General features: G+C 65.6%; 49 protein-coding genes (2 of these 49 cut by a window edge). 21 read left to right on the top strand and 28 right to left on the bottom strand.

What is annotated here, in order from left to right:
• On the top strand, positions 1–192 hold the end of the coding sequence (pbpC, locus tag JANGC3_RS0111765; RefSeq protein ID WP_157406579.1) for a penicillin-binding protein 1C. It extends 1,944 nt beyond the left edge of the window; only the last 192 of its 2,136 coding nucleotides appear in the window; its start codon lies off the left edge, out of view; the stop codon is at positions 190–192.
• Positions 193–335: 143 nt separating this feature from the next.
• On the opposite strand, the gene JANGC3_RS0111760 is transcribed toward pbpC, so the two are convergent.
• From JANGC3_RS0111760 to JANGC3_RS30810, 7 genes are all read right to left on the bottom strand, one after another.
• The gene (locus JANGC3_RS0111760; protein ID WP_026132873.1) at positions 336–1,352 is read right to left on the bottom strand and encodes an IS30 family transposase; all 1,017 of its coding nucleotides are present in this window, start codon (positions 1,350–1,352) and stop codon (positions 336–338) included.
• Positions 1,353–1,455: 103 nt separating this feature from the next.
• Complete coding sequence (locus JANGC3_RS0111755; RefSeq protein WP_017875972.1) at positions 1,456–2,799, bottom strand: IS4 family transposase; 1,344 nt, start codon at positions 2,797–2,799, stop codon at positions 1,456–1,458.
• Positions 2,800–2,935: 136 nt separating this feature from the next.
• Entirely contained in the window at positions 2,936–3,151 is a 216-nt protein-coding gene (locus JANGC3_RS31510) for a cold shock domain-containing protein (protein ID WP_081611833.1), read from the bottom strand.
• Entirely contained in the window at positions 3,144–4,319 is a 1,176-nt protein-coding gene (locus JANGC3_RS31505; RefSeq protein WP_081611832.1) for a reverse transcriptase family protein, read from the bottom strand. Before JANGC3_RS31505 ends, JANGC3_RS31510 begins: the two co-directional genes overlap by 8 nt.
• An 813-nt stretch (positions 4,320–5,132) precedes the next feature.
• Positions 5,133–5,213, bottom strand: coding sequence for a hypothetical protein (locus JANGC3_RS34095; RefSeq protein ID WP_269746270.1), 81 nt, complete (start codon positions 5,211–5,213; stop codon positions 5,133–5,135).
• Between the two features lie 10 nt (positions 5,214–5,223).
• Positions 5,224–5,742 (bottom strand): DUF4166 domain-containing protein, encoded by a 519-nt coding sequence (locus tag JANGC3_RS29145; RefSeq protein ID WP_017876687.1) that lies wholly within the window; start codon positions 5,740–5,742, stop codon positions 5,224–5,226.
• 21 nt (positions 5,743–5,763) lie between these two features.
• On the bottom strand, positions 5,764–8,595 hold the full coding sequence (locus JANGC3_RS30810) for an SEL1-like repeat protein (RefSeq protein WP_017876686.1): 2,832 nt from the start codon (positions 8,593–8,595) through the stop codon (positions 5,764–5,766).
• A 212-nt stretch (positions 8,596–8,807) separates the two neighbouring features.
• On the opposite strand from JANGC3_RS30810, the gene JANGC3_RS0111735 reads away from it, so the two are divergent.
• Positions 8,808–10,868, top strand: coding sequence for a S9 family peptidase (locus JANGC3_RS0111735; RefSeq protein WP_026132872.1), 2,061 nt, complete (start codon positions 8,808–8,810; stop codon positions 10,866–10,868).
• A 183-nt stretch (positions 10,869–11,051) separates the two neighbouring features.
• On the opposite strand, the gene JANGC3_RS0111730 is transcribed toward JANGC3_RS0111735, so the two are convergent.
• The 7 genes from JANGC3_RS0111730 to JANGC3_RS34090 all read right to left on the bottom strand — a co-directional run bounded on the left by JANGC3_RS0111730 (position 11,052) and on the right by JANGC3_RS34090 (position 18,930).
• Positions 11,052–12,401, bottom strand: coding sequence for a sigma-54-dependent transcriptional regulator (locus tag JANGC3_RS0111730; protein WP_026132871.1), 1,350 nt, complete (start codon positions 12,399–12,401; stop codon positions 11,052–11,054).
• Entirely contained in the window at positions 12,394–14,274 is a 1,881-nt protein-coding gene (locus tag JANGC3_RS0111725; RefSeq protein ID WP_017876683.1) for a sensor histidine kinase, read from the bottom strand. Before JANGC3_RS0111725 ends, JANGC3_RS0111730 begins: the two co-directional genes overlap by 8 nt.
• Before the next feature lie 158 nt (positions 14,275–14,432).
• A complete protein-coding gene (locus tag JANGC3_RS0111720; RefSeq protein ID WP_017876682.1) occupies positions 14,433–15,614 on the bottom strand; it encodes an acyl-CoA dehydrogenase in 1,182 nt (393 codons plus the stop codon).
• Positions 15,615–15,632: 18 nt separating this feature from the next.
• On the bottom strand, positions 15,633–16,424 hold the full coding sequence (locus tag JANGC3_RS0111715; protein ID WP_017876681.1) for an ABC transporter ATP-binding protein: 792 nt from the start codon (positions 16,422–16,424) through the stop codon (positions 15,633–15,635).
• 8 nt (positions 16,425–16,432) lie between these two features.
• Positions 16,433–17,257 (bottom strand): ABC transporter permease, encoded by an 825-nt coding sequence (locus JANGC3_RS0111710; RefSeq protein ID WP_017876680.1) that lies wholly within the window; start codon positions 17,255–17,257, stop codon positions 16,433–16,435.
• A gap of 12 nt (positions 17,258–17,269) precedes the next feature.
• Positions 17,270–18,274, bottom strand: a complete 1,005-nt coding sequence (locus JANGC3_RS0111705) for an ABC transporter substrate-binding protein (protein WP_157406578.1) — start codon at positions 18,272–18,274, stop codon at positions 17,270–17,272.
• A gap of 368 nt (positions 18,275–18,642) precedes the next feature.
• A complete protein-coding gene (locus JANGC3_RS34090) occupies positions 18,643–18,930 on the bottom strand; it encodes a hypothetical protein (protein ID WP_017876678.1) in 288 nt (95 codons plus the stop codon).
• An 835-nt stretch (positions 18,931–19,765) separates the two neighbouring features.
• Here JANGC3_RS34090 and JANGC3_RS0111695 point away from each other — a divergent pair.
• The 7 genes from JANGC3_RS0111695 to JANGC3_RS0111665 all read left to right on the top strand — a co-directional run bounded on the left by JANGC3_RS0111695 (position 19,766) and on the right by JANGC3_RS0111665 (position 25,970).
• Positions 19,766–20,254: a winged helix-turn-helix domain-containing protein gene (locus tag JANGC3_RS0111695; RefSeq protein ID WP_017876677.1), complete on the top strand. Its 489-nt coding sequence runs from the start codon at positions 19,766–19,768 to the stop codon at positions 20,252–20,254.
• Between the two features lie 251 nt (positions 20,255–20,505).
• Positions 20,506–21,366: a zinc-dependent peptidase gene (locus tag JANGC3_RS0111690; protein WP_017876676.1), complete on the top strand. Its 861-nt coding sequence runs from the start codon at positions 20,506–20,508 to the stop codon at positions 21,364–21,366.
• Positions 21,367–21,480: 114 nt separating this feature from the next.
• Positions 21,481–22,803, top strand: coding sequence for an ATP-binding protein (locus JANGC3_RS0111685; RefSeq protein WP_017876675.1), 1,323 nt, complete (start codon positions 21,481–21,483; stop codon positions 22,801–22,803).
• Between the two features lie 145 nt (positions 22,804–22,948).
• Positions 22,949–23,788 carry an ABC transporter substrate-binding protein gene (locus JANGC3_RS0111680; protein ID WP_017876674.1) on the top strand — a complete coding sequence of 280 codons (840 nt, stop codon included), beginning with the start codon at positions 22,949–22,951 and terminating at the stop codon, positions 23,786–23,788.
• A gap of 51 nt (positions 23,789–23,839) precedes the next feature.
• Positions 23,840–24,535 (top strand): amino acid ABC transporter permease, encoded by a 696-nt coding sequence (locus JANGC3_RS0111675; protein WP_026132869.1) that lies wholly within the window; start codon positions 23,840–23,842, stop codon positions 24,533–24,535.
• The gene (locus JANGC3_RS0111670; RefSeq protein WP_017876672.1) at positions 24,535–25,230 is read left to right on the top strand and encodes an amino acid ABC transporter permease; all 696 of its coding nucleotides are present in this window, start codon (positions 24,535–24,537) and stop codon (positions 25,228–25,230) included. The genes JANGC3_RS0111675 and JANGC3_RS0111670 overlap by 1 nt, the downstream gene beginning before the upstream one ends.
• On the top strand, positions 25,227–25,970 hold the full coding sequence (locus JANGC3_RS0111665) for an amino acid ABC transporter ATP-binding protein (protein WP_017876671.1): 744 nt from the start codon (positions 25,227–25,229) through the stop codon (positions 25,968–25,970). Before JANGC3_RS0111670 ends, JANGC3_RS0111665 begins: the two co-directional genes overlap by 4 nt.
• Positions 25,971–25,993: 23 nt before the next feature.
• Here JANGC3_RS0111665 and JANGC3_RS0111660 read toward each other — a convergent pair whose 3' ends face one another.
• From JANGC3_RS0111660 to JANGC3_RS31500, 6 genes are all read right to left on the bottom strand, one after another.
• Positions 25,994–26,479, bottom strand: coding sequence for a hypothetical protein (locus tag JANGC3_RS0111660; RefSeq protein ID WP_017876670.1), 486 nt, complete (start codon positions 26,477–26,479; stop codon positions 25,994–25,996).
• Positions 26,480–26,542: 63 nt separating this feature from the next.
• Positions 26,543–27,886, bottom strand: a complete 1,344-nt coding sequence (locus JANGC3_RS0111655) for an HD domain-containing phosphohydrolase (RefSeq protein ID WP_026132868.1) — start codon at positions 27,884–27,886, stop codon at positions 26,543–26,545.
• On the bottom strand, positions 27,883–29,343 hold the full coding sequence (locus JANGC3_RS0111650) for an ATP-binding protein (protein ID WP_017876668.1): 1,461 nt from the start codon (positions 29,341–29,343) through the stop codon (positions 27,883–27,885). The genes JANGC3_RS0111655 and JANGC3_RS0111650 overlap by 4 nt, the downstream gene beginning before the upstream one ends.
• A 16-nt stretch (positions 29,344–29,359) precedes the next feature.
• A complete protein-coding gene (locus JANGC3_RS0111645) occupies positions 29,360–30,202 on the bottom strand; it encodes an HDOD domain-containing protein (RefSeq protein ID WP_017876667.1) in 843 nt (280 codons plus the stop codon).
• A 2-nt stretch (positions 30,203–30,204) separates the two neighbouring features.
• Positions 30,205–30,534, bottom strand: coding sequence for a hypothetical protein (locus tag JANGC3_RS29135; RefSeq protein WP_157406576.1), 330 nt, complete (start codon positions 30,532–30,534; stop codon positions 30,205–30,207).
• Complete coding sequence (locus tag JANGC3_RS31500) at positions 30,531–33,491, bottom strand: EAL domain-containing protein (protein WP_017876665.1); 2,961 nt, start codon at positions 33,489–33,491, stop codon at positions 30,531–30,533. The genes JANGC3_RS29135 and JANGC3_RS31500 overlap by 4 nt, the downstream gene beginning before the upstream one ends.
• Before the next feature lie 218 nt (positions 33,492–33,709).
• On the opposite strand from JANGC3_RS31500, the gene JANGC3_RS0111630 reads away from it, so the two are divergent.
• Together JANGC3_RS0111630 and JANGC3_RS0111625 are read left to right on the top strand one after the other, a co-directional pair.
• Positions 33,710–34,264, top strand: a complete 555-nt coding sequence (locus tag JANGC3_RS0111630; RefSeq protein ID WP_017876664.1) for a hypothetical protein — start codon at positions 33,710–33,712, stop codon at positions 34,262–34,264.
• A 214-nt stretch (positions 34,265–34,478) separates the two neighbouring features.
• Positions 34,479–34,835, top strand: a complete 357-nt coding sequence (locus tag JANGC3_RS0111625; protein WP_035787640.1) for a hypothetical protein — start codon at positions 34,479–34,481, stop codon at positions 34,833–34,835.
• A gap of 164 nt (positions 34,836–34,999) precedes the next feature.
• Here JANGC3_RS0111625 and JANGC3_RS0111620 read toward each other — a convergent pair whose 3' ends face one another.
• A complete protein-coding gene (locus JANGC3_RS0111620) occupies positions 35,000–35,869 on the bottom strand; it encodes a universal stress protein (protein ID WP_017876662.1) in 870 nt (289 codons plus the stop codon).
• A gap of 176 nt (positions 35,870–36,045) precedes the next feature.
• On the opposite strand from JANGC3_RS0111620, the gene phbB reads away from it, so the two are divergent.
• Entirely contained in the window at positions 36,046–36,792 is a 747-nt protein-coding gene (phbB, locus tag JANGC3_RS0111615; RefSeq protein ID WP_017876661.1) for an acetoacetyl-CoA reductase, read from the top strand.
• Between the two features lie 248 nt (positions 36,793–37,040).
• On the opposite strand, the gene JANGC3_RS0111610 is transcribed toward phbB, so the two are convergent.
• From JANGC3_RS0111610 to JANGC3_RS0111590, 5 genes are all read right to left on the bottom strand, one after another.
• Positions 37,041–37,412 carry a TraR/DksA family transcriptional regulator gene (locus JANGC3_RS0111610; RefSeq protein WP_017876660.1) on the bottom strand — a complete coding sequence of 124 codons (372 nt, stop codon included), beginning with the start codon at positions 37,410–37,412 and terminating at the stop codon, positions 37,041–37,043.
• Between the two features lie 224 nt (positions 37,413–37,636).
• The gene (locus tag JANGC3_RS29125; RefSeq protein WP_017876659.1) at positions 37,637–38,122 is read right to left on the bottom strand and encodes a hypothetical protein; all 486 of its coding nucleotides are present in this window, start codon (positions 38,120–38,122) and stop codon (positions 37,637–37,639) included.
• 23 nt (positions 38,123–38,145) lie between these two features.
• Positions 38,146–38,988, bottom strand: coding sequence for a hypothetical protein (locus JANGC3_RS29120; protein WP_017876658.1), 843 nt, complete (start codon positions 38,986–38,988; stop codon positions 38,146–38,148).
• A 123-nt stretch (positions 38,989–39,111) separates the two neighbouring features.
• A complete protein-coding gene (otnI, locus tag JANGC3_RS0111595; RefSeq protein WP_017876657.1) occupies positions 39,112–39,894 on the bottom strand; it encodes a 2-oxo-tetronate isomerase in 783 nt (260 codons plus the stop codon).
• 187 nt (positions 39,895–40,081) lie between these two features.
• Complete coding sequence (locus tag JANGC3_RS0111590) at positions 40,082–41,458, bottom strand: DEAD/DEAH box helicase (protein ID WP_026132867.1); 1,377 nt, start codon at positions 41,456–41,458, stop codon at positions 40,082–40,084.
• A 305-nt stretch (positions 41,459–41,763) separates the two neighbouring features.
• Between JANGC3_RS0111590 and JANGC3_RS0111585 the strand changes: the two genes are divergently transcribed.
• The 4 genes from JANGC3_RS0111585 to JANGC3_RS0111570 all read left to right on the top strand — a co-directional run bounded on the left by JANGC3_RS0111585 (position 41,764) and on the right by JANGC3_RS0111570 (position 47,847).
• Positions 41,764–43,482, top strand: coding sequence for a methyl-accepting chemotaxis protein (locus JANGC3_RS0111585; protein WP_026132866.1), 1,719 nt, complete (start codon positions 41,764–41,766; stop codon positions 43,480–43,482).
• Between the two features lie 114 nt (positions 43,483–43,596).
• Entirely contained in the window at positions 43,597–43,974 is a 378-nt protein-coding gene (locus JANGC3_RS0111580) for a BlaI/MecI/CopY family transcriptional regulator (RefSeq protein ID WP_017876654.1), read from the top strand.
• A gap of 5 nt (positions 43,975–43,979) precedes the next feature.
• Positions 43,980–45,512 (top strand): M23/M56 family metallopeptidase, encoded by a 1,533-nt coding sequence (locus JANGC3_RS30805; RefSeq protein WP_051068280.1) that lies wholly within the window; start codon positions 43,980–43,982, stop codon positions 45,510–45,512.
• Positions 45,513–45,690: 178 nt separating this feature from the next.
• Positions 45,691–47,847, top strand: a complete 2,157-nt coding sequence (locus JANGC3_RS0111570; protein WP_081611831.1) for a TonB-dependent receptor plug domain-containing protein — start codon at positions 45,691–45,693, stop codon at positions 47,845–47,847.
• Between the two features lie 93 nt (positions 47,848–47,940).
• Here JANGC3_RS0111570 and JANGC3_RS0111565 read toward each other — a convergent pair whose 3' ends face one another.
• On the bottom strand, positions 47,941–48,723 hold the full coding sequence (locus tag JANGC3_RS0111565; protein ID WP_017876651.1) for an inositol monophosphatase family protein: 783 nt from the start codon (positions 48,721–48,723) through the stop codon (positions 47,941–47,943).
• Positions 48,724–48,919: 196 nt separating this feature from the next.
• Here JANGC3_RS0111565 and JANGC3_RS0111560 point away from each other — a divergent pair, with 196 nt between their 5' ends.
• A complete protein-coding gene (locus JANGC3_RS0111560) occupies positions 48,920–49,678 on the top strand; it encodes an RNA methyltransferase (protein ID WP_017876650.1) in 759 nt (252 codons plus the stop codon).
• Positions 49,679–49,680: 2 nt separating this feature from the next.
• Here the strand turns inward: JANGC3_RS0111560 and JANGC3_RS0111555 are convergent, their stop codons facing one another.
• Positions 49,681–50,385 carry an FFLEELY motif protein gene (locus JANGC3_RS0111555; protein ID WP_017876649.1) on the bottom strand — a complete coding sequence of 235 codons (705 nt, stop codon included), beginning with the start codon at positions 50,383–50,385 and terminating at the stop codon, positions 49,681–49,683.
• A 141-nt stretch (positions 50,386–50,526) separates the two neighbouring features.
• Between JANGC3_RS0111555 and JANGC3_RS0111550 the strand changes: the two genes are divergently transcribed.
• The 4 genes from JANGC3_RS0111550 to JANGC3_RS0111535 form a co-directional block, all read left to right on the top strand.
• Positions 50,527–51,051, top strand: coding sequence for a hypothetical protein (locus JANGC3_RS0111550; protein WP_026132865.1), 525 nt, complete (start codon positions 50,527–50,529; stop codon positions 51,049–51,051).
• 43 nt (positions 51,052–51,094) lie between these two features.
• On the top strand, positions 51,095–52,729 hold the full coding sequence (locus tag JANGC3_RS0111545) for a GMC family oxidoreductase (protein WP_017876647.1): 1,635 nt from the start codon (positions 51,095–51,097) through the stop codon (positions 52,727–52,729).
• 10 nt (positions 52,730–52,739) lie between these two features.
• Complete coding sequence (locus JANGC3_RS0111540) at positions 52,740–53,684, top strand: esterase/lipase family protein (RefSeq protein ID WP_017876646.1); 945 nt, start codon at positions 52,740–52,742, stop codon at positions 53,682–53,684.
• A 463-nt stretch (positions 53,685–54,147) separates the two neighbouring features.
• Positions 54,148–56,479, top strand: partial view of an EAL domain-containing protein gene (locus JANGC3_RS0111535; protein WP_017876645.1) — the 5' portion only. It continues 1,301 nt past the right edge of the window; the window shows 2,332 of its 3,633 coding nt (coding positions 1–2,332); its start codon is at positions 54,148–54,150; its stop codon lies beyond the right edge, outside the window.

Here is a 56,479-nt window from a genome sequence, read left to right as displayed (position 1 = left end):
GCGCAGGCGGGGCAGGGCCTGCGCTGGACCTTGGACGGCGCCGAGCTCGGCCCGGCCGGCGCCGCGCTGGCGTGGCGGCCGGTACCGGGCGAACACAAGCTGGCGCTGCTCGACGCACAGGACAAGGTGGTGGCCGCCAGCCGCTTCCAGGTGCGCGGCAACCCGCTGCCGCCGGACGCGTCGGCGCAATAGCCGATGCGCAGCGCCTCGACAAAGCAGCAGAATGAGCAGCAGAATGCGCCGCCAAAACGGAAAAACGGCCGTGTGCGCTGCCGCAGCCCGCAGCCTCATACCGAGGTCAGGGGGCGATTTCAGATTCCAAGCGCAACACTAGGTTAATTCACAGTGTCCGTGGGATGTTGCAGTAATTCGATGTGCTGAGTATAAACGACCAGCGGCGATTCAAATCCAAGCCGCGCCCTTGGTCGTGTGTTGAGCGATAAAGCGATGGCGTCGAGCTCGTCTTGGGAGTAGATCGACAGGTCGGAACCCTTGGGCATGTACTGGCGTAGCAAACCGTTGGTGTTCTCGTTCGAGCCGCGTTGCCAAGGGCTGTGTGGATCGGCGAAATAGATCTGCACGCCAGTGCGCTCGGTCAGGATTTTATGGCCGTGCATCTCGCGGCCCTGGTCGTAAGTCATGCTCTTGCGCATCGCCGCCGGCTCGCGGTTGAGCACGACGGAGAAGCTGTCGACGACGGCCTTGGCGGTCGCGTTGTCCATCTTGGCGAGCACCACGAAGCCGGTCGTGCGTTCGACCAGCGTGCCGACCGACGAGCGGTTGCCGGCGCCCTTGATCAGGTCGCCCTCCCAATGGCCGGGGATGATGCGATCCTCGATCTCCGGAGGGCGGATATGGATGCTCTGCATGTCCGGAATCTGCCCGCGCCGGTCGGTTCCCCGGCTGCGTGGTTTGCGCACCTGGTTATGGTGGCGCAAACAGGCGATCAGTTCGCGTTTCAGTTCGCAGGGCGGATGCAAATAAATGGCGTTGTAGGTGGTTTTGTGGGACACGGATTTTTCAGGATTGTCGGGCCAAAGAAGCCGTAGTTTGCGCGCAATCTGCTGCGGCGACCAGACCAGTTTCAGTTGGTGCCGGACGACTTGGAACAAAACGCCGTCGGTGCGTAGTTTCGGCACGCGGCGCGGCTGCAAACGGCGTGCATGGCATTGCGCATGCGCCAGATTGGCGTCATAGATGCCGGTGCCACTACTGCGTTTGATCTCGCGGCTGATCGTGCTGGCGGAACGGCAAAGGCGTTTGGCAATGGAACGGATGGAGCACAGATCATCGCGCATGGTCATGACGACTGCGCGATCTTGAGTGGTCAGATGGTGATAATTTCTTGGCATGGCAGCACCTTACAGCAGTAGGTGTTGCAGTTGGTCTTTGAGACTGCCCAGCTATAAAAACTCTTGAAAAGGGTGATCTTTAGGTCATGTCGTTATACATAAGTCAGCCCAGCCCGTCGCGGAGCGAGCGTAGTGTCTCGGCGGCAGCGAACACTTGATCAAGCCCGCGCCAGATTGTCTTGGCGCCCGGCTCGCCGTCGCTCTTGCGGCCGAGGAATCCGCCCAGCTGCGCAATCAGTCGCACAACCTCATTCAATGTCGGTGGATTGGCGGGCATCTTTTTCTTGGTCAATAGGTAGGCGCCGCGGATCTCGTCGGGATCGAAGAACAGCGATGCGTCCAGGTCTGGGCACGTTCGTCCCTTGCGCATCAGATACGTCACGCGCCAAGCTACCACCATGAACAAGGCCAAGGCACGCTCGAGGCGCTCAAAGCTCGACAGCTGTAGCGCCTCGACTTCGCAGCCGTTTTTCAGAACATGGAAATAAATTTCTATTTCCCAGCGCGCCCGATACCAGTTGATCAGTTCGACCGCTTGTTCTTGCGACGCGACGGTGCGGTTCGTCAGCAAACGCCATTCGATTGGCTTGACGCCAGCGGGCGCCCCTACTTCGCGCGCCACGACACAGGTGACGGTGATGCGCCCCTTGTTCCCATCCTTGATCTCGACCTCGCGCGCCCACAGTTGCTGGCGCACGGCACGCCCCTTCTGGTTTTCCCGCGAGCCGACGGCGAACGCGATCTCGCCCAGCGGCGCCCCTGCCGTCGTCGCCTCCCACAATTTGGCGCCATCCTCGTCGGGCAGGCAGCGGTTATGCTTGGCCCGCACCAGCCAGTCGGCCGGGGTGCCCAGATCGCGGGCGCAGCGCATCATTTCCACCATGTCCGCTTCGCGGTCGGCCACGTACACCAGTCGCGTTTCCGGCATTTTCGCCGCTATCTCCGCCACGCGCTGGTAGCCTTCAACCCAGCGCTTGCTCTCGATCAGGCCCGACCTGACGCCATCGGCGCCGCGCTTCTCGCGCGCCCACATCCACGCGTCGAGCACGCCAAGGGGCTCGCGCTGCGCCGTGACCACGTAAGTCGGGTGCAGGTACATGCCGCGCCGCGCTTCGTAATTGAGCGGCCCGAGCCCGTCGATCTCCTGTCCGTTGAAATCGAGCTCCGTTGAATCCTGGATGCACAACACCACCGGCTGAGCGCGCATGCGCTCCTCGGTACGCTCCCAGTGCGGGGCAAGTATGGCTTCCCATTCCACTTCGGCATTGCCCAAGAAGCGGTAGGCCGCGCAGGTTTCGCCCCAGCTATCACACGCATCCGGGATGCTGGCCGTCGGATTGGCCGAAAATCGTTCCATCATTCGCTTCGCCCTCTTGTTGAGGCGGGCATCGCCAAGATCCAGTCCCGCGAATTCTTGTTCCGTCCACTGTTGTGCTACCTTGGTCACGCGTCCGCCGAAATTCCGAGAGTAAACGCGAATTCGGCAAAGTTTACAACCCCTCTGCGCAACCCATTGAATGTAAACGGTTTTTCGGGGGCGTGTTAGTCGGCGCGGGAGATGTGTATAACGCTATGTCTTTAGGTTAACCTACGATTTTCACATTTATAGCTCTCGGCCCTTTTCCACCGGGAGTGTCTTCAACGTCGAATTCAAGTTGGCTACCCTCTGCAGCGTCAACATCTTTATGGTTTACAAAATCGTGATACCAAACAAATACATCCTTTCCAACTGGACGTGTAATAAATCCAAATCCTTTTGTTGGGTCGTAAACTTTTAATATGCCATAGTTCTTAGCCATTTAATTCTCTCATTGTTGCTTGAGGTCTAATCGCATTCAGATAAATTTGCAATTTCTTGGCCAATATGGGATCGGTTCTCTTGACTATTGAAACCTTATGTTGAAATTCATAAAATATCTTCAAGCTTCCAAGGTCATTCTTTACTCTTCCTTTGGCGTAAAACTTACGCACCACGACACTTATCCTGTGACAATATTGCGGGGAGAACTGAGGTTCAATTGAATTCAATATATTTCTGAGTCGAATTGCTCGCGTGTGACCTAACCGCTGCAACAGAGCAACTTTACCAGAGCAAGTCGCATGAATTGCATGGTATTTTGGATTGAAAATCATATCCGGCTCCGATGCCATGTGCGTTGCTGCGATAACTCCGTGCGATATTTCTGCCCGTTTTTCTTTGAGAAGCTTAGGTGCCCCGCGATTCAACCACAGACCTGTTATAAGCATTAAGTGTTCGGGGTCACGCTTAGAAAAAATGTTTTTCTTTTTTGGGTGTAAAGTATAATTGTAATGTTGAAGCATTCCAGCTACATCTTCAATAATTTTCGTAACCAACTTCTCTGGGATGCGTGTTTTTGAACTAATCGTCATATCATCGATGAGTCGCGTGTATATCAGGCCACGTCCTTCAAATCTTGACACAAGCCGACATTCTTTCTCCCACATTACTAAATTTGAGATGTAAGAACTGGTAGGCGCACCTTGCGGCAATAAACCGTTGAGCGTGACAATACTTGCTAATAGCGCACTAACTTCGTTGGGGAAATTCAGTAAATTTCTGAATATATTCTCAACTTGAGCCGTTGTTATTGACGGAAAGAATCCTTTAATATCCAACGTTATCGCGGTTTCAGACTTGCAATGCTGCGAGGCATTTGTTACAAAGTCGCGAGGGTCGATGGTTTTGATTCCACCATGTAGATAAGAAGGAAATTTGACGTGCGAGAAAATTCTGGTGTTTATTCTCTTCTGCAAAGTCTTTAAGTGAGGTTTTGGTTCGGACAACTCTCGATCCTTACCTTTTACCGACTTTACAAACTCCGTATAATAATCTGTCGTGCGGTTACTTACGCTCCGTAAAAAACTCTCTGTAAAGCCAAGAGCCGTAGCAAGTTTTGCTATAGAACCAATAGGTTTGGCAGAATAAAAGATTTTATGCGTTGTCATGGGAAAATCAGTGGAAAGGTGTTAACTATCGGGGCCGTTGCAGAGCGTAGCTATGCAGCGAACCACGTTTACAATAAGAGAACTGTTATTAATTAAAAAAACTACCAATTTTCTTATGTTGCCAGCGCAGGCGGGTTTGTCAAGTTGGAGAATCTCCCGATTCACCATCTTCAAGTTCAAAACTGCGTTTTTTACCTTTGGTTTTTTTCTCTTTTTCATGAGAGTACCTTTCGTCTAGTTGATCGCGGCCAAAAGACGCGATAGTGATGACAACATCACTGCCTAATATCTAGATTACTTAGTATCGAAAGCAAAAACCTCGCGCTGCAACCCTTTCCACGTCATTATGCTTAACTAAGGTAGACCCTTAGTGCTGCGCCGAATCTTCGAGGTGTCACTACTGCGATGACGCCCCAAGGCCCCGGTCGTGATCATTTCTCTAAACTTCTAGATGATGATCGTTTACGATTATTTGTAAACGCGGATCATTCGACCATGCTGGTAAAAACTTGAACACCCTCAGATATCCATCTGATGTTGCAAATCATACATATTTTTTTTCTTTTAGGAAAGAAATTTATCAAACATAATTTTTGGTGGTTTTCTTGCAACAAAAGCGATATTATTTAGCAATAAGCTATCTATGGCGCTGCCGCCAAGGCACTTGATTCGGATTAGGAGTGACTGCGGTACAATCCTTTTGGCCTACCTGCCCGCGTCTGTCGCTCCGCACTTTACATGCCAATGCTTGGGACGTTAATGTCGGCTTTGGGGCGTTTGCGAACATTCGGCTATGGCCGGCGAGCGTCGCCTTTACGGCGCCGGTGGAATAGCAAAGGTGCCGTGATAGCGGAACAGCAGCCCGAACAGCGGATGCTTCAATTCCATCTTCATGCGCACGGTGTCACCGCCCGCCGGCCGCTCTTCCACGTAGGCTTTGCCGAAGCAGCCCGACCGGAATCGGCAGGTCGACGTTGAAGATGCGCCAGATGTAGCCGTGGTCGCGGAAGACGATGGCGCCACCCTCGGCGCTGACCTTCAGGCGCATGCCCACGCCGAAGCGGACGAACTCGATGACGTCGTTGCCCGACTGGTGCTCCATGTGCGAGCGGAAGTGGAATAGCTTGCCCGCCGTGAAGCGGAAGGCGCGGTCCCAGTAGATGTTCTTGTTGCTTGGCGACGCCGTGTAGCCGACGTCGACCGGCACCTCCTTCGCGTTGTAGGGCACCACGGCGCCAAACAACAGCCCGAACGGAATCAGCAGCTTGGCGAAGCGCGAGTGGTAGATCTCGTTCATCGTGCCGCTGATGCAGACCGCGTCGTTTGAATACGGGCGCAGGAAATAATGCCGCTGTATGACCTCGCCCAGCTTGTCCCATTCGGCGCCGAGTATTTGCTGGAAAACCGGTTCCGATCCATTCATGGCAGAGCTTTCGGAGGGCTGTCAGCCCAGTTGATACTGCTCCCACAACGCGTGGGCTTCGTCGGCGTAGAGACCCGAATGCCAGACCTGGCGCAAATGGCTCCTTGCGGCGTCGGGCTTGCTCGCGCCGCCGTATTGGCCGAGGAAGCAACGGGCCAGGCCGATGTGGCCCTCGTCGAGCCCACTCCCCAGCAACAATTTATAGAAATAGATGGCCCGTTGCAGCGCGCGTTTGTGTTCCTTCGGCTGGTTGGCCGCGTGCGCCGCCGCCGCTTGTTCGCCATACAACTCGGCGGCGGAGTGGCAGGCGTCCGAATTGCCTTCGCGGCTGGCGGTGGCCTCGGCCGCCAGCTCGTAGTATTCGAGGGCGATGTTTTTATCCACCGGCCCGCCGATGCCATGGCGCCAGCAATTGCCGGCGTTGGTTTGCGCCTGCGCCAGGCCGGATTCGCCGCCTTCGGCCGCCGCGATGTACATGGCGCGGGCGCGCGCGGTGTCGACTTCGTCGCCCAGATAGTATTCATACAGGTTGCCCAAGGCATTGAGGGCCTTCTTGTTGCCCGGGACCAGGGGTTCGAATTGCAGCCGGGCCGCGACCGCGTCCGCTTCGCAGCCGTGCCCCTCCATCAGATAGTAGCCGTACAGGTATTGCGCCTCCTCGTTGCCGCCCGCCGCCGCGGTGGCGTAGAAGGTGCACGCCTTGGCCATGTCGATGCCGACGCCCTGGCCGTGGGTGTAGATGTCGCCGACGATTTTGCAGGCGTCGGGGTCGGTGGCGCCGGGGAGCACGTGGGTTTTTTTGCGCCGCACGATGTTGAGCAGTCCCTTGAGCACGGAGTGCGGCACGATGGCCGGCGCCTTGCTCTCGTCGAAGGCGCGCCGTAGTTGGTAGATCAGTTCGGACTCTTCGCGCCCGTCCGGGTACAGCCGCCATCCCTGGTGCTCGCGCCAGCCGAGGATAGGCCGGCCTTCCGACCAGTCGATGCCGATGCCGCGCGCAATTGCGTGCAGGTGCCACGGCTGCGCCCCCTGATAGGCCTCCTGGTCGATCCAGTCGTAGGGCTGAGCGCTGAGCAGCTTGCCCGCGGCGTCGGCGATGACGTAGCCGCGTTCCGGCGCATGGGCCAGCAGCGCCACCTGTTGTTGCTGGAAGCGGAACGGTTGCGCCACGGCGTATTCGCAGGGCAGAATCTGCTCTTGCCGGTCGATCGACCACACGCCCAGGCCTTGCTGCTCGCGCCCGACCAGAAGCAGTTGCGGCAGTCCGGTGAGGGAATCGAGCGGAGGTTCCAGCACGTCGGAGGTGAAGGGCAGGTAGTCGACGCTGCAAAATTCAAGGGGTGCGCACAGCTCGCCATTGGCCAGGCAGGCCCCGGTCAGTCCGTCGCTGCTGGTGACCGCATACAGGGCCGGCGCGATGCCCGCTTCGCTTTCCTCTGGCGGCAGCAGCAATTCAATGTCGTCGTAGCGGACCGGGATGCCGGCGCTGCCATCGCGGCGGACGGTGCCGAACAGGCCGTTTTGCCGGACCAGCGCGTCGTATTCGAGGACCAGGCAGTCGATGTCCTCGTAGGCGCCCGAGAACCACGGCCGGCCGTCGCCGAAGAATACGGCGCGGTGGCCGTCGTCGCCCGTCGCCAACCAGGCAACGAGGTCTTCGTCCCACTCGACGGCGGAGTAGGTTGCCGGGATGACGAAGGCGCCGACGCGGTCGATGACGCCGTAGCCTTGCGCCGTTTGCACCATCGCCTGGCCTTGCGGCAGAAAGCTGCCGCTGTCGTCCAGGAACTGCGGCGCGATCACTTCGCAGCCGAGTTGGTTGACGTAGCCGGTCAGGCCGCCCAGCACCACGGCGGCGAGGCCGGCGCTAAAGTTGAAGGCGTCGTCGTAGCGCGGCCGCACCAGCCAGCGGCCCTTGCTGTCCAGATAGCCGTAGCGCCCGTCCAGCCTGGCCAGCGCCACGCGCTCCTGGAATTCGTAGAGTTCGTCGAGCACCGGCGCCAGCACGACCTTCCCGTTGGCGTCGTAGATGCCCCACAGATCGTTTTGGCACAGGCCGGCGACGTCAATCTCGTAGTCGAACGCGCTGATGTCGTCGTATTCGGCGGGCAGCACCGGCGTGCCATCGTGCCGGCACAGGCCGACCATGCCGTTTTCGTTGTAGCTGTATAAGTCGTGGCCGACGTAGTCGAGGTGGTCGGCGCCATCGGCCGCGTCTTGCGACCGTCCCTGGCCCGCGCGGTATTCGCCGAACGTCGCGTCGACCTTGGCGTCGCTGTAGGCGTGGAAGTAGTCGTGCGACCAGCAGGCGAAGCCGAGGCTGTTCGCCGCGTCGCGCGGATCGATGTTATATAGCCGTTCAATGCCGCGGTAATCGTCCTGCCGCATCGTCTGCTCGGCCTGTTGCCAGGTTTTGGCGCATTGGCGCATGAACGATTCCAGCTGGGCGTCCTCGGACAGCTCGTCGCCGACCATCATGAAGTATTCGTTCAGGTCGGCGCTGTAGGCCAGGCCCGACAGCGTGGCCAGGTATTGCCGCAGTCCCTCGGTTTTGCGCTGGAAGTCCGCCGCGTCGGGCAGCATCGGATGCTGGCCGACGAAGTCGAGCAGGGTGAACAGGCGCTGTTCCGCCAGGGTGCGCTCGGCGTAAATGCCGCCGCAGACGGAGGGTAGGAAAACCTGCTGGAAATCCTGCGCCGGCCCGCTCGCCGCGGTGCTGAACAACACGCGCCACAGCGGCGGTAGGAAGTTGTTGCCGCTGCCGACCTCATGGCAGATGGTGGGGGCCGCTTCCCCGCTGTCGCGTGCGGTTGGCAGTTTGTCGGTGGTGTAGAGGAAGGTCCGGTTACCCATGCTGTTTGCGTGTTCCAGAGGTGGTTGTCATTGTTCGGTTCTAGTTGGGGCGCCAGCGAACGTTGCGCGTCGATCACGGTATTTTTAGTTTAACAATATTTCTGAAATGAAGTCGCCGTGTTGCAGTCTCGCCAAGCTTGGTATCATGCACGTCGGCGGCGCCTGATGCAGAGCCTCGCCGACACTTTTATCTACACATCGGAGAAGAACGAATGAATGTACGTTTGCTGCTACTCGGTGCCGCCATGGCGAGCACCGGTGCGCTTGCCGCGCCGCGCGGTTTCACGGTTGAAGACCTGGTCAAGATGGAGCGGGTCGGTAGTCCGGTGCTGTCGCCGGACGCTTCGCGCGTGGTGTATTCGGTGCGCTCGACGGATATGGAGAAAAACCGCGGCAACACGCAGTTGTGGATGATCGACCTGCGCGCCGCCAAGCCGCTGCCGCGCCAGCTCACCGGCAGCGACGCCAGCAGCACCGACCCGGAATGGTCACCGGCCGGCGACGCCATCTACTTCCTGTCGGCGCGCTCCGGCTCGTCGCAGGTGTGGCGCCTGCCGCTGGGCGGCGGCGAGGCGGCCAAGGTCAGCGACCTGCCGCTGGACGTCGACAACTTCCGTCTGTCGCCGCAGGGCGACCGGCTGGCGCTGAGCATGGGCGCCTTCCCCGACTGCGCCGACCTGGCGTGCACTAAGACGCGGCTGGACGCGCAGGCGAAGACCAAGGCCAGCGGCCGCGTCTACGACAAGCTGTTCGTGCGCCACTGGGACGCCTGGGACGACGGCCGCCGTTCGACGCTGTATTCGGCGCCGCTGGACGGCGCCGGCCGCCTGGGCGCGGCGCCGGTCAGCCTGAGCGGCACGCTCGACGGCGACGTGCCGTCCAAACCCTTCGGCGACCACGAGGAATACCGCTTCAGCCCGGACGGCAAGAGCATCGTGTTCTCGGTGCGCATCGCCGGCAAGTCGGAATCGTGGTCGACCAATTTCGACCTGTATGAAGTGCCGGCCGCCGGCGGCAAGGCGCCGCGCAACCTGAGCGCCGAGAATCCGGCCTGGGACAGCAAGCCCATTTTCTCGCCGGACGGGCGCACGCTGGCCTACCTGGCGATGACCCGGCCCGGCTTCGAAGCCGACCGCTTCCACATGGTCTTGCTGGATGTCGCCAGCGGCAAGAAGCGCACGCTGGCCGACGACTGGGACCGCTCCATCGCCGACTTCCGCTGGACCCCGGACGGCAAGGCGCTGCTGGTGCTGGCCGACGACGTCGGCCAGCACCGCCTGTTCTCCATGGACGCGCGCAGCGGCAAGGTCGCGCCGGTCAGCGGCAAGGGCTCGGTCGGCGCCTTCGACGTGCAGGGCGACACGCTGGTGCTGACCCAGGCCAACCTGGCCTCCGGCGCGCAGCTGTTCAAGCTCAAGCTCGGCGCCGGCGCCGACAAGATGGTGCAACTGACGCAGCAGAACGCGGCGGCGCTGGCCGACGTGCGCTTCGGCGAGTACGAGCAGTTTTCCTTCGTCGGTGCCAAGGGCGAGACGGTTTACGGCCATGTAATGAAACCGTGGGACGCCAAGCCCGACCAGAAGTATCCGCTGGCCTTCCTGGTGCACGGCGGGCCGCAGGGCAGCTTCGGCAACGGCTGGAGCTACCGCTGGAATCCGCAGGTGTACGCCGGCTCGGGCTACGCCACCGTGTTCATCGACTTCCATGGTTCGACCGGCTACGGCCAGGCGTTCACCGACTCGATCAGCGGCGACTGGGGCGGCGCGCCGCTGGAGGACTTGAAGAAGGGGATGGAGGCGGCGGTCAAGAAATTCCCGTGGCTGGACCGCGAGCGCAGTTGTGCGCTGGGCGCCTCGTACGGCGGCTATATGATGAACTGGATCGAGGGTAACTGGGCCGACGGCTTCCGCTGCATCGTCAACCACGACGGCGTGTTCGACAACCGCGCGATGTACTACTCGACCGAGGAATTGTGGTTCAACGAGTGGGAAAACGGCGGCGCCTACTACGCCGCGCCGGAGAAGCACGAGCAGTTCAACCCGGTCAACCACGTCACCAAATGGAAAACACCGATGCTGGTGATCCAGGGCGAGCTGGATTTCCGCATTCCGACGACGCAGAGCCTGGGCACCTTCACCGCGCTGCAGCGCCAGGGCGTGGAAAGCAAGTTGCTGGTGTTCCCGGACGAGAACCATTGGGTGCTGAAACCGGCCAACTCGGTGTTGTGGCACCACACCGTGATGGGCTGGCTGGACAGCTACCTGAAGAAATAGCCGCCAACCCAACATAAGGCTTCGTCGGTCGGGTTGGCGCGCATTGCGCGCGTAACCCGACTGGCGCCGGCGGCGGCCCGTGTGTAAGCATTGCCTCCGAAAACAGCCGGAAAACCGTAGGCTAACGTTCGCTGTTGGCCACCGTACGCTTACACCGATCTGTTTCGCCGGTCTTCTCGCCGCTCAGCGAAACTGTCCGGTCGAGATGTCGAAGCGTTTGAGCTTGTCGTACAGCGTCTTTTTCGGGATGTTCAGGTTGTCGGCGGCGGCGACGATGTTGCCGCCGTGGCGGCGCAGCGCGTCCTCGATGATGGCGCGTTCGAAGGCGTCGACCTGCTCGGCCAGCGAGGCTTCGCGGCGCGCGCCGGACGGCGCCAGCGTGTCGTCGAGCAGCCCGAGCACGAAGCGGTCGGCGATGTTGTGCAGCTCGCGCACGTTGCCGGACCAGCGCTGCGCCATTAGCGACGACAGCAGCTCGCTGCTGACCAGCGCGGCCGGCTGGCCGTAGCGCAGCGCCGCCTGCAGCACGAAAAATTCAAACAGTAGCGGAATGTCCTCGCGCCGGCTGCGCAGCGCCGGCAGCGTCAGGCTGGCGACGTTGAGCCGGTAGTACAGGTCGGCGCGGAATTTGCCCTGTTCGGCCAGCAGGTTCAAGTCTTCCTTGGCGGCGGCGATGACGCGGAAATTCACCGAGATCAGCTTGTTGGAGCCGAGCCGCTCGACCTGGCGCTCTTGCAGCACGCGTAGCAGCTTCACCTGCAGCGCCAAGGGCATGCTCTCGATCTCGTCGAGGAAGAGGGTGCCGCCGTTGGCGTATTCAATCTTGCCGATGCGCTGGCGCTGGGCGCCGGTGAAGGCGCCTTCCTCGTGGCCGAACAGTTCCGATTCGAAGATCGACTCCGGCAGCGCGCCGCAGTTGATCGCCACGAACGGGTGGTCGCGCCGGTCGCTGAAGTCGTGCAGGCAGCGCGCCACCAGTTCCTTGCCGGTGCCGGTCTCGCCGAGGATGATGATGTCGGCCGACTTCGGCGCCAGGTTCAGCACCAGCTGGCGCACTTTGGCCATGGCGGCGCTGCGCCCGACAATGCGCGACTCGATGCCCTCGCGCTTTTCCAGCAGGCGGCGCAGGTTCATGTTCTCCAGCACCAGGTGGCGCTTGTCGAGCGCGCGCCGGCACACTTCCACCAGCAGGTCGGCGGTAAACGGTTTTTCGATGAAGTCGTAGGCGCCGCGTCGCATCGCCCCGACCGCCATCGAGACGTCGCCGTGGCCGGTCACCAGGATCACCGGCAGGTGCGCGTCCTGGGCGATGGCGATGTCGAGCAGTTGCAGGCCGTCGATGCCGGGCAGCTTGATGTCGCTCAGGACGATGCCGGCGAACTCCGGCGACAGGTGCGCCAGCGCCTCCTCGGCGGTGGCGCAGGCGATCACGTTCAGGCCGGCCAGCTCCAGCGCCTGGCGCGCGCCCTTGCGCACGACGGCGTCGTCCTCGATGAACAGCACTTGCATACCTTCGAAAGTATTTTCATGCATCCGGTGTTCCTTTATGCGCGTCGTGGCATGTCAGTGTAATGGTGAACTGCGCGCCGCCGCCCTCGGCGAAGCCGCGGTTGCGCACGGTGAGGGAACTGCCGGCGGCGCGCAGGATGCCGGCGCTGATCGACAGGCCCAGCCCGAGGCCGTGTTCCTTGGTGGTGTAGAAGGGGTCGAAGATTTTGTCGAGGTTCGCCTCCGGGATGCCGGGGCCGTTGTCGCTGACCTCGATCACCGCCAGCGCGCCGTCGCGCCGCACGGCAATCGCGATGTGCGCCTGGCGCGCCAGCGGCACCGCGTCCATGGCGTTTGAAATCAGGTTCGACAGCACCTGTTCCAGGCCGATCGCGTTGCACAGCACCACCAGCTCCTGCGCCGGCCAGGTTTCGCTCAGCACCAGCCGTTCGGAGCCGCGCCGGGTGCGGATTTGCAGCATGGTCTGGGCGAAGGCCTGGCGCACGCTGACCGGTTTCCTGGCGTCGTCGGCGCGCCGCGCGAATCCCTTCAACTGCGAGGTGATGTAGCCGAGCCGCGTGACCAGGTCGGAAATCGTCGACAGGTTGTCGAGCGCGTCCTCGGTGCGTCCGCGCGCGATGAACACCTTGGCGTTGTCGGAAAAAGTTTGCAGCGCCGCCAGCGGCTGGTTCAATTCGTGCGTGACGCCGGCCGCCATCTGGCCGATCGCCGCCAGCTTGCCGCTCTGGACCAGTTCGGCCTGGGCTTCGCGCAGCGTTTGTTCGGCGCGTTCGCGCTCGGCCACCTCGGCTTGCAGGCGCAGGTTGGCGTCGAGCAGGTCGCCGGTGCGCTGCGCCACCTTGATCTCCAGCTCGGCGTAGGCGCTTGTCAGCGCCTGCTGGGCGTTCAGGCGCTCGTCGATGCGGCGCCGGCGCTGGCGCGCGTACAGCGCCGCCAGCAGCAGCAAGGCCCAGCCCAGGCCGGCGGCGATGGCGGCGTTGCGGGCCGCCGCGCGCACCTGGTCGAGTTCGGCCAGCACCGTGATCTGCCATTCCAGCGGCGCCAGGTGGCGCCCGACGGCCAGGTGTTCGGCGCCGCCGGCCGCCGCGCCCGGGCCGCCGCGGCCGCGCTCGAGCGACAGGTGGATGGCGCCGTCGGCGAAGCGCTGCAACACCTTGTGCGGCAGAATCGGCAGGCTTTCCTGCAGGAACTGGCGTTGCGCGCGGATGCCGGCCTGGGCGGCCTGCGACAGCGGCGCCAGCGTCTGGAATTTGAAGGACTGTATCGACGACAGGATGATGACGCCGTTGGCGTCCCTGACCCAGATCTGCTCGGTGGCGCCGGGCACGCGCCAGGAACGCTCGATCCAGTCCAGGTTGACCTTGGTGGCGGCGACGCCGATGATGCGCCCGCCGCGGCGGATCGGCTGGGAGATGAAATAGCCGGCCTCGAAGGTGGACGCGCCGATGCCGTAGAAGCGGCCGATGCCGCCGGCCGCCGCTTGCTTGAAGTAGGGGCGGAAGCCGTAGTTCTGGCCGACGTAGGAGACGCGGTCTTGCCAGTTGCTGGCGGCCAGCGTGGTGCCGTTCAGGTCGAGCACGTACACGGCGAAGGCGCCGGCGCGGCGGTTGATGTCGGCCAAATACGCGTTGGCGCGGGCCACCCGCTGCGGGCTGGCTTGTTCCAGCAGGCCGGCCACTTCCTCGCTTTGGGCGATGGCCAGCGGCAGGAATTCGTACTTGTCGAGGGCGCCGCCGACGGTGGCGGCGTACAGCTCGGCGCGCGAGGACAGGGCGCCGTGCAGCCGCTCCAGTTGGCGGCCCTTGACGTACCAATAGGTGAGCAGGACCAGCGCGACCAGGGAACCGGCCGCCAGCAGCGCGCCGGTCCAACCGCGGGTCCAACTACGCACTGCCATGGTTGCTCCTCTACCGTCAATGATGCCTGGCGCAGTATCGCACGAGTGTGCTGGCCCGGGCGGGTGGCGGGGTAAGTGGGCGGGCCGGCGACGCGGACATTCAAGCCCAGGCCAAGAGCCGAGGGCAGACCCCGTCTCTGATGCGTCGCCGGGGTTTTTTACGAGAACGCCTGGATGCCGGTTTGGGCGCGGCCCAGGATCAGCGCGTGCACGTCGTGCGTGCCTTCGTAGGTGTTGACCACCTCCAGGTTGACCATGTGGCGGATGACGCCGTATTCGTCGGATATGCCGTTACCGCCCAGCATGTCGCGGGCGACCCGCGCGATATCCAGCGATTTGCCGCAGGAGTTGCGCTTCATCATGGAGGTGATTTCCACGGCGGCGGTGCCGGCGTCCTTCATGCGTCCCAGTTGCAAACAGCCTTGCAGGCCCAGCGTGATTTCGGTCTGCATGTCGGCCAGCTTCTTTTGCACCAGCTGGTTGGCGGCCAGCGGCCGGCCGAACTGCTGGCGGTCGAGCACGTACTGGCGGGCGCGGTGCCAGCAATCCTCGGCCGCGCCCAGCGCGCCCCAGGCGATGCCGTAGCGCGCCGAATTCAGGCAGGTGAACGGCCCCTTCAGGCCGCGCACGTCGGGGAACGCGTTCTCTTCCGGGCAGAACACATTGTCCATGACGATTTCGCCGGTGACCGAGGCGCGCAGGCCGAACTTGCCGTGGATCGCCGGCGCGCTCAGCCCGGCCATGCCCTTGTCCAGCACGAAGCCGCGGATCGCGCCCTCGTCGTCCTTGGCCCAGACCACGAACACGTCAGCCACCGGCGAGTTGGTGATCCACATCTTGGCGCCCGACAAGGCATAGCCGCCCGGTACTGTTTTGGCGCGGGTGATCATCGAACCGGGGTCGGAGCCGTGGTTCGGCTCGGTCAGGCCGAAGCAGCCTATCCATTCGCCGCTCGCCAGCTTCGGCAGGTATTTCCGGCGCTGCTGCTCGGTGCCGAACTGGTAGATCGGCACCATCACCAGCGACGACTGCACGCTCATCATCGAGCGGTAGCCGGAGTCGACGCGTTCGACTTCGCGGGCGATCAGGCCGTAGCTGACGTAGTTCAGGCCGGAGCCGCCGTATTCGCTTGGAATGGTCGCGCCCAGCAGGCCCAGTTCGCCCATTTCACGGAAGATCGCCGTGTCCATTTTTTCGTGGCGGAAGGCCTCGACGATGCGCGGCTGCAGCCGGTCCTGGCAGTAGGCGCGCGCCGCCTCGGCGACCATGCGTTCGTCGTCGCTGAGCTGGCTGGCCAGCAACAGCGGATCGTCCCATTTGAAACTCGGTTTTGCTGTCATGTTTGTCTCCGTTGTCTATTAGTCTGCGGTGCCGACCATCAATTCGGCGTTGTGGTGGCGTTGTTGCTCCTGCATCACCATTTCGCCCAACATGCGCTTGATGCGGTTGAATTCCGGGTCGCTCGGATCGCGCGGGCGCGCCAGCGTGATCGGCACGTCGCGTTTGACGGTGCCGGGCCGGTACGTCATGACGATGGTGCGGTCGGCAAGGTAAATGGATTCCTCGATGCTGTGCGTGACGAAGACGATGGTGGTGCCGAACACCTTCCAGATTTTCAGCAACTCGTCCTGCAGGTTGCGCCGGGTCAGGGCGTCGAGCGCGCCGAAGGGTTCGTCCATCAGCATGATCGGCGAGTCCAGCGCCAGCACGCGGGCGATGGCGACGCGCTGGCGCATGCCGCCCGACAAGTCTTTCGGGAAGCGCGCGCGGAAGTCCCGCAGGCCCAGCATGTCGAGCAACATGTCGACGCGCTCCTTGATCTGCGCCGGGCTGCGTCCGGCGATCTCCAGGCCGAAGGCGATGTTGCTCTCGATCGTCATCCAAGGGAATAGCGCGTACTCCTGGAACACCATGCCGCGGTCGGGGCCGGGTTCGGTGATCGGCTTGGCGTCGGCCAAAATCCGCCCGGAGCTCGGGCGCGAGAAGCCGGCGATGGCGTTGAGCAGCGTCGACTTGCCGCAGCCCGACGGCCCCAGCAGGCAGATGAATTCGCCGCTGGCGATCTCCAGGTTGATGTCCTTGAGCGCGACGACGTCGCCGCCCTGGCCGGCGAAAATTTTGTTGACTGCGTTGATGTGGATGGTTGTCATGGCGGTTCCTAGTTGTGGTCGAGGCCGCGGTGCCATTTCAGCAAGTGGCTGTTCAGCGCGTTCATGGCGGTGTCGATGGCCAGGCCGAAGAAGCCGATGGTAAACATGCCGGCGATGATTTTGTCCGACCAGAAGTATTCGCGCGCCTCGAGGATGCGGAAGCCCAGGCCGTTGTTGACGGCGATCATTTCGGCGACGATGACGACGATGAAGGCGGTGCCCATGCCGATGCGGGCGCCGGCCAGGATGTAGGGCGTGGCGGCCGGCAGGATGACGCGGCGGAACATCGTCATCTGGCCGGCGCCGAGGTTGCGCGCGGCGCGGATGTAGATGCCGTCGACCTGGCGCACGCCGGCGATGGTGTTCATCAGCACCGGGAAGAAGGAGCCGATGCTGATGAGGAAGAAGGCCGGCGGGTTGCCCAGGCCGAACCACAGGATCGCCAGCGGGATGTAGGCGATCGGCGGAATCGGCCGCAGGATTTGCACCAGCGGGTCGAACAGCTTGTAGACGGCCTGGTTGGTGCCCATCAGCAAACCGAGCGGCAGCGCCAGGCCGGCGCCGATGGCGAAGCCGCCGAGCACGCGCGACAGGCTGGCCCAGGCGTCGTGCGGCAATTCGCCCGATAGCATCCACAGCAGATAGTTGCCGGCCTCGGGCTGGTAGGCCTCCAGCGGCGCCAGGTATTGGCCCCATTTGACGGCCACCGCCACCGGCGACGGCAGGATTTGCGGGTTGATCCAGCCGAAGGCGGACAACGCCTGCCACAGCAGCAGCGCGGCCAGCGGCACGGCGGCACCGTGCAGCAGGCGTTTCAGGAAGAGGGTGTTCATCGCCTTGCCTCCTTATTTGGCGGCGGAAACGGTTTTCTTGGCCGCCTCCAGCAGGTCGAGCTTGACCCAGTCCTTGGCCGCCGGCGCCGCCGTCATCCGGCCGACGCCGAACTTGACCATGTAGTCGGTGGTCAACTGCACGTGGCTGAGCGAAATGTCCTCGGTGAAGCTGGCGTTGGCCATCGCGTCGCGGTAGTCGTCGGAGCTGACCTGGTTCTTGAACATCGATTCGCGCACGTATTTCTCGGCCAGCAGCGGATCGGCGATGAACATCCGGGTCGCCGCGACGAAGCACTGCATGAAGCGCTCGGCGACGTCGCGTTTTTCCTTGTACATTTTTTCCGACATCACCAGCGCGCGCACCGGCTCGCCCAGCGCGGTTTGATACGGCTTCATGATTTCGCTGCCGTATTTTTTATGGATGGCCTGGGTCGAATACGGCTCGGACTGGCTCATCGCGTCGATGTCCTTGGTCAGCAGGGCCTGGTTCAGGTCGGGGTAGCCCATGTACATGATGAGCACGTCCTTGCCCGGCTTGTCCGACCAGCTCATCTGGTTTTTGGCCAGTTCGGAGAACAACAGGATTTCCTGCGGGCCGCCGCGGGTGACGCCGACCTTTTTGCCCTTCAGGTCGGCAATGCTGCGAAGGTTCAGCTCGGGCCGGCCGACGATGCGCACGCCGCCCTTGGCGAAGCCGCCGACCAGGTACACCGGCACGCCGCTGGCGCGCCCGGAAATGGCGGCCTCGAGCGCGCTGGCCGAGACGTCGATTTCGCCGGCGATGATGGCGGGCACGATGTCGAGTCCCTTGGAAAAGATGCGTTCCTCGATTTTCAAATTGTATTTCGGCGCGATTTCCTTCATGTAGGCGACGGCGCCGTAGTGGGCGAACTTCAAATTGCCGAGGCGTACCACGTCGGCGGCCTGGGCCGCCAGCGGCAGGCAGGCGGCCAGCGCGAACGCGGCGGCGACGGCCCTGGTGTTGAAAAACGCTTTCATTGCTGTGCTTGTTGCCATGTGTCTTCTCCAGTCAGATTGAATAGTTTTCGCGTTGCCGCTCTGGGGCGACTGCATAGAACTAAAAGCATCTTCCGTGCCAAGCGACAGGACGGCAGAGGAATGGTTAAGTGATTGATCTAAAAGAACTATGCGGCGCGGCGCGGGAAGGCGAAAACGGGCCGTTTCTGTGCATTCGCACAAACTGCCGACATCGCGTCTGGATTGCCGCACGCATGGGGGAGGGAATTGCTTGAACTAAGTCGACCGCTGCGGATCGAATATGAAAAGCACCGTTGAACGCAACGCGCCGCCGCATGGTGGCGGCGGCGCGATGTTCAGGCCGGTTGCTGCAAGCGCCACGGTGGGCGCTTGCCTTGCTACCTATATTACTTCGATTCCTTCGATTCAGGCACGACGATCACGGTGTCGCCGGTTTTGCCTTTTTCGCCGGTGGCGCCGGCATCGCCGGTTGCGCCGGTGGCGCCAGTCGCGCCGGAGGTGCCCGAGGCGCCATCCTTGCCAGGCGCACCTGCCGGGCCAGCTACGGCTACCGGTACTGGCACGACCACGGTATCCGTGGCGGCCACTGGGGCTGGGTTGTTCACGGTCTTTTCGCAAGCGGTCAGACCAAGGGTTGCAACGAGGGCGATGAGGATGAGTGAATATTTTTTCATGATAGATCCTTAAATGAGTGTGGCAGGGCACGGGATGTGCACAGCGCCGCGGGCCGCCGACAAGCGCGGCAACTGCGGCTTGGCCCGTGTAATAACTGGAGTGAGCATACCCAAGCCAGATCAGTTGTTCTGTTCGGAAACGCACACAGCGCAACATTTCGAACAAAAGTAGAAAAAGGTTGAGTTAAGTAAAAGTTAAGTATTGATGAATATACTACATTAATGAATATTGCAAGCAAAGACGTCGTATCAATCGGAGGCGCGGGCCAAAGGGGGCGGACCTTTTACCCGACGGCCGATGGACGATTGCGCTTCACTCATCCGGCCTGCGCAAGCGTAATGATGGGTGGTGTACCGTCCGTCCCCGGTTCAGCTCCCGTGTCTGGTTGTTGCGTTTCCCGCGCCTTCAGCATCTTCATCAGTCCGCGTCCACATACTACGGCGCAGGCGTGGGCGCCGATAAGAAGAGGCGACGCGCACCCGCTGTAGCACCGCTGCATCGGTCATTTCTAAACGCTATTACGTAGGCAACATTAATTAATTGGCTCTTATGTTCGTTGCCGCACAGACCGGAACGCTTGCCGCTGGCATTCTGGCGTCAGAAGTCGGAGATGGATGTGGCCGGTCGACCCAGAACTTGTCGACATGGAGCTGATTCCGACTATTTGCTATCGATTTATTTAGGAGTATTCACATGCATGCAATGAGACAGTCTCACGCCCCAGCACCCGGCGACACGAAAGCAGCGCACCAGGACAATAGCGGCGCCGAGCGCTCTACGCAACTGACGCTGGTCGACCGCGCCGCGCCGGTGCCGCCCCGCGCCCCGCTTTCGATGGCGCCGATCGAGCGCGTGCGCTCCACCTCGGCCACGCTGCGCCGCATTGAAAACATGCAAAAGCTGATCGGTGAATTGTCGCTGCACGAAATGCTGGCCGATGAAATCGCCTGGTTCCTGAAATTTTCGCCGTCCGGCGCCCGCAAATACATCCGCGACTTGCGCGATGCCGGCGTTATCGAACTGGCGCGCTACATCGAAGGCACTGCAACCTACCTGGGCAAGGCCGTCTACCAGCTGACGCCCGATCCGGAGCGTGTGCGCGCCTTCCTGGCCGCCATCGTACAGCCAAAGCGCGAAGGCGCGGCGCCGCGCAAGGACCGTCCGGGTCTGCGCGAGCAGAGCATGGCGGGCAACGGTCGTCATTTCCATATCCTGGCCGACGATACCCACTATGCGATTCGCGTCAACCGCGGTCCGGTGATGCGCGACCCGCTGGTCGCCGCCTTGTTCGGCTCGGCACCGTCGCAGCAAAAAAGCGACTAAACGCGCAGGCGGCCATGTGGCCGCCACCCCTCGCGCCCGATGGCGCGATGACAGCCGGGCGGCGCGCCCGGCTGTTTGCGTTGCCGCTCGCAAATGAATTACGACACCGCGAATTGAAATGTCGACAAGCAAGCCCCATTTAGCCGGGAATGCGGACGATACTGCGATCGTCCGATCCCGACTCAAAGGAATCCCATGTTGCCTGCCATTGCCCCGTTGACTCCGCCGTCCCGCGCCAGGGCGGCGTTCTGATGGAGGCGCTGATCTGGATTGGCGTGACGGCGCTGATTATCGCGCTGCCGCTATGGCTGCCGCGCTGGCGCCTGAAGCGGGCGCTGGCGCGTCCGCTGCCGGCGGGCGCCCTCGACATCCTGGGCCGCAATGTGCCGATCTACGCGCGCATGCCGGCCGCGTTGCAGGCCCAGTTGCAACGCCTGGTCGCGCAATTTTTGTATCAGAAGCGCTTCATCGGTTGCGACGGACTCGAGGTCGACGACGAGATGCGCCTGACGATCGCCGGCCAGGCCTGCCTGCTGTTGCTGAACCGGCACACCAAGGTGTACCCGGAATTGCACACGATCCTGGTCTACCCGAGTGAATTCCTGGTCGAACGCAGCGAGGTCGGCCCCGGCGGCGTGATCACCGAAACCGAAGACGGGCTGCTGGGCGAATCGTGGGGCGACGGCAGGGTGATCTTGGCGTGGGACCATGTGCAGCGCGGCGCGGCCGACTGGAGCGACGGCAGCAACGTCGTCCTGCACGAATTCGCCCACCAGCTCGACAGCGAATCGGGCGCGCCGAACGGCGCCCCCTTCCTCGGCGACGCCGCCAATTACCACAGCTGGGCGGCGGTGCTGTCGCGCGACTACGCCAATTTGCGCTACGACGCGATTTACCGCCAGCCTAGCGTGCTGGACCACTATGGCGCCAGCAACCCGGCCGAATTTTTCGCCGTCGCCACGGAAACCTTCTTTGAAAAGCCGCATCAGATGGCCGAGCGCCACGGCGCCCTGTATGGCGAACTGCAGAAATACTACCGGGTCGATCCGCGCGCGTGGCTGGCGCCGCCCGAGCCGCAACGGGACCCGCGCGACTACGCCGAGCATCGGTAAAATTGTGTTTGCCGGCCATTAAATTGAGGCATAATCAAACTGCTTGCACCGCCCGATACCGCCGACTGCGGCGGCGCGCACCCAGCAGATTTGCTCCAAAGCGAGGCCCCGCTTATGCAGTTTGAGGAATTCGAGTTTTTTTCGTCCGATGCCCCGGCCGCGCCGGTGGCCGCGCCGCGCGAAGCCGCCTCGCCCATTGTTCGGTTGCAATATTTGGTCGACAATACGCCCGCGATCATTTATTGCACCGTGCCCAGCGGCGACTTCAAGATGACCTTCGTCAGCAACAACGCCTTGAATGTGCTGGGTTACCGGCCCGAGGAGATGGTGGCCGATCCCAATTTCTGGTTCGATCATATCCACCCGGACGACGCGCCGAGTATCTTCTCCAGCCTGGCGCTGGTGTTTTCCGAGGGCCAGCGCGCTTATGAATACCGCTTCCGCGCCAGCGACGGCACTTATCTGTGGATGCACGACACGCTGCGCCTGATCCGCGACGAGCAGGGCGCGCCGCTGGAGGTGATCGGCTCGCTCACCGACATCACCAGCCGCAAGACGATGGAGGAGGCGCTGCAGGCGAAGGGCGAGGAGCAGCAGTTGCTGATCGGTAAGCTGCAGGAAGCGCACGACCAGTTGCTGCAATCGGAGAAGATGGCGTCCATCGGCCAGTTGGCCGCCGGCATCGCCCATGAAATCAACAATCCGGTCGGTTTCGTCAATTCCAACATGGGTTCGCTGCAAGGGTATGTGACGACGCTGTTCGGCGTCATCGACCAGTACGAGCAATCCATCGCCACGCTCAAGGGCAATTCGGAGATGGCCGCACGCGTCGCGCAAATCCGCGAAAGCGCCGACCTGGCTTTCCTGAGGGACGACGTCAACGACTTGGTGCGGGAGTCGATGGACGGCTTGAAGCGGGTGCGCGACATCGTCCAGTCGCTCAAGGATTTCTCCCATGTCGGCGAAACCGAGTGGCAAATCGCCGACCTGCACCACGGCCTCGACACTACCTTGAACATCGTCTCCAACGAGATCAAGTACAAGGCCGCGGTCGAGAAGCACTATGGCGTGTTGCCGCCGGTGAAATGCCTGGCGTCGCAGCTGAACCAAGTGTTCATGAATCTGCTGGTCAACGCCAGCCACGCCATCAAGGACCGCGGCACCATTACCATTCGCACCGGCTGCGCCAACGATTGGGTGTGGGTTGAGGTCGCCGACACCGGCGGCGGCATTCCGCCGGAAAACCTGAACCGCATCTTCGAGCCGTTTTTCACCACCAAACCGGTCGGCAGCGGCACCGGGCTGGGTTTGTCGCTGTCGTATGGCATCGTCACTAAGCACGGCGGCAAGATCGAGGTCGCCTCGGAAGTCGGCAAAGGCACCGTCTTCACGATACGCCTGCCGGTCAACCCGCCGGGCGGCCAGGCCGGGACGTAACTAGGTTCGGCTTTCTTGTCGCTGCGTTTTCCTTCCATTTTCCGCATATCGATGCGCGAAACCATTCGTTTTCCATCTTAACGGCGTCGGGTCTAATGGCGGGCATGTGCAATCAGCGCATCCCGATCACGCCAAGGAGAATCCTATGCATTACCGCTTCCATCGTTTCGCCGTCGCCGCCGCCGTCGCCGCCGGGTCGCTTATCGCTCCGCTGGCGCACGCCGATCAGCTCGCCGATATCAAGTCCAAGGGCGAGCTGGTCTGCGGCGTGCTCGGTACCGACGAGCCGAACAGTTTCGTCGATCCGAAGTCGCGCCAGATCGTCGGCTACGAGGTCGACCTGTGCAACGCGGTGGCGAAAAAGCTCGGCGTCAAGGTCGGCATCAAGCAATTGGCGGTGGCCGCCCGCATCCCAGAGCTGCAACAGGGCCGGGTGGATATCCTGGCGGCGTCGCTGACGCATAACAGGGAGCGCGAGGCGCTGGTCGATTTTTCGATTTCCACCTTCATCACCGGCCAAAAGGTGCTGGTCAAGAAAAGCAGCAACATCGCCACCGTGGCCGCGCTGGCCGGGAAAAAAGTGTTGACCGTCAAAGGCGGCACGCAGGAGCCGAACATCCGTAAGGCGGTGCCGTCGGTCGACGTGGTTACCTATGAAACCACGGTGCAGGCCTACCTGGCGCTGCAGCAGGGCAAGGGCGCCGGCTATGTCGACGACGAGGCTTCGCTGCTGAACAATTTCGCCAAGCTGGGCGCGGCGCAGAAGGACTATCTGGTGCTGCCGCAAAGTATCAGCACCGAGGCGCTGGCGCTGGGCATCAAGAAGGGCGAAACCGGCTTGAAAACACTGGTCGACGGCGTGCTGCGCGACCTGGAAAAATCCGGCGACGGCGAGAAGCTGTTCTTTAAATGGTACGGTCCGGCCACCAAGCTGAAATTCGAGAAGCGGACCTTCAAGTTCGATTCGGACAAGGTCGAGGCGTAACGGCCGCACGGCGCCGCCCGCCCCGCGCGGGCGGCGCTTGCGCACGACATCATGGCTCATTTCGATCTCGCATTACTCCTGTCCGGTAACTATCACGACTGGCTGCTGTCCGGCCTGCGCATTTCCCTGCAATTGAGCGCCGTCACGCTGGTCTTTGCCGTGCCGCTGGCCGTCGCGGTGGCGCTGCTGCGGCTGGCGCCGTCGCGCGCCTTGAACGCCTGCGGCTTCGCCTTCGTCGAAGCGATCCGCAACGTGCCGCTGCTGGCGCACATGCTGTTCTGGTATTTCGGCGCGCCGGAATTGCTGCCGCAGGCGTGGAAGGAAAGCCTGTACGCCGGCAACATCGAGGCCGTCGGTGCGGTCGTGGCGCTGACCCTGTACACCGCCGCCTATATGGCCGAGGATATCCGCAGCGGCATCCGCGCTATTCCGCCGCAGCAGTTCGAGGCCGGCCGCGCGCTCGGCTTCGGCTTCCTGGCGACGATGCGCCTGTTCATCCTGCCGCAGGCGTTGCGCGTGACGACCCCGCCGCTGATTTCGCAAACCTTGAACCTGTGGAAAAACACCAGCATCGCCACCGTGATCGGCGTCGCCGAGCTGATGTACCAGGCGCAGCGGGTCGAGACCACCTCGTTTCGCAGCGTCGAGGCGTTCGCCTTCGCCACCGTCTGCTACCTGTCGGTGTCGCTGTTCATTAGCGCGCTGGCCGCGTGGTCGCAACAGCGCTATGCGCGCAGGGGGGCGTGATGCTTGAAGTGATACAAAATTACTGGGTCTATTTTCTGATCGGGCAATACCCGAACGGGCCGCTGGGCGGCTTGGCCCTGACCCTGTTGCTGGCGGCGCTGGGCTTGCTGCTCAGCCTGCCACTTGGCTTGTTGCTGGGCATGGCGCGCGTCAGCCCCTACCGGGCGCTGCGCTGGCCGGTGACGGCGCTGGTGTACGTGGTGCGCGGCACGCCGCTGTTGCTGGTGATCTTTTGGGCCTATTTCTTCCTGCCCAGCGTGACCGGGCACAAGACCGACCAGTTCAGCACGATGTTGACGGCGCTGGTGATTTTCGACGGGGTCTACCTGGCCGAGATTATCCGCGCCGGCATCCACGGCTTGCCGGCCGGACAGGTCGAGTCGGCCCGTTCGCTCGGCCTCGGCTATGTCGCGACGATGCGCCATATCGTGCTGCCGCAGGCGCTGCGCAATACGCTGCCGTCGCTGGTGAACCAGTTCGTCTCGACCATCAAGGAGACGTCGCTGGGCTACATCATCGGCCTGACCGAGGTTGCCTTCATCGCCTCGCAGATCAATGTGCAAGTGCTGACCAAATCCACCGAGGTGTACTTCCTGCTGGGCCTCACCTATTTCATCCTGTGCTTCGGCCTGTCGCGCTTCGCCTTCTGGCTTGAGCAGCGCGGCGCCAAGCGGAAAAGAGCGTTCGCCGTATGATCAAGTTTGACAAGGTAAATAAATTCTATGGCGACTACCACGCGCTGGTCGACGTCACCGAGCACGTCGGCAAGGGCGAGGTGGTGGTGGTGTGCGGCCCTTCCGGTTCCGGCAAGTCGACCTTGATCCGCACGCTGAATCGGCTCGAACCGATCGGCTCGGGCCGCATCGAGGTGGACGGCCAGGACATCCATGCGCCGGGGCTGGACTTGAACCAGTTCCGCTCGCATATCGGTTTCGTGTTCCAGCAGTTCAATCTTTTTCCGCATTTGACGGTGCTCGACAATTGCGCGCTGGCGCCGGCCAAGTTGCGCGGCCTGAGCCGGGCCGACGCCGAGAAGCGCGCGCTGGCGCTGCTTGAGCGCGTCGGCCTGGCGCACAAGGCCGGCGCGCTGCCGGCGCAGTTGTCGGGCGGCCAGCAGCAGCGCGTGGCGATCGCCCGGGCGCTGGCGATGCAGCCGCCGCTGATGTTGTTCGACGAGCCCACCAGCGCGCTCGATCCGGAAATGGTCGGCGAGGTGCTGCTGGTGATGCGCGACCTGGCGCGCGACGGCATGACCATGGTGTGCGTGACGCACGAAATGGGTTTCGCGCGCGAGGTGGCCGACCGGGTGCTGTTCATGGACCAGGGCAGGGTGCTCGAACGCGCCACGCCGGACGAGTTTTTCAACCGGCCGCAGCATCCGCGCGCGCGGCAATTTTTGTCGGATATCCGCACGCCGTTCGCGCGCGGGTTTTGAGCCCCTGACCACGGCGCCTGGCGCTAGGTGACTGTATAGCGCACGTTGAGCCAGGTCGCCAGTTTTTGCCCGACCTCGGCCATGCCGCCGCAGCCGCCGTCCGCCTCCTTGAGCTCGAATTTGCGGCGCCCGCCGTTGCCGTTCGGGTAGCTGATGCCGAGGCTGGTAAATTTACCGCCGCAGGAGTAATACACGGTCATCCGCGCGGGGTCCGCGCTGGCGCGCTTGAGCGGGCGGTGCAGGCGGCCGTCGCGGTAGACCGTGGTGGGGAGCCATTTCACCAGGTCGTTGAACCACGGCCAGAGCACGAACAGGGCGAACATGCTGTACGCCAGCGGGCCGTCGTTGGTCTTGTGGGTGGGCTCGCCGAGCGAGCCAATCACCGCCACGAGGATGAAGGTATCCAGGACCAGCAGGATCAGGACGCGGGAGACGGACGGCAATAATGAAATCGAAAACGTCTGCTCGTCGCAGCGGTACCGCAAGCGCTTGTTCCGTTGCCACTGCATCGCATCCGCCTATCGTTCATTTCGGGAGCGCATTATAGCGCCCGCCGCCGCGCCGGCGCCGCGTTACGCGGGTTTCGGCTGGTGGTAGATGCGGATGGTTAGGCGGCCGCCGCCCTTGGCCTCGAAGTCCTGCACCTGCTGGATCAGGCGGGCGTCGAGCACGTGGTCGGCCGCCAGCAGCATCAGGCCGTCGCGGCTGATCAGGTCGCGCGACAATTTCATGCCCGGCACCAGTTCGCCCGACAGCGCGGCGACGTCGCCGTTGCCGGCGGCGTCGCCGTTGTTGCCGTCCATGAGCTGGCGGAAGGCCGCCACCACCATCGGGTCGTAACGCTTGCCGCTGCTGTCGTAGATTAGTTGCTTGGCCTCGTCGGCGCGCAATTGGCGCTGCACCATCGCGCCGATCTGCAAATTGTCGTAGTCGGACGCCAGCGCCAGGATGCGCGCGCCCAGCGGAATGGCCAGCCCGGCCAGGGCGTCGGGGAAGCCGGCGCCGTCGAAGCGCTCCATTTGCGAGCGCAACACGGTGGCGGCGCCGCGCAGGTCGTCCAGCGCCATCAGCAATTGCTCGGCGCGCACCGGGTGCTTGCGGAACAGGCCCAGGGTGTCGCCGGTCATCGACGTCAGCGGCGTACTCAGCAACTCGTCGCTGAAGCCGATCTTGCCGATGTCGAGCAGCAGCGCGGCGATGAAGATTTCCTGGATTTCCTTGCCCGGCAGCGCCATCTCGACGCCGATGCGGCGCGCCAGGTCGGCGGTGCGGCGCGAGTGGCCGTTCAGGCTGCCGCCGCGCATTTCGATGATGCTGGAAAACAGTTTGATGGTGGTGACGAAGTTGCTCTTGAGTTTTTCGTTGGCCTGCAACACCTCGTCATGGGTCTTCTTCAACTGCTGGGTGCGCGCCTCGACCTTCGCCTCCAGGCTCTGGTTGAGCGTCTTGAGCTGGTCGTTCTGCTGCTGGGTCAGGCGTTCGAGGCGCAGTTTTTCCTGCTCCAGCACGCGCCGCTCGAGCGCGTGGCGCACCACCAGCGCGATGTCGTTGTCGTCCCACGGCTTGGTGATGTAACGGTAGATCTCGCCGCAGTTGATGGCGTCGAGGATGGACTGGATGTCCGAATAGCCGGTCAGCAGCAGGCGGATCACGCCGGGCCAGCGCTGGCGCACCTGGGCCAGGAATTGGGCGCCGTCCATTTCCGGCATGCGCATGTCGGAAATAACCAGGTCGACCGCCTCCTTTTCCAATACCTCGAGGCCGGCCGCGCCGCCCTCGGCGGTGAGCACGCGGTAGCCCTTGGCGCGGAACAGGCGCCGCAGCGACGACAGGATGTTCGGCTCGTCGTCGACGCACAGCAAGGTCAGGGGCGGCGTGGCGACGGGCGGGGCCGGGGCGAATAATGCTTCTGTCATGAATGGGGGTCCTTGCCTTGCTGTTCGGCGTGCCGGATTGGCAGCGTGATGCGAAATGTGGTGCCGCGGCCGGGTTCGCTGTCGACCTCGATGCGGCCCTCGTGTTTTTGCACGATGCCATAGGACAGCGACAGTCCCAGCCCGGTTCCCTTGCCGATGGCCTTGGTGGTGAAGAAGGGGTCGAAGATGCGCGACAGGTTTTCGCGGGCGATGCCGGCGCCGTTGTCGGCCACCTCCAGCCAGACCGAGGCGTCGTCGCAGCCGGTGCGCACCGTGATGGTGCCGCGCCGCTCGCCGATGGCGTGGGCGGCGTTGACGACCAGGTTCATGACCACCTGGTTGATCTGCGACGGCAGGCATTCGATATCGGGGATGTCGGCGTATTCCTTGACGACGTCGGCCTTGTATTTGACCTCGTTGCTGACGATGTTCAGCGTCGAGTCGATGCCGTGGTGCAAATTGGCCCAGACCCATTCCTGGCTGGCGTCGACGCGCGAAAAATCCTTCAAGTCCTGGACGATGTGGCGCACCCGCACGATGCCTTCCTTCGACTCGCCCATCAGCACCGGGATGTCCTCGCGCAGGAAGTCCAGGTCGATTTGCTCGCGCATCGTCCGCAGCGCCATGGCCAGCGCCGGCGCGGCGACGCTGGCCTCGGCGTCCTGGTAGGCGCGCAGCATGGCGAACAGGCTGTCGAGGTAGCCCTGCAGGGTGCCGAAGTTGGAAAAAATGTAGCCGATCGGGTTGTTGATCTCGTGCGCCACGCCGGCCGCCAGCTGGCCGATCGAGGCCAGTTTCTCCGACTGTAGCAGTTGCTGCTGGGTCATCGACAGCTTGTCGTTCAGTTCGGTCAATTCGAGGTTGCGCCGGCGCAGTTCGGCGTCGGCGACCTCGCGCTGGCGGATATCGTCCTCGAGCCGCTCGTTGGCCTCGGCCAGCTGGGCGGTGCGCTTCTCGACGATGTGGCCGAGGTTGTCGTGGGCGCGCCGCAGCGCGTTCTCGGCGACGCGCCGCTCGGTGACGTCGCGCATGGTTTCGATGGCGCCGACGATGTTGCCGTCGCCGTCGCGCAGCGGCGCGGCGGTGAAGTGCAGCCAGTGGCCGCCCTCGCCGATGTTGGGGAAGAAGTCCTCGGCCTCGTAGGCGCCCGGGATCACCGCCGAGCGTTGGTGGCGCGCCAGCGCGACGCTGTCGGCGTCGACGATCAAGTCCGACAGCATGGGCCGCTCGCGCGCGTAAAAGGCCAGGCCGTGCTTGCTGCGCGCGCCCACCATCTCGGCCGTGTTCCAGCCCAGCAGGTGCTCGCAGGCCTTGTTCCAGTGCGTGATGACGTGGTCGGTGTCGATGGCGAAGGTGGCCACCGGGTGGCCGTCGAAAAACTCCGACAGCGCGATCGACGCCGGCGCCGCCGGCGGCTCGGCGGGGGGCGGGTGCGGCGTGTCGTTCAGTTTGCTCATACGCGGGCGCCCTCCGTCAGCCGACCAGGATCTGGCTCATCTCGTGGAAGGCGTGCTCGGTCTCGCGCAGCAGCGCCAGCCCGGCCTCGTCGCTCAGCGCCAGGGTGCGCCAAACCCGCGCCGACATGGCCGGCACCAGCTCGTCTTCCTGGCCCGACAGGTCGAGCGCGTGGGCCAGGATGTCGGCCACGTGGATTGCCAGCGGCAGCGAGGCGACGTCCTGTTCCAGCAGCTCGTGGTGGCTGGCGACGGCGCCCTGGATCGCCGCCGGGAATTTCCAGTGGGCCGCCAGCGCGCCGCCGACCACGGCGTGGTCCAGGCCGAACACCGCTCGCTCGGCCTCGGCGGTGCCGCAGTCGTGGGCGCGGCGCCACGCCAGCGCCTCCTCGTACTGGGCCGGGAAGCGGGTCGCCAGCACCAGCGTGCCGAGGTCGTGCAGCAGGCCGGCGGTGAAGGCGGTTTCGGCGTTCTGGCGCAGCCGCGGCGCCAGCGCCTTGGCGGCCACGGCGGTGGCCACCGAATGGCGCCAGAAGCCCGGGAAGTCGAAGCGGCTGCCCGGCAGCGGGGCGATGGCGCCGGTCACCGAGCAGGCCGTCACCAGCGTGCGGATGCTGTGGAAGCCGAGCACCGCGATGGCTTGCTGGATCGACGTGACCTTCGACTGCATGCCGTAGAACGAGGAGTTGGCCAGGCGCAGCGTTTTCGCCGTCAGCGACTGGTCCAGCGTGATTTTCCCGGCCAGCAGGTGGACGTCGACGTCCTCCTCCTGCATCGTCGACAGCAGCTCCATCACCACCACCGGCAGCGACGGCAGGTCTTGGATGCGTTTGACGATGTCCTCGATTGACAGGGCGGCCATGTTCATCCGTTCTCGCGGTAGGTGGTCAGCAGTTGCAGCAGCCGCGGCGTGGCTTCCTCGGCGGCGCTGCGGCGGAACAGCCGCTCCAGCCGGCGCAGTTGCTGCGCCACGCGCGCCGCCCGCGCCGCCGCGTCCTCGGCGGCGTCGCCGGCGTCGGCCGGCAGCACGCTGCAAGCGTCGACGCCGCGCCGGCGCAGCGACGCCAGGTTGGCCTCGGTCAGGGTGGCGCCGTCGGGCAGCAGCACGCTGCCGTTGGCGTCGCGCAGGTCGCCGGCCAGCACCATGCCGGCGCGCGCCGCGTCGAGTTCGATGCGCTGCGCCTGGGCGCTCACGGCGCCGCCCCGCACAGCGGCGCGGCGCAGCGGCTCAGCGTGATCAGGCTGCCGCGCGAGGCCGAGTTGGCGCCCATCGGGTACACGGCGATCGAGTAGGCCACGCCGTCGACCTCGGCGATGTGGGTGTTGGCGGCGCCGGGCACGGCGCCGTCCTCGAACAGGTCCGGCAAGACCAGGCTGGCCTCGTTGCCGAGCAGCGCGCCGGCGCGCCGGAACAGCGTGTCGGCGGCCGCGTTGATGAAGGCGATCATGCCGTCGTCGTCCATGCCGATCACCGGCAGCGGCAGGAATTGCAGCAGTTCGCGGGCGATGTTCAGGCTGACCTCGTCGCGGCTGATCTGCTGCTGCTTCTGGCGCAGCAGCTCCTCCATCTTGCGGTTGGCCGAGGCCAGCTCGTGGTTGGCGGTGCGCACCTCCAGGTTCAGGCGCTCGTTCTCGTCGGAGATCTCCTTCAGGTGGAAGGCGGCGGCGATGTGGCCGCGCAGCAGGTCGTCCTCCCACGGCTTGGTCAGGAATTTGTAGATCGCGCCCTCGTTGACGGCGTCGGTCACCGATTGCAGCTCGGTGTAGCCCGAGAGCATGATGCGGATCGTGTCCGGGTACAACTGCTTGGCCGCGCGCAGGAAGTCGGCGCCGATCATGCCGGGCATGCGCTGGTCCGAGACGATCACGTCGATCTGCTGGTGCGCCAGCAGGTCCAGGCCCTCCTGGCCGCTGTTGGCGGTGAAGATCTGGTAGTCGTCGCGGCGCAGCAGGCGCTTGAGCGAGGCGACGATGTTTTGCTCGTCGTCGACCAGCAGCAGCGTGCGCTTTTGCTTTTGCATGCGCAGCAGGTGCGGCGGCAGGCAGCGACCCTCGCGCAGCAGCGCGCTGATGTCGTGCGGCGCCATCGGCGCGGCGAAGAAGTAGCCCTGGATCAGGTCGCACATATTGCGCCGCAAAAAGTCGCACTGGGCCTCGGTCTCGACGCCCTCGGCGACCACCTTGATGCCCAGGTTGTGGGCCATCGAGATGATGGTCTTCGACAGCGCGGCGTCGTCGATGTTGGTGACGATGTCGCTGATGAAGGCGTGGTCGATCTTGACGAGGTCGAAGGCGAACTGCTTCAGGTTGCTCAGCGAGGAGTGGCCGGTGCCGAAGTCGTCCAGCGTCAGGCACACGCCGAGCGCCTTGAACTGGGCCAGGCTGTAGGCGCTGGCCTTGGCGTCCTCGGTCAGCGCGGCCTCGGTGATCTCCAGGCTGAGCGCGTCCGGGCCGAGGCCGAACTCGTTGAGGGCGGCGGCCACCGCGCCGGCCAGTTGCGGGTCGCGGAACTGGCGCGGCGAGATGTTGATGGCGATTTTCAGGTCGGGCTGGCCGGCGTCGCGCCAGGCGCGCATGTCCTGGCAGGCGCGCCGCAGCACCCAGTCGCCGACGTTGCCGATCAGGCCGCTCTGTTCGGCCAGCGGCACGAATTCGCCGGCCGCCAGCAGGCCGGCGCCGGGGCGCTGCCAGCGCACCAGCGCCTCCAGGCTGGCGATGCGCCCGGTTTGCAGGTCCACCAGCGGCTGGTACATCAGTTGCAGCTCGTCGCCGGCGATGGCCTGGCGCAGCGCCGCCTCGATGCCGATGCGTTCGAGCGTGCGCAGGTTCATGCCGGTGTCGAAGTACTGGTACTTGCCGCCGCCCTGTTCGCGCGCGCGCGCCCGCGCCATGTCGGCGTAGCGCAGCAGCGTGGCGGGGTCGCTGCCGTCCTGCGGGTAGAGCGTGACGCCGATGCTGCAGACGGCGTGCACGTTGTGGTCCTCGAGCGCGAAGGCGGCGCCCAGGCAGGCGAAGATGTCGTCGCAGGCGGCGGTGATGTCGGCGGCGCTGTCGACCTCGTCGAGGATGATGACGAACTCGTTGCCGCCGTGGCGGGAGACGGTGTGGTGGCTGCGCAGGCAGGCCAGCAGGCGCGCGGCGCTGTCGCGCAGCAGTTGGTCGCCGGCGGCGTGGCCCAGGCTGGCGTTGACCAGGTTGACGTTGTCGATGCCCAGGCACAGCAGCGCGACGGCGTTGGCGTGGCGGCTGGACTGCAGGATGGCCTGCCGCAGGCGGTCGTTGAACAGGCTGCGGTTGGGCAGGCCGGTCAGTTCGTCGTGCACCGCCAGGAAGGCCAGGCGCTCCTCGTTTTGCTTGAAGGCGGTGATGTCGTTGAGGATGCCGATGTAGTGGGTGACCTCGCCGCGCTCGTCGGGCACCGGCGAGATTTGCAACTCGTTCCAGAACAGCGTGCCGTCCTTGCGGTAGTTGCGCAGCACCACCTGGACTTGCTCGCGGTTGCCGATGGCCTGGCGCACGGCGGCGACGCCGGCCTGTTCGCGGTCGTCGTTTTGCAGGAAGCGGCAGTTGCGCCCCATCACGTCGATCAGCTCGTAGCCGCTCATGCGGCAAAAGGCCGGGTTGGCGTACATGATCGGCAGCGAGGCCTGGCTGGCGTCGCAGATCAGCACGCCGTTCAGCGACGCCGCCAGCGCCCGGTTCGACAGTTGCAGCATGTCCTTGAGCTGGCGCCGGGGCTCGAGGTCGCTGACCCACCACAGCAGATGCTCGGGCTGGCCGGCGGCGTCGACGATACAGTAGCTGGCGATCTGCGCCCAGTTCAGCGTGCCGCCGCGGCGGATCAGGCGTACCTCGTGCTTGCTGCTGGCGCCGGGGCTGGCGAGTAGGCGCGCCATGTCGGCCTGCAGGGCCGCGCCGTCGTCGGACACCATGCGCCGCGTAAAATGTTTGCCGACCAACTCGGATTCGGCGAAGTCGAGCAGTTTGCACATGCGCTCGTTGGCGTGCAGGAAAAAACCGGCCAGGTCGAGGTGGACGATGCCGACCGGGGCCTGGTCGAAGCTGGCCTGCAAGCCGCTGTGGGCGGCGGCGCGCGCGTCCGGCGTCGTGCCGGCGGGCGCTTCACTGGCTTGCTTCTGGTTTGCGTCCATCAAACTGTCCCATCCTTACAGAGCTGGCGTCCGGGAGGGGTGGCCCCGCCCGCTGCGACCACGGCTGCGGTGGCATTTTATTATACGGCGAAAGATTGGCTTTGCCGTGCCGCCGGAACATTTTTTGCATTCGCGCCCAACGTGCGGCCGCGTACAGAGGCGCCGCCGGCTTTGGCGCACCCTCGCTGGCACACGCCAACTACTTTGGAGGAAACATCATGAGCGACATCATTGCAGGCCATTTCCAGTTGCAGCAGCAAATCGACGAGGCCCGCGCCGCGCTAGTGCGGGACGGATTCGCCGAGGCGCGCATCAGCGCCTTTTACGTCAACCAGCCGGGCCAGCACGACGTCTACGAGTACGGCGGCGACCGCGACATTTCGCCGGGCGCCAAGGACACGCCGCAGGGCGTGGGCAAGGGCGTCGTCGCCGGCGGCGCGATCGGCGCGGCAATCGGCGCGGCGACCGCGCTGGTGACCGGGCCGGCCGGGCCGGTGGTGGGGGCGCTGGTTGGCGCCCACGTCGGCTCGCTGTATAGCCTGCACAACATGAAGGAGGCCGGCGAGGCGGAACGGGGCGGTGAAAACCGCCTCGAACCGCGCCGGCCAGGCATGTTGATCGCCGTCGCCTGCGCCGACGCGGCCGAGCAGGAGCGCGCGCTGGCGCTGCTGGGCGGACTGGGCGCCGAGCACATCGAACGGGCGCAGGGCGATATCGTCGACGGCGACTGGGTCGATTTCGACCCGCTCAGCCTGCCCGTTCCGGCGCGCTGACGGGCGTTGGCGCCGCCCGGCGGCGCGCCGCCGCCTCGCGGGCGGGCGCGGGCGGGCCGAATAATTTGCCTACTTTAAAGGCACAATGTCGGTATTATTCCTGTTAGTATGAAATTAGTACCTTGCCACCGGCCCATGCCGAAGTGGACCATGGCCGCCGCCGCAACGCCGCCGCCAGAGGAGCGCTAACGAGTATTGATAGGAGGACGCGTCAATGACACAAGCATGGGTGGTTCTCACCAGGGTGGACGGGCGCGACGTGGCGGCGCCGTCGGCGGCGCAACTGGCCGAGGCGCTGGGCGAGGTGTACCGCGCGCCGTCCGGCGCGGAAGGCGCCGGCGCGGCCGTGCTGCGTTTCGGCTACGACGACGGCTTGATGTACGAGGTCGAAGTGAGCGGCGGCGGCGACGTCAAATTCGAGGAATGGTCGGACCGCGATTGCGAGATCGCCCTGGCCAGCCCGAGGCGGATGGCGGCGCTGAGCCAGCCGGACGCGCTGCAGTTGTGGACGTGGCTGGCGCAACGCCAGGTCGCCAAGATCCGTAGCCAGCCGTGGCATTCGGACGGCTAGTGGCCGCGCCGCCCCCCTTGCCGTTCATTGCGCGGGCCGGCAACGCTGAACATCCACCCGAGGCAACCAGCCGGGGCCAAACCTTCAGGTTAACCCCGGGGCTACGCCCTTGGTGTGAATCGTTGCCACGCCGAAGCCGCCTACCTGAATGCCCGACTGTCCGCCTAATGCGCCATCAGCACCGGAATCGTCATGCTTTCGAGCACCGTGCGGGTGACGCCGCCGAGAATGGTTTCGCGAAAGCGCGAGTGGCCGTAGGCGCCCATCACCAGCAGGTCGGCCGCCAGGTCGGCCGCGTGCGAGAGCAGGGTGTCGCCGACGGCGCCGGGGCGGCGGCGGCCGCGGCCGCCTTGGCGCGGCGACTGGCGCAGCGCGATGTTACCGATCACGCCGTGGCGGCGCAGGTAGAGCGCGATCTCGGCGCCCGGGTCGGCGCCGTGCTCGGCGGCGTTTTGCTCGGCGTCGAGCACGACAATGTGTACTTCGGCCGCCTGTTTCAGCAGCGGCAGCGCGGCGCTGACGGCGCGGCTGGCCTCCTTGCTGGCGTTCCAGGAAATGAGCGCGCGGCGCGGCGCCGCCGCCGCCGCGCCGGCGTACGGCACGATCAGCACGGGCCGGCCGGAATGGATCACGACATAGGCGGGAAAGTCGCTCATGACGGCGCTCGACGGTTGCGCCGGGTTCAACTGGCCAATGACGACCAGGTCGGCGTAGCGCGCCAGCAGGCTGACGCCGCCGCCGGCCTCGTCGTCGACGACGCTCTGTTCGAACCCGTCCAGGCCCAGCGCCGCCATGCGCTGCTCGAAGCCGGTCAGGGCGTGGCCGGCGCGCTCGCGCAAAAAGCTCAGGTGCAGCGCCAGGTTCGGGTCGTCGTCGATGTTGGTGACGTTCTGGTAAAGGAAGCGCGAGACGCCGGTGAGTGCCACGCCGACCAGGTGGCCGCCCTGGCTGCGCGCGATGGCGGCGGCAAGGTCGATGCGCGCGCCGGCGGAGGCGCCGTCGTCGATATGCACGAGTACGGTTTTATAGGACATGGCGTGGTCCTTACAGTGCGGATCCTTCCATGGTACCGGAAAACGCGCGCGCGCGCCCTGTCGCCGCTCAGCCGGGAGCAAGCTGGGCGTTTGATCCAACGCAATATCGAGTGCAGGCGCACCTCATAGACTAGGTTTTTAATTGTAAAAACAATAATCAGCGACGAGGAGTAGACATGGACGATAAAAAAGTGGCCCTGGTAACGGGCGGTATGGGCGGCCTGGGCACGGCGATTTGCCGCCGCCTGCACAAGGCCGGTTACACGGTGGCGGCGACGTATTCACCCGGCAACGACCAGGCCCAGCACTGGATCGAGGCGGAAAAGGACGAGGGCTTCCGCTTCACCGGCTACAAGGTCGACGTGGCCGACTACGCCGACTGCGAATGGATGATGCAAAAGCTGCTGGCGGAGATGGGGCGCATCGACATATTGGTGAACAACGCCGGCATCACGCGCGACCAGAGCATGCGCAATATGAAACCGGAGGATTGGAGCACGGTGCTGCGCACCAACCTCGACAGCGTGTTCAACATGAGCAAGCAGGCGCTGGAGCCGATGCTGGCGCAAAAATGGGGCCGCATCATCAATATTTCGTCCGTCAACGGCCAGAAGGGCGCCTTCGGCCAGAGCAACTACGCCGCCGCCAAGGCCGGCATGCACGGTTTCACCAAGGCGCTGGCGCTGGAAGTGGCGCGCCACGGCATTACCGTCAACACCGTCTCGCCCGGCTATTTGCGCACGCGCATGGTGACGAAGGTGCCGGGCGAAATCATGGCGACCAAGATCCTGCCGCAAATTCCGGTCGGGCGCCTGGGCGAACCCGACGAGGTGGCCGCGCTGGTGGCCTACCTGACGTCGGAGGAGGCCGGTTTCGTGACGGGCGCCAATATCGCGATCAACGGCGGCCAGCACATGAGCTGAGCGGGCCGGCAAGGGGCAGTGGAGGAGACAACACCGCCGAGGCGGCGCATAGACGCAGGTCCGGCGAGTGGTAGCAAGCGGCGCGTGCCGTGGCGGTAAAGACGGGTAGTCCATGCGCCAGTGGTGAATCAGTAATGAATCACTGGTAAAAAAGCAGTAAAGCGCAGCGGTAAAGCACAGCGGTAAAGCATCGTAGTAAAGAGCGCGTGTAGTGGCGGGGCCCGCAGCGTAAGCGTCGATCAGGCGCCTTATCTGCGGGCCTTTTCCATATTCGTCTGGCAGGCGATGCAAAAGCGCGCCTCCGGGCGGGCGTCGAGGCGCGAGACGCCGATGGCTTCGCCGCAGCTTTCGCAGATGCCGTAGCTGTCGTCTTTAAATTTGGCGAGCGCATGCTTGACGGTGCGCAGTTGCGCGGCGTTGTGCTCGGCCGCTTCGTTGACCAGCTCGTTCAAGGTGCGCAGGCTGGCGTTGTCGGCCGGCGAGGCCTCGATTTCGCTGGAGGCGCCCGCGCGCAGGCCGGCCGCGACGGCGTCGTCGGCAAGCTGGCTGAGCAGCGAAACCTTGCGCCGTTCCAGCAAGCTTTGCAGCCGCGAAATTTGTGCCTGGTCCAGTCCGTTCATTGCCGCTCCGCCCGGGGTGTGCCTACCCAGCCATGGTAGCCCATCGTCCGGCGTCCGGCTTGAGGTACTTGAGGCGTTTCGATTGACTCAGCTCAACGGGGCCGCGCGCGTCTGTGCAGCGGCGTAAATGCAGGGCCAGAAGGTCTGGCCCCGGCTCTTTGCCTTTGGTGTAAATTTCAGCGTTCGCGTCCCTCTGACGCCATCCCCGACGCCGCGCGGCGGCGTCAGCCCGGGCCGGCTTTGTCCTTTTTCAAACCGGCGAAATGCTCGTGCATGTGCCCCAGCGCCTTGGCGACGCGGTCGGGTTTGCCGGCGATGACGGCGCCGGCCAGGGTCAGCAGGTCGCTGCCAATGGCGATCAAGTCTTTCAGGTTGTTGATCCGGGCGATTTTTTGTTTGGCCGTGTCGGTTAGCTCCATCAGGCTGTGCTGCGACGTGTCCAAGCCCTGTAGCGCGTAGCCGCCGGCGTCGATGTAGAGTTCGTTGGCGCGCTGGCGCAGGCTGACCTCGGCGTCGAACATGGTTTGCGCCTCGGCCTGGCTGAGCACCAGCTCCAGGCCGGGCGGGGCGGCGCCCCCCAGCGGGCGCTTGCGGATCGCCCGCATCACGCGCGTGTGCAGCGCGTCGGCCGCGTCAGACAAGCTGTCGGCCAACTGCTCGACCTGGCTGGCGCTGGCCAGCGCCGGGTCTTTCCGGTCTTGGTAATCCATGCGGGTTTCTCCTTGCTGGCTCTTCAGTGCTGGCTGGCGTCGGGCGCGGCGCGGCTGGCGCGCACGTCGGCGCCGGGCGCCGCTGGCGTCGGTTCTGGCGGCTGCCCCAGTTGCGCGGCCAGTGCGCGCTGGCCCTGGATAAGCGCGGCCAGGTTGTGCTCGGCCACGCGGTGGCGCCGCTCGACCAGGCTGTATTCGGCCGCCTTGTTTTGCTGGTGCGCCCTGGCCAGCGTGGCCAGCAGACGGTCGCGCGGCGCGTCGGCGAAGGCGATTTCAATGTCGAACAGGCCGAGCACGATGCGCTTTTCGTTGGCGCCGGTTTTGTCGTAGTAGCGCAGCAGCGCCGCCATTGCGTCGAGCAGACTGCGCAAGGGCGCGTCGCCGTCATTGACCATGGCGCGCACGGCGCGGTCCTGGTAGGGCGCGCTGAGCGTGTTCGCGACCAGCGTGGTCAGGCTGGTGTAGGCGGCGACGTGGCGCTCGTCGATGCCGCTGTCGGGCCAGGACTGGATGGCGGCGCCGGCTTGCGCGGCCGGCGCGGGGTGGCGCTTTTGCTCGGCGCCGGCCAGCGTGCCCAGCGTGTGCAGGTAGCGCACCACCGCTTGCTGGATGCGTACGATGTCGTCGTAGGCGGCGCGGCGGCGGACGTCGAGTTCGCGTTCGCGCGCGTCGGCCTGCCGCGACAGATACGGTTGTTCGCGCTGGTAGGTGTCACGGTAGCGCTCGCTCAATTCGGCGAAGGCGTCCAATTTGGCCGACTCGGCGGCAAATTCGCGCACCTCACGCATGCGCTCCTTGCTGGCGGTGGCGCAGCCGCCCAGGGTAATTGCCAGTCCCAGCGCGATGATACAGTGGCGGAGTTTCATGCGTTCTTTCGGCAACGTTTACCTGTCCTATTGATAGGATATTGTTGCGCCTGGCTGCGGGCGCCGTCTTGAGCGAAAACAAGGCGCCGGCGGGTCGGCCGCGGCCGCGCCGACGGGGGGGAGCTAAACGTCGCTTAGCGCGGCGCGCCAGCCCAGCCCGGCGTCGGTGCCGGCGCGCGGCCGGTATTCGCAGCCAATCCAGCCGGTGTAGCCGATCCCGTCGAGCAGGGCGAACAGGTGGCGGTAGTTGATTTCGCCGCTGCCCGGCTCGTGCCGTCCGGGCGTGTCGGCCAGTTGTATATGCTTGATCGACGCCAGGTTGGCGCGAATCGTGTTGCTCAGCTCGCCCTCCATGCGTTGCATATGATAGATGTCGTATTGCAGGAACAGATTGCCGCGGCCGCAGTCGGCGATGATGGCCAGGGCCTGCGCGCTGCGCGACAGGAAATAGCCGGGCATGTCGTAGGTATTGATCGGTTCGATCAGCACGTCGACGCCGTGCGGCCGGCAGCGGTCGGCGGCGTAGCGCAGGTTGTCGACGAAGGTGGCGCGGGCCAGTTCGGCGTTGGCGTGCGGCGGCGTGATGCCGGCCATGCAGTGGAGTTGCTTGACGCCCAGCGCGGCGGCGTAGCGCAGCGCCAGGTCGACGCCGCCGCGGAACTCGGCCGTGCGCAGCGGGTCGCAGGCCATGCCGCGTTCGCCGGCGGCCCAGTCGCCGGCCGGCATGTTGTGCAGCACCAGCGTCAGGCCGTGGCGGCGCAGTTGCTCGGCGATGTCGCGCGCTTCGTAGGCGTAGGGGAAGAGGAATTCGACGGCGTCGAAGCCGGCTTGCCGGGCGGCGCCGAAACGCTCGAGGAAATCGTACTCGGTGAAGAGCATGGACAGGTTGGCGGCGAATTTGGGCATGGGGTGCAGGGGCAGTGGGTGTTGCTATCTTAAAGCAAAACCAAGGGGGGGCAGACCCCGGGGACCCGACCCCGGCTCTTTGCCCCTGGTATGGGGCTGCCGCAAGGTTCAAGCGGGCGCGGCCCAAATAAAAAACCGCCGCGGACTTGCATCCGGGCGGTTTTGTTTGCTGCTGGCTGGCTGCTGCTTAGCGGCCGCGGCCGCCGGAGCGGTGCGTTGCCGCCGAGCGTGGGGCGCCACCGCCGCCGCCACCGCTACGGGCGCCGCCGGCCGCGCCGCCGCCGCCGGCGCTGCGTGGCTTGGCGCCGCCGCCGGCCGCCTTGACGCGCACCGTGGTACCGGCCGGCGCGCGGCCGTTGCGGTGGCCGCCGGTGCCGCTGCGCAATTGCACAGGCTGGGCGCGGGCGTTCAGGTCCGGCTCAAAGCCGGCGATGACTTGGCGCGGCAGCGTTTGCTTGATCAGCTTTTCGATGTCCTTGAGCATTTCGTGCTCGTCCACGCAAACCAGCGAGACCGCTTCGCCGGTGGCGCCGGCGCGGCCGGTGCGGCCGATACGGTGCACATAGTCTTCCGGGATGTTCGGCAGGTCGTAGTTGACGACGTGCGGCAACTGGTCGATGTCGATACCGCGCGCGGCGATGTCGGTGGCGACCAGCACTTGCAGCGTGCCGTCCTTGAACTCGGCCAGCGCGCGGGTGCGCGCCGACTGGCTCTTGTTGCCGTGGATCGCCAGCGCGCCGATGCCGTCGGCGCCGAGTTGCTCGACGAGCTTGTTGGCGCCGTGCTTGGTGCGGGTGAATACCAGCACCTGGGTCCAGTTGTTGGTTTTGATCAGGTACGACAGCATCGGGTGCTTCTTGTCGCGGTCGACCGGGTGGATCTTCTGGGCGATGACTTCGACGGTCGAGTTGCGGCGCGCCACCTCGATCATTGCCGGCTTGTTCAGCAGGCCGTCGGCCAGGGCCTTGATCTCTTCCGAGAAGGTGGCCGAGAACAGCAGGTTCTGGCGTTTCGGCGGCAGTACCGCCAGCACTTTTTTAATGTCGCGGATGAAGCCCATGTCGAGCATGCGGTCGGCTTCGTCGAGGATCAGGATTTCGACCTTCGACAGGTTCACCGTGCCCTGGCCCATGTGGTCGAGCAGGCGGCCGGGCGTGGCCACCAGGATGTCGACGCCATGCTTGAGCTGCTTGATCTGCGGGTTGATGCCAACGCCGCCGAAGATCACGGCCGAGTTCAGTTTGGTGTACTTGCCGTACACGCGTACGCTTTCCTCGACCTGGGCCGCGAGTTCGCGGGTCGGGGTCAGGATCAGCGCGCGGATCGGACGCGTCGAGGTGTTGCCGGTCAGCGCGGCGCCGTTGGCGTCGGTCGACAGGCGGTGCAAGACCGGCAGCGTGAAGCCGGCGGTCTTGCCGGTGCCGGTTTGCGCGCCGGCCAGCAAATCGCCGCCGCCCAGCACCGCTGGAATCGCTTGAGTCTGGATCGGGGTCGGTACGGTGTAGCCGTGTTCGGTAACTGCACGGACGATGGCGTCGGACAAACCGAGTGAGGAAAAGGACATGGTAGCTTTATTGTGAGATCGGCCTGTCGCCGAGAAAGGCGCCAGTCGCAGGCAATCAGATTAGGGTCAGAAGACAGCGGCAAGGGGACTGGTCGTATGTGCCGCACGCACGGAGTATAACAGCGTTGTGATTGGCGGCGTTAATTGTTTCAGGCCGGCAATGGGACGCGGGCCGGCGCGGCGCTGTTGTAATCCGGTCGGTCCGGTATGAAATCGCGGGCGTGGCGGGGCGATTGCCGGTAATATTTATTGGCGCCCGTCATTGAATCGCTGCTGTTGCCGCGTCCATTTATCCAGAGGAAAGCATGAAACTAGCCGATATGAAGATTACCACCCGCCTCTATCTGGGCTTCGCCTGCGTGATCGCGCTGCTGGGCGTGATGGTCGCCGTGGCGCTGGCCAATTTCGCCACGCTGGCGCAGGCCAACGCGATCAACGCCCACACCTACGAGGTGCTCGACGAGGTCGACGGCATGCTCGAAAACCTGATCAACATTGAAACCGGCGAACGCGGCTATGTCATCACCGGCCAGGAGGCGTCGCTGGAACCTTTGAATATGGGCAAGACCGGCTTCAAGGCGCGTCTCGACAAGGCGCGCGCGCTGACGTCGGACAATCCGCTCCAGCAGCAGCGCCTGCTCAAGATGGAGGAGGCCCAGCGCCAGTGGATGGCGGCGGGCATCGAGCCGGTGCTGGCGCTGCGCAAGGACGCCGCCGACGACGCCGAGAAGATCGCCGCCGCAGTGGCGCTGGAGCGCCAGGGCCGCGGCAAACAGGGCATGGACGCGATGCGCGGCATGCTCGACGAGATCGGTAAAACCGAGTCCGCGCTGCTGGCGCAGCGCGGGCAAGCGCTTGCCGGCCTGCAAACCCAGACCGGCGCGGTGCTGCTGGGCGGCGGCCTGCTGACGGCGCTGCTGGCGGCGCTGGTCGCGTACTGGCTGGGGCGCAACATCAGCGGGCCGCTGCGCACCGCCATCGACCTGGCCAAGCGCGTCGCCCACGGCGATTTGACGGCGCAGGTGGTGGTGAGCTCGCGCGACGAGACGGGCGAACTAATGCAGGCGCTCAAGGACATGAACGAGAGCCTGGTCAAAATCGTCGGCGAGGTGCGCGGCGGCACCGACACCATCGCCACCGCCTCCGGCCAGATCGCCAGCGGGAATCTGGACCTGTCCTCGCGCACCGAGCAGCAGGCCAGCTCGCTCGAAGAGACCGCCTCGTCGATGGAAGAGTTGACCAGCACGGTGCAGCAAAACGCCGAGAGCGCGCGCCAGGCCAGCGACCTGGCCCATTCGGCGTCCGAGGTGGCGGTGCGCGGCGGCGCGGTGGTGGGGCGGGTGGTCGAGACGATGGGCTCGATCAACTCGTCCTCGCGCAAGATCGTCGACATCATCGGCGTCATCGACGGCATCGCCTTCCAGACCAATATTCTGGCGCTGAACGCGGCGGTCGAGGCGGCCCGGGCCGGTGAGCAGGGCCGCGGCTTCGCCGTGGTTGCCTCCGAGGTGCGCAACCTGGCGCAGCGCTCGGCCGGCGCGGCCAAGGAAATCAAGACCCTGATCGACGACTCGGTCGAGCAGGTCGACATCGGCACCCGGCTGGTCGACCAGGCCGGCACCACCATGCGCGACATCGTCGCCAGCGTGCAAAGGGTCAGCGACATCGTCAACCAGATTTCCTCGGCCAGCGACGAGCAGCGCACCGGCATCGAGCAGGTCAACCAGGCCATCGTCCAGATGGACCAGGTGACGCAGCAAAACGCCGCGCTGGTCGAACAGGCGGCCGCGGCGGCGGCGTCGATGCAGGACCAGGCCGCCAGCCTGGCCACCGCGGTCAGCGTGTTCAAGACCAATCACGCGCCCGCCGCGAGCGCGCCGACGCCGCGGCCGCGCGCGCAGCCGGTGGGCAAGTTGACACCGCGGGCGGCGCCGCCGCGCCTTGCCGCCACGGCCAACGCCGTGCGGAGCCGGGCTGCGCCGCAGGCCAAGGCCGGCGCCGGCGACGCTTGGGAGGCGTTCTGACGGCATAGGGCGGCGCCGGAGGGGAGGGCGTGCGACGGATGTCGCATGAAAAGCTTGATCTTATGTGACGCATGTCGCATAATTGCTTCGTTAGTCACAAACGGAGTACCGCAGATGTCCACCCCATCCGTCACCGAACTGAGCCTGCTGAAGGTGCTGTGGAAACAGCAACCGCTGAGCGCGCGCGAAATCCACGAGGGCGCCGCCGACGAGCTGGGCTGGTCGTTTTCGTCGACCCGCAAGACGCTTGAGCGCATGCTGGAGAAACACATGCTTAGCCAGCAGAGCCTGCACGGCATGCTGGTCTACCGCGCCGAACTGGACAAGGTCGCCACGCTGGCCGCGTTCGCCCGCGACTTCGGGCGCCGCGTGATGGAACTCGATAGTCCGCTGCCGGTCAACATGTTCAGCGGTAGCAAGCTGGTCGACCAGGACGAACTGGCCGAGCTGGAACAGTTGCTGCAAGACTGGCCCGGCGACGCCAAGGAGTAAGCGCGATGGACATGCCGCTGCTTACCACCCTCATTTCCTTGAAACTGTTATATGCGAGCCTGGTGTCTTTGCTGGCCGGCCTGCTGCTGTGGGGCGCGCTGCGGCTGGCGCTGCGGCGCTGGCCGGCGCTGGCGGCCCAGCGCGCGCTCTGGCTGCTGGCCCAGGGCGTGGTCGGCGCCGTGTTCGTGCTGGCGCTGCTGCCGCACAAGCCGCGCTGGAGCGTCGTGCCGCCGGTGACGGTGACGGCCGCCACGCCGCTGGCCTTGATGGTCGGGCCGGCCGCGGCGCCGGCGGGCGCCGCGACGCGCCTGGACTGGCGCCTTGGCCTGCCGGCGTTGTGGCTGCCCTTGTATCTGGTCGGTATGCTGTGGGCCTTGCGGCGGGTGTGGCGGGCGCAGCGGCTGTGGCGCCTGATGCTGGCCGCGTCGGTGCGTCTGGACGGGGCGCAGCTGCGCGCCCATCCGGCCTTCGGCCCGGCCCAGGTGGCCGAGCTGGAACGCCGCGGCCTGGCGGTGCGCCAGACCGCGGCGGCGGTGTCGCCGATGCTCGCCGGCCTGTTCAAACCTTGCCTGTTGCTGCCCGCGCATCTGGATCACTTCAGCGTGCAACAGCAGCAGATGATCGTCGAGCACGAGCTGACCCACTGGCGCCGCCGCGACCCGCTGTGGCAGGCGCTGGCGCTGTTGCTGCAAAGCGTGTTGTGGTTCAATCCGGCGCTGCGCTGGATGGGCGACAAGCTGGGCTGGGCGCAGGAACTGGCTTGCGACCGCCAGGTGCTGGCCGGGCGGCCGCAAGAGCAGCGCCGGGAGTACGCGGCGGCGCTGGTGTTGCAGCTCAAGGCGCAAGCCGGCGCCGCCGTTGCGCAGCCGTACGGCATGCCCGGCTTGGCCTTCGGCGGCGGCGGCGGCGGCATGCTGGAGCGGGTGCGGCTGATGCGCCAGGCCGGCGCCGGCAAGCTCAGCGCCTTCGGCAAGTGGGTGCCGGGGCTGTCCTTGGCGGCGGTGCTGCTTGCCGGCGCCGTGCTGCGGCCGGCCTTCGCCTGGGGCGAAACGGTGCCGCTGGCGGCGGCCGTGCTGGACGCCGTGGCCGAGGTCGCCGAGGCGCCGGTCGAGCTGTGGCGCAATCCGCTCGACGTGGTGCGCGTCAACAGCTGGTACGGCCACATCGGCAACGTCCATCGCAGCGCCCACAAGGGCATCGATTTCGGCGCGCCCAAGGGCACGCCGGTGCTCGCCGTGGCCGCCGGCACGGTTGGCGAGGTCGCCCGCGACTCCCGCTACGGCATCTATATCATGCTCGAACACGCGCACAAGCGGCGCTCGATGTACGCCCACCTCGACAGCAGCGCCGTCAAGGTCGGCGAGACGGTCGCCGCCGGCGCGCTCATCGGCAAGGTTGGCAGCACCGGCATGGCGACCGGCCCGCATCTGCATTTCGAGATGTTCGAGGAGGCGCGCCGCGTCAATCCCCAGGTCAAGTTGACCGAACTGGACGGCAAGGGCGCCGGACGCAACAAGTATCCCCCGCCCGCCCGCTAGTGTTTGCGTTCCGGCGCGCCAGTCGCGGCGCCGGTTCCCCCCCCCCCCCCCCCGGGTTTTTGCTTCCGGCGCGCCCGGCGCGGCGCCCGGTCCCCCCCCCCCCCTGTCGGCCGATGATGTTTTGCCACGGCGTGCGCGCCGTCGCTTCGTCGCGCCTATACGTTTGTGGATATTAAAGATGAGATATCAAACTTTATTGTATGGCGCGCTGGCCCTGGCCGCCGGCCGCGCCGGCGCCGGCGCCGCCGCCGAACCTGAAGCGGCGGCGCCGATGCCGCAGGTGCTGGTGACGGCCGGCAAGTTCGACCAGCGCCGCCACGGCGGCACCGGCCAGATCGTCGTCGGCCACGAGGAGATCGTGCGCCAGGGAGACCGCAGCCTGGCCGACGTGCTCAAACGCCTGCCCGGCGTCAGTATCGGCGGCGCGCCCGGCCAGGGCGGCGAGATCCGCATGCGCGGCCTGGGCAGCGGCTACACCCAGATCCTGCTCAACGGCGTGGCCGTGCCGAACGGTTCTTCGCTCGATTCGATTGCCCCCGAGCTGATCGAGCGCATCGACATCCTGCGCGCCCCGACGGCGGAGTTCGGCGCGCAGGCGATCGCCGGCACCATCAACGTGGTGTTGAAGAAGGCGCTGGCCGGCGGCCAGCGCGAGGTGAAGCTGGGCCTGGCCGAACAGCACGGCAAAACCTCGCCGCAACTGGCGGCGCAATGGTCCGATCGCGCCGGCGCGCTGTCGTACACGGTGGCGGCGACGGCCACCGACACGCGCAAGGCGACGCCGGCGCGGCAGGTGCAGCGGGGGCGCGACGCCGGCGGCGCCTTGCAACTGTCGCGCCGCGGCGACTGGGTGGAGCGGGGCGACGAGCGGGTGTTCAGTCTGGCGCCGCGGCTGAACTGGGCGCTGGCCAACGGCGACACGCTCAGTTTGCAGAACCTGTATAACCTCAAGCTGGTCGACAACCAGCGGCGCACCGGCGAGCGCACCGACGTCGGCGCGCCGACCGAGTTTCCCGACAACCTCGGCACCTTCGTTGCGCGCGGCGTCCAGTGGCGCAGCGACCTGGGCTGGGTGCGCCAGTTGTCCGAGGGCGCCAGATTCGAACTTAAACTGGGCGCCAGCGACTTCCGGCGCTATTCCGACTTCCATTTCTACGGCCTCGACGGCGACGCGCGCCGCACCGGCGAGCACCACGTCGTCTCCCCCGCGAACGAGCGCGGCGCCACCGTGGCCGGCACTTGGCGCCGGCCGATCGGCGAGCGGCACGCGCTGGCGCTGGGTTGGGACGGCGGCCACAAGCGCCGCCGCGAGTCGCGCCTGGAAACGCTGTTCGGCGCCGGCGGCACGGCGCTGGGCGGCAGCGACGAGCACTACGACGTCGCCATCCGCCGCCTGGCCCTGTTCGCCCAGGACGAGTGGGAGATCGGAGCGCACTGGTCGCTTTACCTGGGCTTGCGTTGGGAAGGCTTGAAGACGCTGAGCGAGGGCCGCGGCCTGGACGCGGTGGACGTGCGCTCCAGCGTCTGGAGTCCGCTGCTGCAAAGCCGGTACAAGCTGGGCGGCAAGGACCAGCTGCGGCTGGCGTTGAGCCGCAGCTACAAGGCGCCGGCGATCCTCGACCTGCTGCCGCGGCGTTTCACGGTCGACAACGACAACAATCCGAGCAACCCGGACACCCAGGGCAATCCGGCGCTGCGCCCCGAGCTGGCGTGGGGGCTGGACGCCGGCTACGAGCATTATTTTGCCGGGCAGGGCATGCTGAGCGCGAATTTGTTCATGCGCCGCATCCAGGACGTGCGCCAGGAGTTGCTGTTCCAGCGCGACGGCGTGTGGATCGCCACGCCGGCCAACGGCGGCGCCGCCAGCGTGCGCGGCGTCGAGCTGGAGGCCAAGCTGGGCTTGCAATCGCTGTGGCCGGGCGCGCCGGCGCTGGACCTGCGCGCTAACTTGACGCGCAACTGGTCGCGCGTCGAGCGCGTGCCGGGGCCGGACAACCGGCTCGACGAGCAAACGCCGCTGAGCGCCAACCTGGGCGTGGATTATCGCTGGCCGGGCGCCGCGCTGACCGTCGGCGGCAACTTCAACCTGCAAGGCGCCGGGCCGGTGCGCCAGTCGAGCAAGTTGAGTTCGCGCGACAGCGCCAAGCGCGAGCTGGATGTCTATGCGTTGTGGACGTTGGATGGCAAGACGCGGCTGCGGCTGTCGGCCGCGAACCTGCTGCGGCGCGACTACACCGAGCAATCGCACTACCAGGACGACTACGGCGCGCTGCGCACGACGCGCACCACCTCGACCTATCCGAGCGTGCGCCTGACGCTGGAGCGGCAGTTGTAAAAAAACCAGCGGCATGGCGCTGGTTCCGGTATCCGCAACAGTCGGCAATCGTCGGTCGGATGAGCGCGACGCGTAATCCGACCTACGGCATACTTAGGCGAACGGCGCCAGCAGGGCGACCATCTGGCCGAAAATCTTCGGGCTGGCGGCGATGACGTCGCCCTTGTACAGGTAGTCCGACTCGCCGCTGAATTCGCCGACGATGCCGCCCGATTCGGTGATCATCAGGGCGCCCGCCGCGATGTCCCAAGGCTTCAGGCCTTTTTCGTAGAAGCCGTCGAGGCGGCCGCAGGCGACGTAGGCCAGGTCCAGCGCGGCCGAACCGGCGCGGCGCACGCCCTGCGCGCGTTCACCCATGATCTGGTACATCTTCAGGTATTCGTCGAGCGCGCGCGGGCTGCCGGCCACGTAGCCATTGCCCAGCAGGGCGTTGGAGATGCGGTCGAGCTTGGTGACGCGGATGCGTTTGTCGTTCAGGTAGGCGCCGGCGCCCTTGGTGGCGGTAAACAGGTCGTTGCGCACCGGGTCGTAGATGACGGCTTGCGTGACGACGCCGCGCTGGGCCAGCGCGATCGAGATGCAGTATTGCGGGAAGCCGTGGATGAAGTTGGTGGTGCCGTCGAGCGGATCGATGATCCACTGGAATTCGTTCTCGTCGTGCGTGTTGGCGGAAGCTCCGGACTCTTCGGCCAGGATCGCGTGGGTCGGATAGGCCTTGGTCAGCACCTCGATGATCGCTTGTTCGGCGGCCTGGTCGATATCGGTGACGAAATCGTTGTGTTGTTTTTCGGTGACGACGACGCGGTCGAGGTCAAACGAGGCGCGGTTGATGACGGTCGCGCCGCGACGGGCGGCTTTGATCGCCGTATTGAGCATTGGGTGCATATGAGCTTCCGGTAAAAGAACGCTAACGCCCAGCGGGACGTTTCCGGCCCGCGGCGCGTTAGAGTACAAGAATGAATTAAAGAGCGGAGCGGTGCCGAAATGGTTAAAATCCCGGCCTGGAGCGGGTTTTTCGCTCCGCTGTGACCCGACAATCCCGTATCGATACCGCGCAATAGCGCTATTTTAAATGAACCTGCCCGAAATCAACACGTCTCTTTTCACACGCCTGCGATTTATCCTGGTCCAGACCAGCCGCCCCGGCAATATCGGCGGCGTCGCGCGCGCCATGAAAACGATGGGATTTTCCGAACTGGTGCTGGTCAATCCGCGCTTTCCCGACGCGCTGCAGGACGAGGAGGCGGTCGCCTTCGCCAGCGGCGCCCAGGATATCCTGGCCGGCGCGCGCATCGTCGGCTCGATGGCCGAGGCGCTCGACGGCTGCAATTTCGCCGCCGCCGTGTCGGCCCGGCTGCGCGAATTTTCGCCGCCGGTGCTGGCGCCGCGCGCGCTGGCGGCGCAGCTGGCCGGCAGCGCCGACCTGAACGCCGCCCTCATTTTCGGCAACGAGCGCTTCGGCCTGCCGAACGAGATCGTCGAAAAATGTAATGTGTTGATCAATATTCCGGCCAATCCCGCGTATTCCTCGCTGAACCTGTCGCAGGCCGCGCAGGTGTTGGCCTACGAATGCCGCGTCGCCGCGCTGGGCGACGCCCAGGGCGCCACCGACATCGGCTTCCACGGCCAGGCCGCCGGCCTGACGCAGATCGAGGGCATGTACCAGCACTTGGAGCGGGCCCTGGTGGCGATCGATTTCCTCGACGCCGACAACCCGAAAAAGCTGATGCCGCGGCTCAAGCGCCTGTTTTCGCGCACCCAGCTGGAAACCGAGGAAGTCAACATCCTGCGCGGCATCGCCCGGCAGATTCTGGCCAAGAGCAAGCCCTAGCGTTAGCCGCCGCCCAGCTCGAAGGGCTGGGCCCGGCCGCAAAAAATATTCTCCAGCACGCTACGTTCGCGCCCGACGATGGTGGCGACGAAGTCGCGCGGCCGCTTCATTTGCTTGAAGGTGCTGAAGCCGCGCTCGAGGAAGCGATGCAGGTCGCCCAGTCCGGCCAGCCGGGCCGGCCCGCGCATCACGCCCAGCGTCGTCGCCAGGAAGGGTACCCGCACCAGCTCGCACAGCGAATCGCCGAGCGCCTTGACCAGCGTCAGCTGGCTGTCGCGGTCGGCGTGCGCGCTGACGGCGCGGTAGCCGTCTATATACTGCTGCTCGCTGAACGCCGCGCCCAGCGCGCGCGCCAGCGCCGTGTCGAGCCGCTCGGACAGCGCGTCGAGGACGATCGCCTGGGTGATGGTTTGCAGCGCGTGCAGCGGCAGCAGCCGCTGCATGGTCGGGACGATGCGCGCCAGGTCGGCGTCGCGCTGGCTCAGGTCGGCCGAGCCGTACAACTCGTCGAGGAAAAACAGCGCGGCGTGGTGGCTGTCGGGCGCGGCCAGCAGGTCGGCGTGGCTGCGCGCCAGCCGCGCCGACTGGAATTGCTTGAGCGCGGTGCGCGCGGCCAGCAGGCCGGGGTCGCGCCGGGCCGCCAGGCGCTCGGCCTTGACGGCGCCCAGCTGCTGCTCCAGGGTCTTGACGAGGTCTTCTTTTCTCATATGGCACTTTTACCAGATCTTGCTTGCCAGGGCACGCAACTTTGAGCAAGCCGCGCTAGACGGGACGCTCTATTTTTGCGCCGTGGCGGCGCCGGGCCTTGGCGTACACTGGCCGCATACATAAAATAGGGAAGCACAGACATGCGGATATCGCGCAGATCCTTTCTCAAGGTCGGTGTCGTCGGCGCGCTCGTGCTGGCCGGCGGCGGCGCCGTCTACCGGCTGGTGCGCGGGCCGACGCCGCCCGGCCGCTTCGTCCTCGACGGCGCGGCCGGCGCGGCGCTGGCGGCGATCGCCCCGGCCATGCTGGGTTCGGCCGTGCCGGCCGGGCCGGCGCCGCGCGCCGCCGCCGTCGCCGCCGTCAGCGAACGGGTCAACCAGGCCATCCTCGGCTTGCCGCTGGCGACCCAGCAAGAGGTGCAAGACCTGTTCGGCCTGCTGGCGCTGGCGCCGGCGCGGCGCTTCGTCGCCGGCGTCCCCGGCGGCTGGGCCGAGGCCACCCCGGCGCAGCTGGCCGCCTTCCTGCAAAGCTGGCGCACGCACCGTTTCGCCGCGCTGCAAAGCGCCTACCACGCCTTGCACGACCTGGTTATCGGCGCCTGGTATAGCGACCCGGGCAACTGGGCGGCGATCGGCTACCCCGGTCCGATCAAGGAACTGGGCTAAACAACTATGCGACAACTATGCGATGCATTTTGAGGAAGCGGCAATGAGCAATCCACACGTCATCCCCGACCCGATCCAGGCCGGCCTGGCGGCCGGCTGGAAGGTGATCGACGCCAGCGCGCTGGCCGAGGACCGCGTCATCGAGGCCGACGTGGTAGTGGTCGGTAGCGGCGCCGGCGGCGGCGTCAGCGCGGAGATCCTGACGCTGGCCGGCCTGAGGGTGGTGATCGTCGAGGAGGGCGCGCTCAAGTCGTCGAGGCACTTCAAGATGCGCGAGGCCGAGGCCTACCCGGCGCTGTACCAGGAGGCGGGCGCGCGCAAGACCAAGGACAAGGGAATCAACATTTTGCAGGGCCGCACGGTGGGCGGTTCGACCACGGTGAACTGGACCTCCAGCTTTCGCACGCCGCCCGGCACGCTGGAATACTGGGGCCGGCATTTCGGCCTGAAGGAGTACTCGGAGGCGGCGCTTGCGCCGTGGTTCGAGATGATGGAGCAGCGCCTCAGCGTGGGCGCCTGGAACGCGCCGCCGAACGAGAACAACGACTTGCTGCGGCGCGGCGCCGGCAAGCTGGGCGTCGGCGTGGCGGCGATCCGCCGCAACGTCAAGGGCTGCTGGAACCTCGGTTACTGCGGCATGGGCTGCCCGACCAACGCCAAGCAGTCGATGCTGGTGACGACGATCCCGGCGGCGCTGGCCGGCGGCGCCACCCTGCTCACGCGCGCCCGCGCCGAACGGCTGTCCTTCAAGGGCAAGCACGTCGACCACCTGGTCTGCGCGGCGCTCGACGGCGCCGGGCTGGCGCCGACCGGGCGCCGCGTGACGCTGCGCGCCAAGCATTTCGTGGTGGCCGGCGGCGCGATCAATTCGCCGGCGCTGCTGATGCGCTCGATGGCGCCGGACCCGCACGCCCTGCTGGGCAAGCGCACCTTCCTGCACCCGACGGTGATGTCGGCCGGCACCTTCGCGCAGCGCGTCGACGGCTACGCCGGCGCGCCGCAGACGATTTACTCCGACCATTTCCTGCACAGCCAGGCGATCGACGGCGCCATCGGCTACAAGCTGGAGGCGCCGCCGCTGCATCCGCTGCTGCTGTCGACGACGATGGGCGGCTTCGGCGACGAGCACGCGGCGATGATGCGCCAGTTCAGCCACACCCACGCGCTGCTGGCGCTGCTGCGCGACGGCTTCCACGCCGACGCGCCGGGCGGCAGCGTCGCGCTGGGCGCCGGCGGCGCGCCGGTGCTCGACTATCCGATCTCGGACTTCGTCTGGGACGGCGTGCGCCGCGCGCTGTTGTCGATGGCCGAGATCCAGTTCGCCGCCGGCGCCAAGAGCGTCTACCCGGTCCACGAGATGGCGCGCGGCTACGCCACCTGGGCCGAGGCCGCCAAAGGCATCGCCGCGCTGCCGTACCGCAATTTGCTGACCCGGGTGGTGTCGGCCCACGTGATGGGCGGCTGCGGCATGGCCGACGACGTGCGCCTGGGCGTGGTCGGCGCCGACGGCCGCTACCACGGCGCGGCCAACTTGTCGGTGCACGACGGCTCGCTGTTCCCGACCTCGGTCGGCGCCAATCCGCAGTTGTCGATCTACGCCGTCGCGGCGCGCCTGGCCAGCGCGCTGGCGCAGTCGCTGACGGGTCGGCCGGCGCCGCGCCCGCGGGCGCAGTGCTGAGGCGGCCGCGATGATGGCGCGCATCCTCAAGCTGTTGCTGGCGCTGCAGTTGCTGCTGCTGGCGGCATTGGCGCTGGCCCTGCTCAACGTCGGCCGGACGCGCCAGGGCGGCCTGGCGCTGCTGCTGGCCGGCGCCGCGGTGCTGCTGCTGCGCTTGTTCATCACGGCCAATAATTTTTGGTTCAGCTGGCGCGCCGGCAGCGCCACGCCGGCGCGCTACCGGCCGTCGCCGGCGGCGCGCTGCCGCCTGTTCGCCGGCGAGTTCGCCGCCACCATGCTGGCCTCGTCCTGGAGCATGGCCTGGCCGCGGCTGGATAGCCACCTGGCGCCCGCCGCCAGCGGCCCGCCGGTGCTGCTGCTGCACGGTTACGTTTGCAACCGCGGCTATTGGGCGGCGCTGAGCCGGCGCCTGGCGCAAGCCGGCGTCAGCCACGCCGCCATCGACCTCGAACCGATAGGCGCCGGCATCGACGCCTACGCGCCGCTGCTGCGGCGGGCCGTCGACGAGCTGTGCGCCGCCAGCGGCCACGCCCGCGTGATCCTGGTCTGCCACAGCATGGGCGGGCTGGCGGCGCGGGCCTACCTGCGCAGCGACGGCGCGGCGCGGGTGGCGCGCGTGATCACGCTGGGCACGCCGCACCACGGCACCGGCCTGGCCAGTTTCGGCGCCGGCCTGAACGCGCGCCAGATGCGCCGCGGCAGCGACTGGCTGGCGGCGCTGGCGGCGGCCGAAACGCCGGCCCGGCGCGCGCTGTTCACCTCGATTTTTTCGCACCACGACAACATCGTCGCGCCGCAAACCTCGTCCTGGCTGGCGGACGCGAAAAACCTCGAATTCGGCGCCATCGGCCACGTCGCGCTGGGGCGCCACCCGCGTATCCTGGCGTGCGTGCTGGACGAAATCGCGCTGGCCTCGGCCGCCGAAAGGCCCGCTGGCGCCGCCGTTGGCGCGTAGGTCGGCTTAGCGGCACGCGTCATCCGACGCCGGGCCGCCGCCGACGCCAGCCGGCTTGCGCCGTTCCGGCTAAGCCTGCCTATGAAAAGCGCGCCGGCTGCTCCAGAGTGTCTGTTTTTAACTCAATGTTGCCACAGATCAAGCTGAACTCGGATGACAGTGCCGCGTTCTGGCGTTAGACTATATTGAGAGCAAGCAACAATTCGCGTCCGCGCCGGGTTTCCCCGCCGCCGCGCCTCCGGGCGCCGGACCCGGCGCGCCGCTTGCGTGACATTTGGTGAGAATTCGCGGCGCTGGCTTGCTGTATGGTTCTCGGTATGCAAGGACAGGACGGTGCCTGCGCGCACCAGGGAAACTGGATGATGGCAAACTACTCCGGCTCGCCGGCAAGGCAGGTCAGGTCGGCGCAGCCGGCGCCGCGCGCGCGGCGAACGCGCATGCATATTTTATCGGGAGCGCTATAGTGTCGGCACGCATCCTTATCATCGAAGACAACGCCACCAACATGGAGTTGATGGTGTATTTGTTGCGCGCCTTCGGCTACGCTCCGCTGATGGCCTGTGACGGCGAGGAGGGCGTCAAGGTGGCGCGGCGCGAGCTGCCCGACCTGATCATCTGCGACGTCCACCTGCCCAAGCTGGACGGCTACGGCGTGGTCGCCGCGCTCAAGGGCGACCCGGCCACGGCGGCGATCCCGACGCTGGCGGTGACGGCGCTGGCCATGCTGGGCGACCGCGAGCGCCTGCTGGCGGCCGGCTTCGACGGCTATATCGGCAAGCCGATCGAGCCCGACGCCTTCGTGACGCAATTGGAAGCGTTTTTACCGGGGGCGCTGTCGGCGCCGGTTAAAAGCGACATTGCCACCATCCTCATCGTCGACGACCACGTCCTCAACCGCGAGTTCCTGATGGCCCTGCTGGGCTACGGCGGCCACCGCCTGCTGGAGGCGGCCAACGGCGCCGAGGGCTTGAAAATGGTCCGCAGCGAGCGCCCCGACCTGGTCATCTCCGACATCCTGATGCCCAATATGGACGGCTACGAGTTCGTCACCCGCATGCACGAAGACCCGGCCACGGCCGACGTGCCGATCATTTTCTACACCGCCACCTACCGCGAGCGCGAGGCCAACGTGCTGGCGCAGGCCTGCGGCGTGCGCTGGGTGCTGCCCAAGCCGTCCGACCCGGACGTGATTTTGCGCACCGTCCACGAGGCGCTCGGCCTGGCCCAGGAGTCCGAGCCGCGCGCGCCGGCGGCGTTCGCGCCGGCGCCGCCGGCGGCCGGGCATTTCCGCGGCATCGACAACAAGGTCAACGAATACCTGGTCGAGCTGGAGTCGAGCAGCCAGTTGATCAGCAAGTTCGCCCGCCAGGGAGACGGGCTGGAGCGGGCCGACGAACCGCTGGCGCTGATGACCGAGCGCCTCTCGCGCTCGCTCGCCAGCCTGCAGGCGGTCAGCCTGCGCCTGACCGCGCTGATCGAGCTGGGCATCGAACTGGGCGCCGAGCGCGACCCGCTGGCGCTCATTGAAATCGGCTGCCGCGTCGCGCAAAACATCTGCGTGTCGAAATACGCCTGCATCGGCGTGCTTGAAAACGACGGCGACAAACTCAGTTATTTCGCCTCCTGCGGCAACGAGCAGCAGGCCAGCCAGATCGCCGCGACGCCGCGCGCCGGCGTGCTCAGCAAGGTGTTGGAACAGCGCCAGCCGTTCCGCGTCAACGACCTCGACGGCGACCCGGCCGCGCTCGGCCTGCCGGCCAGCCACCCGCCGGTGCACTCCTTCCTCGGCGTGGCGATCGCCTCGCGCGAGCGGGTGCACGGCTGGTTGTACCTGGTCGACAAGCTCGGCGCCAGCGAATTTAGCGAAGTCGACGAGCGCGTCGCCGCCACGGTGGCCGCGCAAATCTCGGTGGCCTACGACAACCTGCTGCTGTACGAGGAAATCAAGCGCCACCACGCCCAGCTGACGCTGGACATGTCGGCGCGCATCCGCCTCGACGAGGACTTGCGCCGCTTCCGCCTGGCGATGGACGCCACCGCCGACGCGATTTTCCTGGTCGACCGCGCCGGCATGTGCTTCGTCGACGTCAACCTGACCGCCTGCCGCATGCTCGGCTACGAGCGCGAGGAGTTTTTGAAGGTTGGCCCGGGCCGCGCCAGCCACGCCACCGACAGCAACCTGGAAGACCTGTACGTGAAACTGCTGGCCGGCGACCAGACCGGCGCGATGGCCGAGCTGCTGTTGCAGTGCAAGGACGGCAGCGCCCTGTCGGTCGAGGTGCAGCGGCGCACGCTGCGCTCGGGCCAGAGCTGGATCCTGGTGGCGGTGGCGCGCGACATCACCGAGCGCAAGGAGGCGCAGCAGCGCCTGCTCAAGCTGGCCCATTTCGACACCCTGACCGGGCTGCCCAACCGCACCCAGTTCTACGACTCGCTGGCCCATTCGCTGGGCCAGGCGGCCGAACACGGCTGGTCGGTGGCGGTGCTGTTCCTCGACGTCGACCGCTTCAAGAACGTCAACGACACGCTCGGCCACACCATCGGCGACGAGCTGCTGCGCCAGTTTTCCAGCCGCCTGGTCGACTGCCTGCGGGTGCGCGACACCATCGGCCGCTTCGGCGGCGACGAGTTCGCGGCGATCCTGATCCTGCCCGAGGGCGCGCAAAACGCCATCGCCGTGGTCGACAAGATCCGCGAGGCGATGCGCCGGCCGTTCGACCTGAAGGGCCACGAAGTGACGGTGACGGCCAGCATCGGCATCTCGGTGTACCCGGACGACGGCCTCGACGCCGACA

It is taken from the genome of Janthinobacterium sp. CG3, from assembly GCF_000344615.1.
Lineage (GTDB): Bacteria > Pseudomonadota > Gammaproteobacteria > Burkholderiales > Burkholderiaceae_D > Janthinobacterium.
This window is presented reverse-complemented; position numbering and strand designations above follow the sequence as displayed.

What these genes read in the sequence shown, in the direction of transcription:
- JANGC3_RS0111665 (WP_017876671.1), top strand. Translation starts at nt 25,227, where the DNA reads ATGATCAAGTTTGACAAGGTAAATAAATTCTATGGCGACTACCACGCG.
- JANGC3_RS0111585 (WP_026132866.1), top strand. Translation starts at nt 41,764, where the DNA reads ATGAAACTAGCCGATATGAAGATTACCACCCGCCTCTATCTGGGCTTC.
- JANGC3_RS0111715 (WP_017876681.1), bottom strand. Translation starts at nt 16,424, where the DNA reads ATGACAACCATCCACATCAACGCAGTCAACAAAATTTTCGCCGGCCAG.
- JANGC3_RS0111680 (WP_017876674.1), top strand. Translation starts at nt 22,949, where the DNA reads ATGCATTACCGCTTCCATCGTTTCGCCGTCGCCGCCGCCGTCGCCGCC.
- JANGC3_RS0111580 (WP_017876654.1), top strand. Translation starts at nt 43,597, where the DNA reads ATGTCCACCCCATCCGTCACCGAACTGAGCCTGCTGAAGGTGCTGTGG.
- JANGC3_RS0111760 (WP_026132873.1), bottom strand. Translation starts at nt 1,352, where the DNA reads ATGCCAAGAAATTATCACCATCTGACCACTCAAGATCGCGCAGTCGTC.
- phbB (WP_017876661.1), top strand. Translation starts at nt 36,046, where the DNA reads ATGGACGATAAAAAAGTGGCCCTGGTAACGGGCGGTATGGGCGGCCTG.
- JANGC3_RS30810 (WP_017876686.1), bottom strand. Translation starts at nt 8,595, where the DNA reads ATGGGTAACCGGACCTTCCTCTACACCACCGACAAACTGCCAACCGCA.
- JANGC3_RS31505 (WP_081611832.1), bottom strand. Translation starts at nt 4,319, where the DNA reads ATGACAACGCATAAAATCTTTTATTCTGCCAAACCTATTGGTTCTATA.
- JANGC3_RS0111550 (WP_026132865.1), top strand. Translation starts at nt 50,527, where the DNA reads ATGCGGATATCGCGCAGATCCTTTCTCAAGGTCGGTGTCGTCGGCGCG.
- JANGC3_RS31510 (WP_081611833.1), bottom strand. Translation starts at nt 3,151, where the DNA reads ATGGCTAAGAACTATGGCATATTAAAAGTTTACGACCCAACAAAAGGA.
- JANGC3_RS0111540 (WP_017876646.1), top strand. Translation starts at nt 52,740, where the DNA reads ATGATGGCGCGCATCCTCAAGCTGTTGCTGGCGCTGCAGTTGCTGCTG.
- JANGC3_RS0111660 (WP_017876670.1), bottom strand. Translation starts at nt 26,479, where the DNA reads ATGCAGTGGCAACGGAACAAGCGCTTGCGGTACCGCTGCGACGAGCAG.
- JANGC3_RS0111625 (WP_035787640.1), top strand. Translation starts at nt 34,479, where the DNA reads ATGACACAAGCATGGGTGGTTCTCACCAGGGTGGACGGGCGCGACGTG.
- JANGC3_RS29145 (WP_017876687.1), bottom strand. Translation starts at nt 5,742, where the DNA reads ATGAATGGATCGGAACCGGTTTTCCAGCAAATACTCGGCGCCGAATGG.
- JANGC3_RS0111655 (WP_026132868.1), bottom strand. Translation starts at nt 27,886, where the DNA reads ATGACAGAAGCATTATTCGCCCCGGCCCCGCCCGTCGCCACGCCGCCC.
- JANGC3_RS0111695 (WP_017876677.1), top strand. Translation starts at nt 19,766, where the DNA reads ATGGCGCCGATCGAGCGCGTGCGCTCCACCTCGGCCACGCTGCGCCGC.
- JANGC3_RS0111735 (WP_026132872.1), top strand. Translation starts at nt 8,808, where the DNA reads ATGAATGTACGTTTGCTGCTACTCGGTGCCGCCATGGCGAGCACCGGT.
- JANGC3_RS0111720 (WP_017876682.1), bottom strand. Translation starts at nt 15,614, where the DNA reads ATGACAGCAAAACCGAGTTTCAAATGGGACGATCCGCTGTTGCTGGCC.
- JANGC3_RS34090 (WP_017876678.1), bottom strand. Translation starts at nt 18,930, where the DNA reads ATGAAAAAATATTCACTCATCCTCATCGCCCTCGTTGCAACCCTTGGT.
- JANGC3_RS0111630 (WP_017876664.1), top strand. Translation starts at nt 33,710, where the DNA reads ATGAGCGACATCATTGCAGGCCATTTCCAGTTGCAGCAGCAAATCGAC.
- JANGC3_RS0111685 (WP_017876675.1), top strand. Translation starts at nt 21,481, where the DNA reads ATGCAGTTTGAGGAATTCGAGTTTTTTTCGTCCGATGCCCCGGCCGCG.
- JANGC3_RS34095 (WP_269746270.1), bottom strand. Translation starts at nt 5,213, where the DNA reads ATGAAGATGGAATTGAAGCATCCGCTGTTCGGGCTGCTGTTCCGCTAT.
- JANGC3_RS0111670 (WP_017876672.1), top strand. Translation starts at nt 24,535, where the DNA reads ATGCTTGAAGTGATACAAAATTACTGGGTCTATTTTCTGATCGGGCAA.
- JANGC3_RS0111730 (WP_026132871.1), bottom strand. Translation starts at nt 12,401, where the DNA reads ATGCATGAAAATACTTTCGAAGGTATGCAAGTGCTGTTCATCGAGGAC.
- JANGC3_RS0111710 (WP_017876680.1), bottom strand. Translation starts at nt 17,257, where the DNA reads ATGAACACCCTCTTCCTGAAACGCCTGCTGCACGGTGCCGCCGTGCCG.
- JANGC3_RS0111675 (WP_026132869.1), top strand. Translation starts at nt 23,840, where the DNA reads ATGGCTCATTTCGATCTCGCATTACTCCTGTCCGGTAACTATCACGAC.
- JANGC3_RS0111690 (WP_017876676.1), top strand. Translation starts at nt 20,506, where the DNA reads ATGGAGGCGCTGATCTGGATTGGCGTGACGGCGCTGATTATCGCGCTG.
- JANGC3_RS0111565 (WP_017876651.1), bottom strand. Translation starts at nt 48,723, where the DNA reads ATGCTCAATACGGCGATCAAAGCCGCCCGTCGCGGCGCGACCGTCATC.
- JANGC3_RS0111645 (WP_017876667.1), bottom strand. Translation starts at nt 30,202, where the DNA reads ATGGCCGCCCTGTCAATCGAGGACATCGTCAAACGCATCCAAGACCTG.
- JANGC3_RS0111650 (WP_017876668.1), bottom strand. Translation starts at nt 29,343, where the DNA reads ATGAGCAAACTGAACGACACGCCGCACCCGCCCCCCGCCGAGCCGCCG.
- JANGC3_RS0111705 (WP_157406578.1), bottom strand. Translation starts at nt 18,274, where the DNA reads ATGGCAACAAGCACAGCAATGAAAGCGTTTTTCAACACCAGGGCCGTC.
- JANGC3_RS0111560 (WP_017876650.1), top strand. Translation starts at nt 48,920, where the DNA reads ATGAACCTGCCCGAAATCAACACGTCTCTTTTCACACGCCTGCGATTT.
- otnI (WP_017876657.1), bottom strand. Translation starts at nt 39,894, where the DNA reads ATGCCCAAATTCGCCGCCAACCTGTCCATGCTCTTCACCGAGTACGAT.
- JANGC3_RS0111610 (WP_017876660.1), bottom strand. Translation starts at nt 37,412, where the DNA reads ATGAACGGACTGGACCAGGCACAAATTTCGCGGCTGCAAAGCTTGCTG.
- JANGC3_RS0111725 (WP_017876683.1), bottom strand. Translation starts at nt 14,274, where the DNA reads ATGGCAGTGCGTAGTTGGACCCGCGGTTGGACCGGCGCGCTGCTGGCG.
- JANGC3_RS29125 (WP_017876659.1), bottom strand. Translation starts at nt 38,122, where the DNA reads ATGGATTACCAAGACCGGAAAGACCCGGCGCTGGCCAGCGCCAGCCAG.
- JANGC3_RS0111545 (WP_017876647.1), top strand. Translation starts at nt 51,095, where the DNA reads ATGAGCAATCCACACGTCATCCCCGACCCGATCCAGGCCGGCCTGGCG.
- JANGC3_RS0111570 (WP_081611831.1), top strand. Translation starts at nt 45,691, where the DNA reads ATGAGATATCAAACTTTATTGTATGGCGCGCTGGCCCTGGCCGCCGGC.
- JANGC3_RS31500 (WP_017876665.1), bottom strand. Translation starts at nt 33,491, where the DNA reads ATGGACGCAAACCAGAAGCAAGCCAGTGAAGCGCCCGCCGGCACGACG.
- JANGC3_RS30805 (WP_051068280.1), top strand. Translation starts at nt 43,980, where the DNA reads ATGGACATGCCGCTGCTTACCACCCTCATTTCCTTGAAACTGTTATAT.
- JANGC3_RS0111555 (WP_017876649.1), bottom strand. Translation starts at nt 50,385, where the DNA reads ATGAGAAAAGAAGACCTCGTCAAGACCCTGGAGCAGCAGCTGGGCGCC.
- JANGC3_RS29120 (WP_017876658.1), bottom strand. Translation starts at nt 38,988, where the DNA reads ATGAAACTCCGCCACTGTATCATCGCGCTGGGACTGGCAATTACCCTG.
- JANGC3_RS0111590 (WP_026132867.1), bottom strand. Translation starts at nt 41,458, where the DNA reads ATGTCCTTTTCCTCACTCGGTTTGTCCGACGCCATCGTCCGTGCAGTT.
- JANGC3_RS0111620 (WP_017876662.1), bottom strand. Translation starts at nt 35,869, where the DNA reads ATGTCCTATAAAACCGTACTCGTGCATATCGACGACGGCGCCTCCGCC.